We start from the raw sequence: 56,429 nt of genomic DNA on the forward strand, positions 1-56,429 counted from the left end.
CGGCGTGTTCGCGGCCCCCTGGTGTCTCGCGTCCGAGCCGTCGAGACTCGCGACTACGTCGCATGCGCTTCGACGACTCGGACGCGAGACGGGCCGCGAACCTCGCTCGTAAGACTCGCTCCGTTGTGGTTACGGAGGCGGGGAGCGATCGGCACCTGATGCGCGCGTGCTGGACGGTCGAGTCCTGCGACTGTGTCACACGCGTTTGAACGGCTCAGACGCGAGACGGGCCGCGAACTCCTCGCTCGTAAGACTCGCTCCCTGATGGTCGTTAGTGCCGGTTTGTCCCGTCAGACCGAAATGCGATCCTCGACCGCGGCGAGGCCGATGTCGGTGCGAAAGTGGCTGCCCGGCAACTTGATCGAGGCAATGCGGTCGTAGGCGTGCGCGCGAGCCTCGGCCAGATCCGCGCCGACGCCGACGACGCTCAGCACGCGACCGCCCGCGGAGACCAGTGCTCCGTCCTCGCGCGATGCGGTTCCCGCATGTAGCACGGCGGACGTGTCGTCGGTAGTGCCCTCGCCCGCTCCGGTGATCACATCACCGACGCGGGGATGACCCGGGTAGTTCTCGGCGGCGATCACGACTGTGACGGCCGAACCGACGCGCCAACGCGGTGCGGCAACCTCGGCGAGCGTGCCGGTCGCGGTGGCGTTCAGCAATTCGCCGAGCGGACTCTCCAGCAGCGCGAGCACGGCCTGGGTCTCCGGATCGCCGAAGCGACAATTGAATTCGACGACGGCGGGTCCGGCGGCACCGATCGCCAGCCCCGCGTACAGCAGACCGGAGAAGCCGCAGCCACGCCGCACCAACTCCGCCGCGACGGGCTTCACGACATCCTCGACGATCGCGGTGACAGTCTCCTCCGGCAACCACGGCAGCGGCGTGTACGCACCCATACCGCCGGTATTCGGCCCGGTATCACCGTCGCCGACGCGCTTGTGATCCTGCGCGGGCAGCAGCGGCACCACAGTTTCGCCGTCGACCAGGCAGAACAGCGAAACCTCGGGCCCGTCCAGGAAGGATTCCAACAGCACCGGATGGCCCTGCTCGAGCAGTTCGGCACCGTGGTCGCGGGCCGCAAGCCGGTCGGCGGTCACCACCACACCCTTGCCCGCGGCCAGGCCGTCGTCCTTGACCACCCAGGTGGGGCCGAACCGGTCCAGCGCGGCATCGAGTTCAGCAGGATTGTCCACAATCTCGCTGTGCGCGGTGCGAACCCCGGCGGCGGTCATGACATCCTTGGCGAACGCCTTCGAACCTTCGATGCGCGCGGCCGCGGCCGACGGACCGAAGCATGCGATACCCGCGGCCCGGACCGCATCGGCGACGCCCAGCACCAGCGGCACCTCGGGTCCGATCACCACCAGGTCCGCGTCCAGCTCGGTAGCCAGCGCGACAACCGCCTCTGCCGAGGACGGATCAACCGCTCTGACCTGCGCGTACTGGGCGATACCGGCATTGCCCGGCGCCGCGAACAACGCGGTCACCGCGGGGTCCCGGCGCAGGGCCAGGACGAGGGCATGTTCACGGGCTCCGGAACCGATGACGAGTACGCGCACGGGCAACAGCTTAGGGTGTGCCGAACTCGCCCCGACCAGTAGTCCGCGCACCCGATACTCGGGGTTCATCGGCCGTACACCCCGCACCCGCCGATCCTGGCAGGCGGTACCGATTTCTGCCGCCGCCCATCCCGATAACCACTGGTGGGCGAGCGAGCGATGACTGATTTCGTAGGCACATGGGTAACTCGTCGGGCACGCCCAAAAGCCGACCGCCCGGTTACCGCCGGCCCGTATTGTGGATATCGAGGCACCGGACGACCGGCAAAATACGCGGAGAGGCGGGGGAGTCTATGGGTCTGATCGACGGACTGATGGGCAATGCCGGACGGATCGATCCCGGTAAGGCGCAAGAGGAATACGCGAGACTAATGGGCGGCGGTGAGCAGGTTTACGCCGCGTATCTGCTTGTCCGCGATGCGATTCTGTTCACCAACAAGCGTCTCATCCTGGTCGACAAGCAGGGGGTCACCGGCCGCAAGGTGAGCTATCACAGCATCCCCTACCGCGCCATCACCCACTTCTCGGTGGAAACCGCGGGCACCTTCGACCTCGATGCCGAACTCTGCATCTGGATCTCCGGCACCCATGAACCCGTGCAGAAGCGATTCAACCGTCAGGTCGACATCTACGAAGTGCAGAGCATTCTGTCGCACTACATCGCCTGACCACTCAGCCCGCTGGTTATCACCGGACGGACCCGGGTCAGCAGCAGTTCGAGAAACTGTTCGGGCTGCCAGAATGCCGCGAAGTGGTTGGCGTCCGCGATCACCGCGAACTCCTTGTACGGCGCCTCGACATCGTCGAAGTAGCGGCGTGCCCTGGCCGCTGGCATCAAGCTGTCGTGTTCGCCCTGAAAGATGAAGAACGGCAACTCGAATCGCGTGCCGTCGCGCCAGGCATCGAAGTGCACGGATTCGACGCCGACCTGAGCGGAGAACTTCATACCGTCCGCACCCACCTTCAGATCACGCAGCCGATGCAGTGGCGAGAACCACATCGAGGGCATGATCAGCTTCTTCAGGACCTCGGTGAGCATGGGATCCGAGCTCGTCGCCAATTTCGCGTGCAGACCCCATTGCTCGGCGGTCCATCGCGTGGCATCCGGTCCCATTTCCTCCAATTTCGCTGCGGCGGCGCGCTTTCCGGATTCGCGCAGCCGTCGCACAACCGCGAAGAATGCGCTCTCGTCGGGCTCGCCGCCGGTGATGTTCTGGTCAGTGCCGACATAGGCCGAGTACAGCTCGGGATGGTTGCGGGCCAGGCGAAGTCCCAGGACCGAACCGAAGGAGGCGGCCAGCAACACCACCTTGTCGGCGTGCAGCCGGTCGCGCACGTAGTGGGTGACCTCGAGTGCGTCGGCGTAGAGCTGGCCGAAGGTCATCTCCCCTTGCGCGCCGCGACCGAAAGTCTTTCCCGCGCCACGCATATCCCACCGGACGATCGTGAAGTGCTTTTCCCAAGCCCGAGTTCGATGGGCGAAGTAGGTGTTCGAGGCGCCGGGGCCGCCGTGCAATTCCAGCAGCACCGGGTTGGACCGGTCCTCGCCGCGGATTTCGACCCACTGCTCGATGCCACCGATGGTGACGAAGCCCGCCTCCGAGATTCCGTTCGGGGTGTCGATCCGGAGCGCCCGAGCATTGCCGCGGCGCCGCATCTGACGGTGGGTGAGCAGACCTGCGGGGGCGGCGGCTGCTGCGGCGGCAAGGGCAATGGTGATCATGTCGTTCCTAAACTGTGTCCGTCGGAAACTGATATGTGTACGATAGACACAATTCCGGGGCGACGTCAACACCGGAACGGCCGCTCGGGACCGCTCGGCGTAGCCTGCGGTACATGGCTTCTGTTTTCAGCGCGATCATCGAAGGCCAGCTGCCGGGCCGTTTCGTCTGGGAGGACGACGAATTCGTCGCATTCCTCACCATCGCCCCGGTAACGCAAGGGCACACACTGGTTGTCCCCCGCAAGGAGATCGATCAGTGGCAGGACGTCGACGCCGACACCTTCGCGCGGCTCAACGGCGTCGCGCAGAAAATCGGCCGAGCGGTCCGCCACGCCTGGGACGCACCCCGCGCCGGCCTACTCATCGCCGGCCTGGAAGTCCCCCACCTGCACGTCCACGTTTTCCCAGCCTTCACCATGGGCAACTTCGACATCTCCGGCGCCAACCCCCACCCCACCCCCGAATCCCTCGACGAAGCCCAAACCAAAATCAAAACCGCCCTCCGCGACTTGGGCTACGGATCCAACGTTCCCGATTGATCAGGCGTCGCTTCGGTGTGCCGGATGGGTCGATCCAGGCCGTATGAGTGTCGCGGAACGCGGACGGTCGCCGCATCCGGCGCGTGTCGGCCTTCGATTCCGAAGACCACCTCGGCGACGCGCCAATAGTTGGACGGGACCAGTCGGCCAGAAGCCACGGCCGTGAGCGTGCCGTCTGCCGCCTCATCCAGCTCGTCGGCCGCTAAGCCCAGGTTCATATTCGCCGTAGCGATTCGGCGCGTCGGCGCGGTCACACCTAATCGCCCGCGCTCATGTCTGGATCGACGCGACGCAGCGCTGATGCCAACCATTCGGACCGGCGGTGTTCGGCTGGCATCACTGCCAGCCCGTTTGTCGCCTCGCCTATCGCTTCGGCCGTATGCCCCAGCAGCGCCAGCACACCGCCACGCTGCACAGCCCCGAATCCGGTGCTCCACCAATACATCGACGCGGGGGGCTCAGCACCCTCCGCCGCTTCCGCCGCCGCATCGGCCACGGCCAGCGCGCGTTGTGCTTCGACCTTCTCTCCGTGCGCGGCCAATAGCTCGGCTCGCCGCATTCGCCCATAGGCCGTAATGACAGGGTGCGCGTCCCGTACCGCCAGCGCGGCGTCCGACAGTGCGAGGACTTCGTCATATTTCCCCGCGCTCATGGTCACGTAGCCGAGGAAGCCCAGGCTGTGGGCAAGCCGGTCCGGGTCGCGAGACTCCTCCGCCAGGCTCACAGCGGTGCCGAGGCTACGCCGGGCAGCGGCATCAGCTCCGATCGCGTGCTCCAGCCACCCGCGATACTGCGTGATCTCCGACGCGAGGGACGCCGCATTACTCCGTCCCACACGCGCCTCACCGGCAAATGTCTCGGTCATCTCGGCCATGCCCCGGACGGCGGGCAGAACTGTCAAAGCCCCTGCCGCGTCCTCGAATCGGCGCGTAGCCGCCAACATCACCGCCACGTCGGACAAGGCGGTGATGTCCACGCTGGCTGGTGCTCGCGCCACCGCCGTCAGCCGCTCCAAGTCCGCGTCGAGCACCCTTTCGTAGGCAGCGACGACACCGGCAGGTACCGGGCGCTGGCCGGTCTCGATCAGCGACAGGTATGCCCTGCTGTAGTAGCTCTGCTCGGCCATCGCGCGCAGCGAGATACCCGCCGCCTCGCGAGCGGCGCGCATCAGCGCACCGGGTTCCATAAGACCAGCCTAACGCGCACAGTCCGCTGGTAGACGCTGTAGACGCGTGTGGACACCGAACTGGTCCGTTCCCGAAAGCCGCACGCCTAGCGTGTTTTTCAGCCCCACCGCCGGGGAGATGCCGTGGCCTCATCGATGAACTGACGACCCTTCGTCTACAAGGCAAGTGCTCACAACCGGACCCGGGTGCCCCACAGCAGTGCCGTCGCTCAGCGATTTTCGCGGGGGAGGCGGACGGTGAAGGTGGTGCCTTCATCCTCGGCACTTTCGACACTCACTGTGCCGTTGTGGGCGTCGACGAGGGCTTGCACGATGGACAGGCCCAGGCCGGTGCCGCCGCTGGCGCGCGTGCGGGAGGTGTCGGTGCGGTAGAAGCGTTCGAAGATGCGCTCGGCTTCCTCGGACGGTAGGCCCTGGCCGGTGTCGGCGACTTCGAGCAGGACCTCGTCGTCGGTGGGGGTCAGCCGGACCGTGACGTCGGCGTCCGGAGGTGTGTGCGTGAGTGCGTTGTTGAGCAGGTTGGCCAGTATCTGACGCAGCCGCGCTTCATCGCCGACTACTTCCAATGTTCCTGTGCCCGAACAGATTTCCAGTTCGACCGAGCGTTGCGAACCGTCGTCGTCATTGGCCGCGGCGACTGCGCGGGCATTGTGCACGGCATCGCTGGCGAGGGCGAGCAGGTCCACCGGACCCAGTTCCAGTGGACGCTGCGCGTCCAATCGGGCCAGCATCAACAGATCCTCGACCAACAGCCCCATGCGCTGGGCCTCGTGTTCGATGCGGTCCATGAACATGGCCGGATCCGCGGTCGCACCTTGCCGATACAGTTCAGCGAAGCCGCTGATGGTGGTGAGTGGGGTGCGCAGTTCATGACTCGCGTCGGCGACGAAGCGGCGCATCTTCGCCTCGGAGCGCCGGGCCGCCGCCTCGGACGCTTCCGTCGCGGCGAAGGCTCGCTGGATCTGGGCCAGCATGCCGTTAAGCGATTGGGACAACCGGTCGACCTCGGTGTTGGTGCCGCGCACCGGAACTCGGCGATGCAGATCACCGGCGGCAATGGCGGCGGCGGTCTTCTCGACCGCGCGCAGCGGCCGCAGACTGCGTCGGATCACGAAGTAGGCGAGCACCGCCAGCGCGGCGAGCACCGCGGCGCCGACCATGAGCTGCAACATGATCAGTCGATTGACGGTGTCGATGTTCTCGGTCAGCGGTATCGCGACCGTCGTCGTCGTATCGGGTGAAACCGCCGTCATGGTCCGCCATTTGACCGTCGAGCCGCTCTTGGAACCGACGGTCACCGGTTTAGTGAGTACCTTGCTACCCGGCGGATCCGTGTTCGGCCGCGCATCGGTCAACCGCGGCAGCTCGGGCTCGGCCTCCTCATTGAACGGCCTGGTCTCGAGATAAACGGTGCCGTTGCCGCCGGGGGTCGGCTCGATGTGCACATAGAAGGTGCTGGACGGATGCGGCGGATTCGACGGAGTCGGCGGCCGCGGCCGCGACCACGCCATCACCGCATCGCGAAGCTGCTGATCGGTGCGGTGCAGCAGCGAATTCTCCAGCGCCGAGGTGACGACCGTGCCGGAGGCGAACAGGCCGAGCGCGGAAAGCAGCACCAGCGCGAGCACGAGCGTCACCCGCAGCGGAATCGCCGAAGAGGCACGTGCCAGTCTGCGACGGGTCTGTTCGATTCGGGAAGTGATCATTTCTCGGACTGGCGCGTGCGATTCGGCGCGCGCATCACATAGCCCACACCACGCAGCGTATGAATCAAACGCTGATCACCCGTGTCGACCTTTTTGCGCAGATACGAGACATAGGTTTCGACCACGCCGACCTCACCCCCGAAGTCATAGCGCCACACATGGTCCAGGATGCGGGGCTTACTCAACACCGTCCCGGCATTGACCATGAAATACCGCAGCAGGGTGAATTCGGTGGGCGACAACGCGACCGGCACGCCCGCCTTCCACACCTCGTGCGTATCGTCGTCGAGTTCGATGTCCTCGAACCGAATTCGCGAACTCTCGCGCTGCGGGGCGGTATGACCGAAGCGGCGCAAGACAACTCGCAGCCGGGCAACCACTTCCTCGAGGCTGAACGGCTTGGTGATGTAGTCGTCGGCGCCGAGGGTGAGTCCGGCGACCTTGTCCTGCACATCGTCGCGCGCGGTCAGGAACAGCACCGGTGCGTCGATGCCATCGGCACGCAGTCGGCGCAGCAGCCCGAAGCCGTCCATGCCGGGCATCATCACATCGACGATCAGCGCCTGCGGTCGGAAGGTGCGCGCCTTGTCCAGGGCCTGCGCCCCGTCGATAGCAGTATCGACCGCGAACCCCTGATAGCGCAGGCTCACCGACAGGAGCTCCACGATCATGGGTTCGTCGTCCACCACCAGCACCCGGGCCTCGGGCGTGGACTCCGCAGGCGCACCACTCATTGCTTCATAGTCCGGCAATCGACTGGGAACTGTCTGGACCTTACCTGGGCGATTCCTGTGAATGGTGTGTTCAATTGCCGCTCGTATGACTCACTCCGTCGTGGGTGCGTCAGCGACGGGGAGCTCGCGACTCCGGGTACACATCGTCGTCGGTGAGTAGCGCGCTGCCCGCGACCTGATCCTGTGCCAGCGCCTCCAGGAACGCTCGCGCCCAGCGGTCCACATCATGCGCGAGCACCTGACGGCGCAAGGAGCGCATTCGGCGGCGACGCGTATCGCGGTCGTCCTCCAGCGCGGAGATGACGGCATCCTTCACGCTGTTCAGATCGTGCGGGTTGCACAAATACGCCTGACGCAATTCGGCTGCGGCGCCGGTGAATTCGCTCAACACCAACGCGCCGTTGAGACCACTGTGACAGGCGACGTACTCCTTGGCGACCAGGTTCATCCCGTCGCGCAGCGGCGTCACCAGCATGACATCGGCGGCCACGAAGAAGGCGACGAGTTCGTCGCGCGCAATCGGGCGGTGCAGATAGTGCACGACCGGATATCCGACCCTGGCGAATTCGCCGTTGATCCGGCCGACCTGGCGTTCGATATCGCCGCGCATCTGGATATAGCTCTCGACCCGCTCACGGCTCGGGGTGGCCAGCTGCACCATGACGGTATCGGCGGGATCCAGCCTGCCCTCCAGCAGCAACTCCTCGAGCGCGGCGAGACGGATATCGATGCCCTTGGTGTAGTCCAAGCGGTCGACGCCGAGCAGGATATTTTTCGGATTGCCGAGTTCGGCACGGATTTTCGCGGCGCGCTCCCGGACCGAACGGCGGCGCGAATGCTCGTCGAGTTCGGCCGAGGCGATCGAAATCGGGAACGCGCCGACTCGGACCGTGCGGAAGCCCACCTGCACCACGCCGAGCTTGGAGCGCACACCGACGGTGCCGCGCGAGGTGGGCTGTCCGGCCAGTCTGCGGGCCAGGTAGAGGAAGTTCTGCGCGCCGCCGGGCAGGTGGAAGCCGATCAGGTCGGCGCCGAGCAGACCCTCGATGATTTCGGTCCGCCACGGCATCTGCATGAACAACTCGACCGGCGGGAACGGAATGTGCAGGAAGAATCCGATGGTGAGATCGGGCCGCAGCATGCGCAGCATCTTCGGCACCAATTGCAGTTGGTAGTCCTGTACCCAGACGGTCGCGCCTTCGGCGGCGACCTTCGCGGTGGCCTCGGCGAAACGCCTGTTCACCGTGACATAGGCGGCCCACCAGGCCCGATCGTAGACCGGGCGCACGATCACGTCGTGGTACAGCGGCCATAGCGTGCCATTGGAGAAGCCCTCGTAATACTCGGAGACTTCCTCCGCGGACAGCGGCACCGGATGCAGTTCGAGGCCGTCTTCGATGATCGGATCGATATCCACATCCGGAACGCCGGCCCAGCCGACCCAGGACCCCTTGTTATTGCGGAGTACCGGCTCCAGCGCGGTCACCAGACCGCCCGGACTGCGCTTCCAGCGGGTGGAACCGTCGGGCAGCTTCTCCAGGTCGACCGGCAGCCGGTTGGCGACGACGACGAAGCCGGAACCGGCCCCGTTCACGTCGGCGAGGGCGGAGGGGACCACCGTGGTGTCGGGTTCGGATGGGGGCTCTAGAAAGGCGTGTTCGGAGTCCTCGGACGGCTGTTGGGTCATCTGGTCCACTCACGCATCCTTTGCGCGTCGCTGTTCCCGTTGAAGTTATGAGATAGTCGACGGCCCCGTTGACGTCGAGGTGGTTACTCGCCCCGAGAGTTAGGCCCGATGCCCAGCATCGACAGCAGCATCCGGCATTCGTCGGCATCCTCCGCGTAGGCCGCGACAACTCGCTGCGCCTGACGGGCGGTCTCGTCGGCGAGTGGTTCCAGATCGTCGTCCGCGATGTCGTTCGCGCTGCTCTTCGCGGCCATCTTGTTGTCCTCCCGGCTCAGTACGCTCGTACGTGCGAATATTCAATGGTATCTGGCCACCATCGAGGTGTGTCGCACCCGGATATGGGTGACCTCCGACACGTTCGGCGTCATACCCTTCGCTTGTTCGTCGAAAACCGGAGCCCGATACCGTTGGAACGCAGCACCAACTCCACGAAAGGGTCGATATGCCGCTGGCCACGGTGAACGGAATTTCACTCAACTACCAGGTCAAGGGCGACCGAGCCAAGGGCACGGAGGGGAAGGGCGCCGGTCCGCTGGTCGTCATGATCATGGGCACCGGCAGCCCAGGCCGGGTCTGGGAGTTGCATCAGGTCCCGGCGCTGGTCAAGGCGGGATATCGGGTCTGCACTTTCGACAATCGTGGCATCAAACCGTCCTATGAGGCGGCCGAAGGGATGACCATCGATCAGCTGGTCGGGGATACCGCCGGACTCATCGAACTGCTCGACGAGGGTCCGGCACTGGTGGTCGGCACTTCGATGGGCGCGCGGGTGGCCCAGGAACTCGCGCTGGCGCGTCCGGAATTGGTCCGCAAGGCCGTATTCATGGCCGGACACGGCCGCCTCGACCAGTTCCAGAAGACGCTCTCGCTCGGCGAACACGAACTCGACGCCAGCGGGGTCAGCCTGCCCGCGAAGTACGAGGCCGCCGTGACCGCGGTGATGAATATGTCGCCCGCGACCATGGCCGATCCGAACGCCGCCCGCGACTGGCTCGATCTGTTCGAATTCACCGGTGGTGCGGTGACGCCCGGGATCCGCGCCCAGCGCCGGATGGACCACGATTTCGACCGGGTGCAGGCCTACCGCGGCATCAAGGTGCCGTGCCTGGCCATCGGATTCGCCGACGATCGGATGATTCCGCCGTATCTGTCCAGGGAGGTTGCCGAGGTCATTCCTGGTGCGCGTTACCTGGAAGTTCCTGATGCGGGGCACTATGGCTATCTAGAGCGTCCAGAAGCGGTGAACAAGATCCTGCTCGATTTCTTCGCGGCCTGAGGTAACCGCCTACGCGTAACGTCTACCTTGCTAGGGTCGACACAACGCTCGGGGACCTTCCGGCGCTCGACAGCGTTGGACGAGCCAAGGGCGATCCCGTACATGCGCCAGTATCCAGTGAGGTGAAATTGAGCACCAACCCCTTCGATGACGAAGACGGCCGCTTCTTCGTTCTGGTCAACGATGAGGAACAGCATTCGCTGTGGCCGGCCTTTGCGGAGGTTCCGGCCGGATGGCGAGTCGTTTTCGGCGAGGACAGCCGCGCCGCGTGCGTGGAGTACGTCGAGAAGAACTGGACCGACATGCGTCCGAAGAGCCTGCGTGACGCCATGGCCGCCGATGACGCGGCCCGTCAGGGCGCCCAGTCCTGACGCGCGGTATCCGATACTGCGCCGGGCTCACAGCTGAACCGTCACTGCGTGACACCGCATAGCCGGTGTCACGCAGCTGGCGTGCCCGGTTATGATTGGCACCGTTTTGTAAGACACCGTCCGCCTCCTTAGCTCAGTGGTAGAGCACTCGCCTTGTAAGCGAAAGGTCGTCAGTTCAATCCTGACAGGGGGCTCCATTCCAGCCGCTACGCGGCTGAGCTCAGCGGCAGAGGCCCTGCCGTTCGTGTAAGCGAAAGGTCGTCAGTTCAATCCTGACAGGGGGCCCCAGCCGAGCGCGTCGGTCACGGCGCGCCCGTTCACGTGACAGAGGCTTGATCCGGTTGAGGTGCCCTACGACGGGGGCCGCTGTTCCAGGGCACCGCCAGGCCAGCGGTAATGCCGTCTTGATCACGGCGTAGCCCCCGGACGAACGAGTGCGGCCGCGCCGGACTCAGCGTCGCACCACGCGTCGGTGACGCACACACCTTCGAACTGCCCCCAGCGGACCTCCCAACCGCGGCCCAGCATCATAAACCTGCCCCTCCCCCGAAATACACTGCTGGACAAGCGATCACGGGGAACCGGTGGCGGGGTCTACTCGCCGCCGCCAGTTCCACCTGATCGGCCGACCAAGAGAAGTGGTGCGATGACCGCAGTGACCGTGGTAGGCGCGATTTGCAACCGTGGTAACTGTGGAGACGGTGGTGGCGGCGGAAGCTTCTCGGAGATTTCGGGACGTATGCTGCGTTGGATGAGGTTGGCTCGGAGGGATTGGGCCGTGGTCGCCGCGGTGTTTTGGAGCTGTGTGTTCGCGGCGGTGCACTTGTTCTGGGCCTTGGGTGGGTCTGTGGGGCTGGCGTCGTCAGCGGGCTCGGATTTGGCGGCTCGGCGTCCGCCGATGTTCGTTGCGGCCGGTCTGTGGGGCGTGGCTGTTGTGCTTCTGGCTGATGCTGCGTTCGTTGGTGTGGCAGCAGCTGTGAATATGCCGCGCCGGTGGCGCTGGGTTATGGCGTGGATGATCGGGCTTGCCGGGCTGGTGTTGCTGGCTCGCGGTGTCCTGGTCGAGGTCGCGTTAGCCGCGGATGCGGGCGGTGTCCGTTGCGAGGTGGGGCCGCATCGAACTTGGTGGAGTCTGGTGCTGTGGAATCCGTGGTTCATGCTCGGTGGTGTGTTGTTCATCGGGGCGGGTCTGGGTATTGGGAAGCGTTGTTCGCGGCCGACTGGTCGTGCCGAGGCTCAGGTTGCGGCTGGTCTCGGATCTCGATATAGCCGCTTGGCTTCGAGCATGGCATAGAGGACGTCGCAGCGGCGGCCTGATCGCCGGGCAGCTGCTCGACAACCGGCACGGTTCAGGCGTCCGGCCCCTCAGCACGCCGGGCCCTGGCCGACATGCCGCGCTGCCACCAATCGATCACCTCACCCGCGCGAGTCATGTCTTCGATCAGATGCGCGGCGGCTTCCACCTGCGCACCGGACTCGCCGCAAAACGTCCACAACCGCTGAGCCGCCCGATGGTACTGGTGGATCACCGCGTCGACCTCGAACGCATCCAACTGCCCGGCACCGAACCCGTCCAATGCCCGGCCGACGTGCTCGAGCAGCTCGCCGAGCCGCACTTCGTGATACGCCGCCACACGATCCCGAGCAGCCTGCCATTCAGCCTTTGACGCCACTCGAATCACGTTACCGACCGCGGACTCCGCCAAAGCCATCACCAGGCAGAACATCAACCCACGACTTGACAACGAACATAGGGACACCCCCGGCCGCGGTGACAGCGGGTGCAGCCAACTAAATCGGGTTTACTGCGGATACGAGCCAGTGGCCGTTGTCCTTTTCGAGGTTTACTCGGACTCGGCTGGTGCTGATGTTGGCTTGGGGGGAGTCCTTGCCGGTGGTTACCTGGTTCAGGTACAGCAGGACCACCGCGTGGGCGGGTTCGGCGGAGACTACGCCGGTGGCCTGGGTGGTGGCTTGGACGTTGAGTTCCTTTTCCTTGGCGCCGGGGGCGATAGCTTCCCTGATCAGTTTCAGGTAGTCGTCGCGGAAGCTGCCGCTGAGATTGTCCGCGACCTTGGGCAATTCGGCGTCCACCGTTTTGAAGTTGTAGGTGAACATCGCTTCGACAGTGCGTTGGGCGGCGGGGACGGCCTGGGTACGCGCCTGTTCGCTCTTGCGGTCGTTCCAGAATTTGTATCCGGTGACGCCGCAGATGGCCGCCAACGCGACGATGACGAGGGCGACCGCGGACGCCACCAGAATCAGCCGCCGACTCATGCCACGAACTCCACTTGTGAGGCGGTGATCCCGTTATCGCCGCGAGTGACGGTGACCCGGAACCGGTAGTACCGCGTCTGCGGATCCGCCATGCCCGCATTGGTCAGGGTCTGCTTGGCGGCGACCAGCACGCGTGCCGAATCCCCGTCCTCGCTCTCGATGGCGGATTCGATGATCTCACCGGTGGCCTTCACCTTGGCCTGTTCCACAACGCTCGCGTAGGCGTCCTTGCGCTGGGAGTATTCGGCCTTGAGTTCACCGGAGGCCACCGCGAGGACGCGGTCGATATCGGCCTTGGCGGTGTCGTCCTTGATGGTGGTGAGATTGAGAATCGCCTGCTTGGCGGTCTGCACGTAGTCCGCGCGCCGCGCATCGCGGTCGGATGCGGTGTGCAGGTTGAAGGCGAAGAATCCGGTGCCGACCACCAGCGCGATCGCCACGACCGCGGCCGCGACGGCACCGGCGATGAGAACCCAGCGCGGCGGGGCGGACTTCGCAGCGTCATCGACGACCTCATCGGCGACGTTGGGGATCTCCAGCGTCGTCACGGATTCGGCATCCTCGCTCGGACTGTCCGACTCCGTCTTCGTCACCTTGACGGTGACATCGACGGCCTTGGACAGCTCGACACCTTCGGTCTCGAGCGGGAGCGTGTCCTCCGGCGGCGGACCCGCCGAACGCACCGCCCGTCGCCTGGGCCGAGCCTTGACCACACTGGATTCACTCATGCCTGCACCTCGCTGACGCTCGGTTCCGGCATGCGCGAAGCACGCTGTGACATTGTTCGTTCGCTGCGCTCTCTCACTGCTGCTGCTCCTGAAGCATCGCCTGCCAACTCGACGGTATCGTGCCGGATCCGTCCTTTCCGATATCCCCCTGACGGTACGTGCGTCCGTCCGGTCCCATGAACGTCCCACTGCCGGGATCCAATGTCGTGCTGTGTGCGGCCGGGTGGGTCGAGCCCTGATCGCCGATCGGGTCGCCAGACGGCGTCACCGGCTGCGGCGCACCGAACGCCGGGTTATTGCCTTCGGGCACATAGCCGTTCGGATCGCGGCACAGCTCCGGCGATGGTGCCCGCTTACCCGGCACCTCCATACACGGCGTATTGCGGATACCGCGCACGGCTTCCCTGGCGTTCTGCGCCACCTTGCAGTACAGCCCGGGCGGTGTATCCGGCGTGTCGAGCTGGGCGGGCGAGCGGCGCTGTTCCGGCGTGAGGAAGCCGGTGGTGCAGCCGGGCGGATCGTTGAGTTCCAGGTGGAAGTCCACGACGGCACCGTATTCGACCGGGCCGCGGATAACCGTCAGGAACGCGGCGGTCAGCGGTGGATAAATCACCAGGATCTGTTCCAGACCCGAGTGATAGGTCACCGCGACCTGACCCACGCTGACCAGATTCGACAGCAGAATCGGCAAGGTCGGGCGCAGGTCCTGGAACAGCGAACTCACCTGTTGGGCGGCACCGGGCGTCTTCTCGATGACATTGCGCAATGCCGGATCATGGGCGCGCAGTTGATCGGTGACCGTTGCCAGGTCGTGGGTCCACGACCGGATCGCCGCATCGGACTGATTCTGCGTATCCAGCAGCGGTCCGATCTTTTCCAGCAGATCCTTGGTCGGCTCCGCATTCGCCTGAGCCTCCTGCACCAGCAGCGATGCGGAATCGATGAACTTCTGTAGATCCGGTCCGGCCCCGTTGAATGCCGTGAACGCATCGTCGATCACCTGCCGGAGCTTGGTGTCGGCAATGCTGGACAACAGACGATCGGAGCGATCGAGCACAGTACCGATATCCTCGGGCAGCTTGGTGCGTTCCACCGGAACCACCGAACCGTCGGAAAGGTTGCCGCCCTTGGCATCAGCGGCCGGTACCAGATCGACGTACTGCTCACCGATGGCCGAAACACTGCGCACCCACGCGTCGACATCGGACGGAATCTTGTAATCACTATCAATGGACAGCTTCGCGTCCACACCCGTCGGGGTGAGCCGAACCTCTTCCACCTTGCCGACATTCGTGCCGCGGTAGGCGACATTGGCCGTCGGATACAGCCCGCCGGTGGCCAACAGTTTTACCGTCACCTCATAGCGGCCGATGCCGAACATGGCGGGCAGTCCCACATAGGTGCCGCCCATCACCACCAACCCGATCACCGTCAGCACCGAGAAGATGGCCAACTGGATCCGGACGAAGCGCGTGAGTTTCATCGGCCCGCACCTTCCTGCCCGGCGGGCGGAACGGTGAGGCCGGGTATCGCGGGCAGACCCGGAATCGGCGGCAGCCCGGGGATACTCGGCGTCGGAGCCGGTGTCGCCGGTGGCTGTAGCGGTGCGGTCGCCGGATTGCTATTGCCCTCCGCCGAACCGGCCAGACCGCCGAGTGCGCCCTCGACCCCGCCGAACCGACCGCCGAGCGGGGTGCCGGTGAGGAAGTTCGAATCCAACCGCTTACCTGTGATATCGACGGTCATGAGCAGGTTCATGTAGTCGCCCTTGACCGCGTGATCGAGATTCTTCATCGGGAACGGGAAGGTGAAGATCAGCTTCAGCACCTCGACCAGGCTGTTCCCGGTGCTGGCCAGCGTCTCCAGCACGGGTGCCAGATTCGCCAGATTCGCCTTCAGATTGTCCCCACCCTGCGCGATGATCCGCTGCACCACATCGCTCAGATCACCAAGGGCGGTGAGGGTCTGGGTGATGTTCTCGCGCCGATCGGCGAGCACGGTGAGCGCCGGATGGATCTGTTCGATCGCCGCGGCCACCCGATCCTTCTGCTTGGCGAGCGTGCCGGTGAACCGGTCGAGTCCGCCCATCGCATCGATGATGTCTTTGGTCTGAGAATCCAGTGTGGTGGTCAGCTCGGTCAGCTGCGGCAGCAGATCCCGGATCGCATCCTCGCGGCCGTTGAATGCGGCATTGAGTTCGTGGGTAATGGTTTCGAGCTGACTGATGCCGCCGCCGTTGAGCACCACCGACAGCGATGACAGGGTCTGCTCGGTGGTGGGATAGACACCGGCCCGATCCAACGGGATCAGATCGCCGTTCTTCAGCTCACCCTGTGCTGGAACATCTTTCGGCGCGGCGAGTTCGAGGTGATTGCTGCCGAGCAGACTGGTCTGCCCGATTCGGGCGGTCGCATTGGCGGGCAGCTTCACATCGTGGTTCAACGAGACGGTGACCAGCGCGTGCCAGCCCTCCACCTCGAGCTTCGTCACGGTTCCGACCGTCACGTCGTTCACGCGGACCGGCGAATTACGGGTCAGCGTGGTGACATTGGGCATCTGGATCTCGACTTCATAGGCGTTCGGATCACTTCCGGCGGTACCGGGCATGGGCAGCGAATTGAGCCCATCCCACTCGCAGCCGCTGACTCCGAGCACGACAGCCAATCCGATTGCCGCACCGGCAATTCGCCTGTGCATCATCGCCCTCCTCCCGGAATGGCCAGCCCGGCAATACCGTTCGGCACGGTGACCGGATCCGATTGCGGCACCGAATCACTCGGTCCGCGCGCGGCCAGACTCGGCGGACTGTAGACGAGCTGATTCGGGAACGCGGTCTGATTGGATACCGGATTGGCAAGCAGCGGTGGGTAATTCATCATGAGCTGCTGGATCATGGGCGCCAGATACTGGCGGCACAGTGCGGCGCTCTGATCGGAACCGTTCGCGTCATTCGCCTCGACCGCGCCGCACAGGAAGGCGAACGGGTTGGCGAAGTTCGGCGCGACTACGGCACCGGTGAGACTGCCCTGCGCCGGATCATAGATCTGATAGAAGTTCGCCAGCGACGTCGGCCCGGAATGCAATACCTGCTCGAGCTGGGGCCGCTTATCCGCAAGGTTCTGGGTGACCTCGGCCAGCCGCTGCACCCCCTCGGTCAGCGCGCCGCCGCGCTCTTGGATGAACCGCTGCACATCACCGACGGCGATGTCGAGATTGTCCAGTCCGGCACCGAGATCACCGGAAACATTCGCGAGCACCGACGACACCGAGGCGAGCCGTCCGCCGAATTGCACGATCTGATCGTTGCTCTTGGACAGCACATCCACGAACTGTTGCAGATTGCGGATGGTGCCGAACAGATCGGTGCGGCCATCCGACAATGTGCTCAGCGTGTGCGACAACTCGCGCAAGGTATCGCGTAGCGCCTGCGCGTTGCCATTGCCGAGATTGTCGGCGGCGGTATTCACGAAGCGCCCGAACGAGCCCTGCTCATCGTCGCCGACCGGCCCCAAAGTCGTTGCCAGCTTGGACAATTCGGCCTTGATGTCATCCCATTCCACCGGAACCGCGGTGTGTTCGATCGGAATAACGCTGCCGTCGTGCATTTTCGGTCCACCGGTGTAGGCCGGAGCCAATTGGATGAATCGCGCCGACACCAGCGACGGTGAAATGATGACCGCCTTGGCATCCGCGGGGATCTCGATCCCGCGATCGAGTGTCATCGCGACCCGGACCCGGTCACGACCGGGATCGATGGAGTCGATTCGGCCGACCGCGACCCCGAGCACCCGCACCTCGTCACCGGCGTACAAGCCGGTCGTGGACGGGAAATACGCGGTGATCGAGGTCTTTCCGATCCGCGATATCAGTGACCAACCGCCGGCGATCACCAGTGCGGCGATGACGACCAGGGCGAGCACCCGCACCCACTGCGGTGCCGAACGAACAGTGCGCAATGCATTCATCGCGGCGGCTCCTGAATGGCGGGCTCGATCGATGGCAGCGCGGGATCGGTCAGATATGCGCGGAAGGAATCGGGCACATGCTGCGGCCAGACCAGCGCGTCGACGAGTATCTGTAGGCCGCGCGTAGTGGCGTTCGAGACATATGCCTGGAAGTACGGACCGCTGCCGACCTGTTCACCGAGCGCGGCCGAGAACGGACCGAGTCCATCGAGCGCTTTCGACAGGTTGTCTTTATTGGACTGCAGCAGTGCCAGCACCGAATTCAGCCGGTCCAGTGTGGGTTTCAGCTGTGCCTCGTTGTCGTTGACGAGGCCGGTCAGCTGTTGGGCCAGCCCGTTGATGTACACGATCAACTGACTGAGCGCGCCGCGCCGCCGATCCAATTCGCCGAGCAACTCGTTGCCGTCGACCAGCAGCGCATTGATCTGATTGCTGCGATCGGCGAGCACCTTCGTGACGTTCTGCGCCCGGCGGAGCAACTCGGTCAGCGCCTGATCTCTGGCATTCAGGCTGCGTGAGAGTTGAGTGACGCCGTCGAGTGCCGACCGCAGCGGAGCCGGAGTATCGGCGAAGGTCGTCGACAATGCGTCCAGTGTCTGGTTGACCTTGTCCATATCCAGGCCCTTGACGGTATTCGACAAATCGCCGAGCGCGTCGGTGAGCGAATACGGCGAGGTGGTGCGGTCCAGCGGAATGGTCTCGTTGGTCCGAGTCGAACCGCTGCCCGACGGAGTCACCTCGAGCGATTTGCGGCCGAGCACCGTATTGGTCTTGATGGCGGCACTCGTCTTATTGCCCAGCACGATTGCCTCGTCCAGCGTGAACCGGACGTAGACCTTCGCACCATCCAGCTTCACCTGCTCGACGCGTCCCGACTTCACACCCGCGACCTGCACATTGTCGCCGGGAACCAGTCCGCCCGCATCGGCGAAGTACGCGGTATAGGTCGCGCCGGAGCGAATGAACGGCAGCCGGTCGACCTGAAGTGCGGACAGCGAGACCGTGGTCGCGACGACAATGCCGATAATGCCGAGCGAGACTGCGCGTGATCGGGTTTCGTTCATTAGCTCTTTGCACACCTTCCCGTCGTCTGCAACCCGGGCAGGGTGATGTGCAACGGCTTGCCGTCCGGCCCGTCGACAATGAAGTTCGTGCCGCACACGTACATGTTCAGGAACGATCCGTAGGAACCGATCCGGACCAGCTTCTTATAGGTTTCGGGCAGCCGATCCAGCACCCACTGGATGGTGTCGGAACCGTCGTCGAGGGTGGCGGCGACGGTGCCGGTCTGCTCGATGGTGGTCTTCAGATCCGGCCGGGCCTGCTGTAGCAGCTCGGTCAGATCCCCGGTCGCACCGGCGATCCGCGGCAGGGCGGCGCCGATCGGATCCTTATCGGCAGCCAAACCGCTCACCAGCCGCTGCAATTCCTCGAGAGTGGTGGCGAACTGCTGATCGCGGTCATCGATCGTGGCGAGCACGGTCTTCAGATTCTCGATCACGCTGCCGATCAACGCATCTCGATCGGCGAGGGTTTTGGCGAACGATCCGGAACTGTTCAGCAGCGCGACGAGCGTGCCGCCCTGCCCCTGGAATACCTGGAGCAGCGCCTCGGTCAGATCATTGACCTGAGCCGGATCGAGGCCGCGCAGCAGCGGTTTGAAGCCACCGAGCAACATATCGAGATCGAGTGCGGGCGAGGTGCGGTCGAGGCCGATGGTGGCGCCCTTGGACATCACCTGCGCGGTGCCCGGCCCCTCCAGCAGTTCGAGATACCGATCCCCGACCAGGTTTTCGTAGCGGATGGTTGCCTTGGTGCTGGTGTAGAGCCGGTACTTGCTGTCCACATCGAAATCGACGTGCGCGAGCTTGTCCTTGCCGACATGCACCCCGGTCACCGAACCCACCGGCACACCGGCGATTCGAACCTTGGCGCCGTCCAGCATGCCGGAGGAGTTGGTGAAGACCGCGTGATAGCCGCTCTCCCTGGCAAAGCGCATCTGGCTGAACACCACTACCAGTCCCGCCAATACCAGGGCCATCACCAGCGTGAAGATGGTCAGCTTGACCGTTGTCGCGCGCGGTTTCACAGCTGCCCCACCCCCGGCAATCCGGCGAACAGCAACTGGAACACCTTGGGCCCGTTCAGATGTGTCGTCGTCGAGGGCGTCCACACGTGCCCCTCGGCGGTATCGGTGACCACGAAGTCCGCGTGGCTGTCCGGCACTCGATCCAGCACGCCCGCACAGTGCGGCCCGCCGGTGGCATTCACCTTCGGTAGATCCTGCGGGTACTGGTAGGCATCGGCACCGGGCATGAAACTCGCATTCAGCGGCACCGCGTCGTACCGTCCGCCGAAGATGTCCTCACCGATCGGGAGCACATTGGCCAGACCGACGACCAGGCAGTACAGCGCGGGCTTGTAGTCGTTGAGCAGCTGGGTGGTCGGGCGCAGCAGATCCAGCGCCGTCACCAGCGGCTGCTCGTTCTCGTGCAGCACCGAGCCGGTGGTATCGGCCAATCCGATGAGGTTGGCCAGCATCGCATCGACGTTCTCCTGCTCTTCGACGAGCGTTGCGGCCGTCACGGTCACGTTATCGGTGGTACGCAGCAGATCCGGCACGGTGTCGGCATACAGGTTGGTGACGCCGGTCGAGGAGACCAGATCGCGTTGCAGCGCGGGCAGACTCGGGTTGATATCGCGCAGGTAGGCATCGCTGCGGGCGAGCAGATCGCCGAGCTTGTCGCCACGCCCCTGCAGCGCGGTGCCCAGCGCCGACAGTGTGGCATTGAGTTTTTCCGGCTCGATCTTCTGCAGCACATCGGTCAGATGCTGGAACAGCGTATTGAATTCGACGGTCACCGCTTGGGCCGTCACGGTCGAACCCGGCTTCAGGGGGGTCGACGAAGGCTGGTCCGGCGCAGTGAAATTGATGTACTTGGCGCCGAATACGGTGGTGGACTTGATATCCACGGTCGCATTCGACGGAACCATTTTCAGCAGTTCGGGATCCATCGCCAGCGTCAGCTTCGCGCCGTCGGCGGTCTGCTTGATCTGCGAGACCCGCCCGATCTCCACACCGCGGATCTTCACCTTGGCGTCGGGATCGAGCACCAGGCCGCTGCGCGGTGCGTCCAGCGTGACGGTCACCGTGTTGGTGAATCCGCCGACGAACATGACCATCGCGACGGACACGATCGCGACCAGCGCGATCACCATGCCGAGCCCGGCGAGCTTGAGCCCGAGCCCGCCGCGCAGTGCCGCGGCCCATGCTGAGGTGTTTGGGCCGCTTCCCGATTGCTTCGTTGCCATACCGCTCTACCCGGAGAGATGGAAGTTGCCGGAGGTGCCGTAGATGGCCAGCGAGATCAGCAGTGTCACCGTGACCACCGCGACCAACGAGGCCCGCACCGCATTGCCGACCGCGATCCCCACGCCGACCGGTCCGCCCGCGGCGTTGTAGCCGTAGTAGGTGTGAATCATCATGACCGCCAAGGCCATGAAGATCGCCTGGGCGAAGGACCAGAGGATGTCGCTGGGGATCAGGAAGGTGGAGAAGTAGTGGTCGTAAACGCCCGCCGACTGCCCGTAGATGACCACGGTGGCGAATCGGCTGGCGATGAACGAACAGATCACCGCGAGCGCGTACAGCGGCACGATCGCGATCATGCCCGCGAGCACCCGGGTGCCGACCAGATACGGCACCGGCCGGATCGCCATGGACTCCAGTGCGTCGATCTCCTCGGCCACCCGCATGGCGCCCAGCTGCGCGGTCGAACCCGCGCCGATCGTTGCCGCCAAACCGATTCCGGAGATCACCGGCGCCGCGATGCGCACATTGATGAATGCCGCGAAGAAGCCTGTCAGCGCCTCGACACCGATATTTCCGAGCGAACTGTAACCCTGCACCGCGATGGTGCCGCCGGTGAACAGCGTGAGAAATCCGACAATGACAACCGTTCCGCCGATAACTGCCAAAGCGCCTGTGCCCATGCTGATTTCGGCGATCAAACGAATGGTCTCGGTGCGATAGTAGATCAGTGCGCGTGGGATGGAACCGATCGTCTGCGCATAGAACACCGCATGTTTACCCAGCGAATCGAGCGAGTTCGAAAAGCGACGCACTCGCCGAACGGTACGCGGGAAGCGGGATTGGATTACGAATGCCATCGCCTCACCGCGCCGCGAACTTGATACCGACGGCGGTGACCACGACGTTTACTACGAACAGGGCCATAAAGGCGAAGACAACGGTCTGATTCACCGCATCACCGACACTCTTGGGACCACCTTTGACATTCAGGCCGAGATAACAGGCCACCAGTCCGGCGATCAGCCCGAATAAACCGGCCTTCACTTCGGAGATGACCAGCTCGGGCAGATGGGTGAGCAGCGTGATGCCATTGACGAAAGCACCCGGATTAACGTCCTGCAGCAGCACCGAGAACAGGAAGCCGCCGACGATGCCGATGGTGCAGACCAGGCCGTTCAACATCAATGCCACGAACATCGAGGCCAGCACCCGCGGCACCACCAGGCGGTGCACCGGGTCGATACCGAGTACGCGCATCGCATCGATCTCTTCGCGAATGGTTCGCGCACCGAGATCCGCGCAGATCGCAGTGGCGCCAGCGCCCGCCACGATCAATACGGTGACAATCGGCCCGACCTGGGTGACCGCACCGAATGCCGCACCGGCGCCGCTGAGATCGGCGGCGCCGATTTCGCGCAACAGGATGTTGAGCGTGAAGCTCACCAGCACGGTGAACGGAATCGCCACCAGCAGCGTCGGAATGATCGAAACGCGTGCGATGAACCAGGCCTGATCAATGAACTCGCGCCCTTGGAACGGACGTCGAATGCTGGCCCGCGCAACGTCGGCGACGAGTTCGAAGAATCCGCCGACTGCCCGCAATGGCACAGCAAGGACCTCGTTCATGCACGATCCTCCTTGCTCATCCTGCTGATTCTGCTCATCGCACGATGCCCCCGCCCTGGCCACATCGCCGCAACGATTAGAACATGTTCACATTGCTGTAGGAAGCTTTTTGGCACATTTGAACTGCCATTTTTCTCAAATTCGGCCCATGAATTTGTAACAGGTGTCATTTGAGGGTGGCCTAACCCTTGTGAGGCGTCACGCACCATTGACTCCCATGTCTACCAAGCGCCGCATCGGTGATCAACAACTGGTCGAGTGATCAGCTTGTGTCCGATGGCGCCTGCCATCACAGTGTCAGTTGTCTAGATCGATCAATGAAGACGCAGAAAACGTACGCCCCGCGGGCCGCTGCGCGAAGTAACCGCCGAGCGTGGCGGCGAGATCATTTACCGACCAGTGATCATCGGCGGCATCGAAGCGCTGTTCGACGACCGGCGCGGCCATCAAGGCGACCATCGGTCCGTAGACCACGAACAGCTGACCGTTGACCACATCGGCGGCGGGCGAAGCGAGATACGCGACCAAGCGGGCCACATGATCGGGCGAGAGCGGATCGATGCCGTCCTCCGGCGCCGCACTGAAGACCGCCTCGGTCATCGCGGTGCGCGCACGCGGCGCAATGGCATTAGCGCGCACACCGAATCGGGACAGCCCCCGCGCGGCGGACAGCGTCAGCGCGGTGATACCGGCCTTGGCCGCACCGTAGTTGGCCTGCCCCTCCGGACCGAGCAGGCCCGCTTCGGAAGAGGTGTTGACGAGCCTGCCATAGATCGGCGCGCCCGCCGCCTTGGACTTTGCCCGCCAGTAGGCACCCGCGTTGCGGGTCAATAGGAAATGGCCGCGCAGATGGACTGCGACCACCGCGTCGAAGTCCTCGTCGGACATGTTGAACAGCATGCGATCGCGGGTGATGCCCGCGTTGTTCACCACGATGTCGACGCTGCCGAACGCTTCCTCGGCGGTGCTGATGAGCGCGTCGGCGGTGGCGCGCTCGGCAATGCTGCCCGCCACGAACTCGGCCTTGGCGCCGAGCGCACGGATATCGGCGAGCGTTTCGGCCACCGCATCCGACTCCGTCAGGTCGTTGACCACCACCGACGCGCCTGCCCGCGCCAAGGCCAGCGCCTCGGCGCGCCCCAGTCCGGCGCCGCCACCGGTAACGATGGCCACCCGCCCCGCAAGGCCAACATCCGTGTTGTCTACATCACTCACGGCTGCACCTCGCTGCGCTCGGTTCCGCCGTGTGTGATACACGCTGTGTTTTCGGTTCGTTCGCTGCGCTCACTCACGGGCCGACTCTAGAACGTGTTCCTATCTGACGGCAAGCACCGGCTACTGCAACTTCAGCGCCGCCTTCGGACACTGGGCCACCGCGTCCTCGACATCGGCGAGCCGATCCGCAGGTACGTCGGCTTCCACGATGTGCAACACGTCCTCGTCATCGAGTTCGAAGACGTCGGGGGCGATTCCGACACAGATTCCGTTGGCTTCACACTGATCCGGATCGACCGTGACCTTCATAGAAACTCCTTAAACGCGACTCTGGTCGAAGCCTAACAACACCAGGTCATATCGGGTACCGCCATTGTGCGGATTCGGTAGCAATACTGGAACATGTTTCAGTCCGTATGCAATGATCGGTTGACCGACACCGAACGAGGGCATGAGGTATCGCCATGCGCATTGCGTACACGCCGCAGCAGGAAGAGCTCCGCGCGGAGCTGCGCGACTACTTCGCGCGGCTGATCACCCCGGAGCGCCGAGCCGCGCTGAGCGCGACCACCGGCGAGTACGGCCACGGCAACGTCTACCGCGAGGTGGTCCAGGAAATGGGCCGCGACGGCTGGCTCACCCTGGCCTGGCCCAAGGAGTTCGGCGGCCAGGACCGCCCGACCATGGACCAGCTGATCTTCACCGATGAGGCGGCCATCGCGGGCGCGCCGGTGCCCTTCCTCACCATCAACTCGGTGGCGCCGACGATCATGCACTACGGCAGCGAGGAGCAGAAGAAGTTCTTCCTGCCCAAGATCGCCGCGGGCGAACTGCACTTCTCCATCGGCTATTCGGAACCGGGCGCCGGCACCGACCTGGCCAGCCTGCGCACCACCGCCGTGCGCGACGGCGACGACTATGTGATCAACGGGCAGAAGATGTGGACCAGTCTGATCGCGTACGCCGACTATGTCTGGCTCGCGGTTCGCACCGACCCGACCGCCAAGAAGCACAAGGGCATCAGCATGCTCATCGTGCCGACCACCGCCGAGGGCTTCTCCTGGACCCCGGTGCACACCATGGCCGGACCGGATACCAGCGCCACCTACTACCAGGACGTCCGAGTACCGACGAGTTCACTGGTCGGGCAGGAGAACGGCGGCTGGGCGCTGATCACCAACCAGCTCAACCACGAACGCGTCGCGCTGACCTCGGCCGGACCGCTCATGGTGGCGCTGAACCAGACCACCGAATGGGCGCGCAACACCAAGGCGGGCGACGGTTCCCGGGTCATCGATCAGGAATGGGTGCGGCTCAATCTGGCCAGGGTGCAGGCCAAGGTCGAATACCTGAAGCTGCTGAACTGGGAGATCGCCAGTCGCGCCGATGCGGGCGGGGATGCCGCACCGCGGCCGTGGGATGCCTCGACCTGCAAGGTCTACGGCACCGAACTGTCCACCGAGGCCTACCGACTGCTGATGGAAATCCTCGGCCCGCAGGCCTATCTGCGTCAGGATTCGCCCGGTGCCGAGCTGCGCGGACGGTTGGAGCGGTTCCACCGCGCCGCGCTGATCCTCACCTTCGGTGGCGGCACCAACGAGGTCCAGCGCGACATCATCGCTATGACCGCACTCAAGCAACCCGCCGCAGCGCGCTGAGCTGTTCAATCGCGGTGCTCCCGGGGCCCGACATGGTCACGCAAGCTACCGCCTCCGGGCCCGTCGCTCGCACCGCAGAAAGCAGGTAGACACCATGGATTTCACACCCACCGAAGCTCAGCTCGATCTGACCCGCCTGACCGCCGAGGTCTGCGCCAAGTTGGTCACCGCGGACCGGATCCGCGAACTCGATGCCGAGGGCCGCTTCGACGAGCCGCTGTGGCAGTCGCTCGCCGAGACCGGCATATTGGCCGCCGCACTGCCGGAAGCGGTGGGCGGCGGCGATTTCGGCGCGCTCGAGCAGAGCGCCGTGCTGCGTGAACTGGGCAAGCATGTCGCCGCAGTGCCGTATCTGTGGTCGATCGTGGTGGGTGCGGGTGCACTCGCACGTTTCGGCTCGGTCGCCCAACAGGATTGGGCGCGTCAGGCTGGTGCCGGCAGCATTATCCTGACCGTCGGGCTCGCCGAGGAGCACAACTGGGAGCCCACCAAACCGACCACCGTGGCCCATGAGGTCGATGGCGGCTGGCGACTGACCGGCGCGAAGACCACGGTGCCCTATGCCGATCGTGCGGCCCGAATCCTGGTCCCCGCCACAGTTTCCGGTACACCCGCGCTGTTCCTGGTGGATCCCGCCGATACGACGGTGAATGTGACCGCCCAGCGTGTGGTCGACTTCAGCGCCGAGTTCGGCGTCGAATTCCATGACACCCCAGCCGAATTGGTTGCGACGGCGGACTCCGGCGCGGAAATCCTGGACTGGATCCTGACCCGCGCCTGGCTCGGTCTGAGCGCGCAGCAATTGGGCACCCTGGAACGCGCGCTCGAACTGGTCGCCGAATATGCCCGCGAGCGTGAACAATTCGGTAAGGCGATCGGCAGCTTCCAGGCCGTCGCGCAGCGTCTCGCCGACGCCTACATCGACGTCCAAGGCCTGCGGCTGGCGGTCACCCAAGCGGCTTGGCGAGTTTCCGAGGATCTGGCCAGCGCGGAAGCCGTACACACCGCCAAGTTCTGGGCCGCCGATGCCGGACATCGCGTGGCGCACACCGTGGTTCACGTGCACGGCGGCGTCGGCATCGACCGCGACCACATCGCGCACAACTACTTCACCGCGGCCAAGCACAATGAATTCGCACTGGGTGGGGCGAGCGACCACCTGCGCGCCATCGGCTCTCTGCTCGCGGAAACTCCTGCCTGACCGAGCGCCGGCGACAGCTTGCTGGTCGCTCGAAAGGGCCGGTATCCGCACCCCCGAATCGGCCCGCCGGCCCTGCCACCGGCGGGCCGATTGCTGAGCGACGCAGCCCCCTTCGGATCGTGCGCACCCAAGGCGCCCCGACTCGTGGGCAACGCCTCGCCCGGCGCCTGCGCGGAACCGCGGACAGCCCGCGAGCTGTGGTCGACTGCGTCGGCGGGCCGTTGCGGAGGTGATGCTTTGCGGCTATCCGACCTCATTGCCCTCGAGCAACCCGACGAAAAGTTGTCGGGTCGGCTCGGGCAGCGTACTGCGGAATCGCTGGACGTGGATTTCGAACGGCTTGCCCGTCTTGCGATTTCGGAGCCGAATGGTCGGGTCGCGGCGGCCGATGTATACCCGGCCGGTATTCCACAGGCGGTGAAAATCGGACTGTGCGGCCAGCTCGCGTAGTAGCAGCTGGACATCGGCCCGCGCACCGGCACGTCCCGCGTAGGCGCGCAGGCGCCCGACCATCAGATCTGCCTCCCGCTCCCATTCCTCGATCACCAGACGTGCACGCGGGTCGGTGAACATCCAGCGCAGCGCGTGTCCGTTCGGGCGCAGACCGGGGAAGGCCTCGTCGAAGGCATCGTTGCAGTCGATGACGCGCCAGCCGTCGTCCAGCGCCGCTGCGAGATGCGGGGTCAATGCGTCGAGTGTCTTGCGCACGGGCGGGCGCACCGGACCCGGCTGCGGCGCAGCGCCGCTGAATCGCTGTTGCGCAAGGTGATACAGATGGATGCGCTCGTCCGGCTCCAGTGCGAAGGCATCGGCGAGCGTATCGAGAATCGATGGGCTCGGATTGAACGCACCGCCCTGTTCGATCTTGGCGAGATAGCCGACGCTGGAGTGGATCGCTTCGGCGAGCTGTTGTCGGCTCAGACCGCCCGGATGCGCCGCGGTCGGTCGCTGCCGCCGCATCCGCACGAATTCGGCGAGCGTCGGCACCTGTAGTTCATCCATGTTCCTCCTTCGGGTCGCCGCCCATGGATGACGTTATGCCTTGCCGCTCAATCCTTCTGGATCAATTCGCCGCCGGCTACCTCGATCAGCGCACGAGCGGCGCGATTGATCCGTTCGGCGGCATCGTCGAGATCCGGCTGTCCGGCATCGAGCCAGGCGATCACCGCATCCAGAATGAAGGTGGGGATAACCTGCGCGGCCCAGTCCTGCCACGGCCCCGACGGCACGGCATCGGTGAGATACCGCTGCGCGATCATTGTCGAATAGCTGCGGACCATATCGATGACGTCGCGGAATTCGGGTTCGCGGACCGCGTGGCGGAACAGCAGCCGGAAGGCGTCCGGATCCGCGGCGGCCGCCCGCAGCAACGTGGAAATGCTGGTGCCGTCCAGTTTTTCGGTGCCGACGGCGGCACCGAGCCTGGTGTAGGCCCGTTCCAGCACGGCCCGGTACAGATCGGCCTTCGAGGCGAAGTGCCGGTAGAGGATCACGTGTGTAATGCCCGCCTCGGCGGCGATATCGGGCAGGCCCGTGCCGCTGAATCCGTTGCGGGCCACCGCGCGGGTGGCGGCGGCGAGGATCTGCTCGCGCCGCTGGGCACGCGGCATGCGCCGGACGGGTTGCGCCGAAGTCTCGGCGGGCGTTGGGCTTTCGGGCACGACATCACCTCCTTGTTCAAGTGGAATAGTACAAGCAATTATGTTTAAGCTTGCTTGTACAAGAGATTGTTAGCAAGGAGTGAGCCATGACCACCGACTCATCGGAACTCGCATGCCCCTTCACCGGAACCGGCGCCACACCCAGCTCGATCAGCCGCGTCCGCACCGCGACGGGCGACGAAGCCTGGAAGGTCAGCGGCTATCACAGGGTGAAGGAGCTATTCACCGATGTGCGTCTCGGCCGCTCCCATCCCACACCGGAGACCGCGGCACGCTCGTCGGAGTCGGTGTTCTTCGGCCGCCCGTTCGGGAACTTCGAAACCGAACCCGCCGATAACGCGCGCATGCGCGGGCTGCTCAATCCGCTGTTCTCGGCCAAGAGAATGCGCGAACTCACGCCGCGGGTGGCCGCGTTCACCACCCAACTGCTCGACGACATGGCCGAAAAGGGCTCCCCCGCCGACCTGCATCGGGACTTCGCGGAACCGCTGCCACTGCTGGTCATCAGCGAACTGCTCGGCGTCCCCTACGAGGATCGCGCGCAGTTCAGGATCTGGAGCGAGGCGCTGTTCGACACCAGCGATGGCGCGAAGTCGGGGCAGGCCGGGGCCGAATGGTTCCTGTACTGCAAGTCGCTGGTCGAACGGCTGCGCCGGGAACCGGGCGAGGGCGTGATCGCCAAGCTGTGCGAGGTGCCGGACCTGGCCGACGATGCCATCGCGACGCTGGCCATGGGGTTGCTGTTGGCCGGGCACGAAACAACGGTCGTCGAGATCGGCCTGTGCACTGTGCAATTGCTGCGGAATCCGGCGCAGTGGCAGAAGCTGGTCGACCAGCCGGAGCTGGTCCCGGCCGCGATCGAGGAGCTGCTGCGCGTACACGATTCCACCGCCTTCGCCCGGTATGCGCGCACCGATATGCAGATCGACGGCGTCACCGTTCGGACGGGTGATCTGGTGCTGCTGGACGTGGATTCGGCCAACCACGATCCGGAGATCTTCACCAACGCGCGCCAACTCGACGTGACCCGCGCAGAAGGGCAGCATCTGGCGTTCGGCTATGGCCTGCACTACTGCACCGGTGCGCCGCTGGCTCGCATCGAACTGCAGGTCGCTTTCGGTCAGCTGATATCCCGCTTCCCGACACTGCATCTGACGGTCGATCCCGACACCCTGCCGGTGCGCGAGAATGTGGTCACCAAGGGCCTGACTGCATTGCCTGTCGCATGGTGACCGCAGCCCGGATCTGCATCGCGATCACCAGCGTCTTCTTCGGCGTGTCGGCACCGACTTCTGCTGTGGCCGAACCGATTTCGTGCGAAACAGCCACCGCGACGATTGCGGCGGCCGCCGTTGTTCGGGATGAGGACTGGGCCGAAGGTTTGGCCTATGACGCGCACGGTGACCTGTGGGTCTCGCGGGTGCGACGCAACGAAGTGGTTCGCTACGACCCGTCCGGCCGCGTTACCGCCAGGGTCGCGGTCGCGTATCCCGGTGCGGTGAAACTCGGCCCGGACCAACTGATCTACGTGACGTACGGGAACTTCCCGACCAATCTGGTGCCCGGCTCAATCGGTGGCGGCGTTGTCCGCATTGATCCCACAGCCGAGACGCCGCAGGCCGAGATTTTCGCCTCCGGTCTGGGTATGGCCAATGGCGCCGCATTCGATACCGCGGGAAACCTTTTCGTCGCCGACACCTCGACCGGCGTTGTCCGGATCCGACCCGACGGCCGCGTCGACGCCGAATGGTCCAATCAAGCAAGGCATTTCGGAGCCGACGGTATCGTTGTCCACGGCGAAGCGCTCTACGTCACGCTGTACCTCAGCCCGACCGGCCGCATCCTGCGCATCCCACTCGACGATCCATCGAGCGTCACCGCAATCGCGGATCTAGCCGCTGGCCCCGGCGCACCACCGCTACCCGACGATCTCGCCGTCGGCCCGGACGGCCTGCTCTACGACGCCACCACCTCGGGCCGACTCGTGCGCATCGACCCGGCGGATCACTCGACGTGCACCGTGCTGACGGGTGAGCCGATGACCTCGATCGTCATATCGCATGGCGGCGAAAGGGAATTCCTGGTCGGCACCGCGAGCGGCAATCTGCTGCGGGTGCGCCTGCCCGAATGACTCTGGTTCGAGAAATACGTAAGGAGTGACCGTGGACATAGGCTGCCCCGTCACGGGCGACACCATCCGGCGGACGCGAACCGCACTAGGCCATGAAGGCTGGTTGGCCACCAGCTACGCGCAGGTTCGGACATTATTCGCCGATCCGCGCCTCGGTCGTGCCCATCCCACACCGGAAACCGCTGCGCGCGCCTCGGATTCGATGTTCTTCGGCGGACCCCTGGGCAACTTCGAGACCGAACCCGCCGATCAGGCGCGACTGCGCGAGTTGGTAGTGCCGTTCTTCTCGCCGCGACGGATGCGCGAATTGCGGCCCAGGGTGGAAGAACTCACCACGCGGTTGCTCGACGAGATGGCCGCGCAGGGCTCCCCCGCCGACCTGCACACAGCCGTGGCGCTGCCGCTGCCGCTCTTGGTCATCTGTGAACTGCTCGGTGTGCCCTACGCCGATCGCGATCAGTTCCGCGCCTGGACCGAGGCGCTCGGCGAACAGCACGACGCCGCCAAGGTGCAGCAGGGTGTCGCCGGACTGTTCGAGTACTTCATGGCATTGGTCCAACGCAAACGGCGCGACCGAGCCGATGACGTGCTGTCGCATCTATGCGCCCGCGACGATCTGTCCGATCAGGGCATCGCGACGCTCGGGCTCGGCTTGTTGTTCGGCGGCCATGAGACCACGGTTGTCCAGATCGGGGTCGGCGCCAAACGGCTCCTAGAACACCTCGATCAATGGCGGGCCCTGGTCGACGATCCCGAACTGGTGCCTACCGCGATCGAAGAACTCCTTCGGACGGCAGATGCCACCCAGATGCCCCGCTACGCGCGCACCGATATGGAGATCGACGGCAACGAGGTCCGCGCGGGCGATCTCGTGCTGCTGGATCTGACCGCGGCCAACCATGATCCGACTGTCTTCACCGATCCCGACCGCGTCGACGTGACCCGAAAGGACGGCTCCCATGTGACCTTCGGCTACGGGGCCCGGCATTGCATCGGCGCACCGCTGGCCCGCATCGAATTGCACACCGTCTTCACCCAATTGGTGACGCGCTTCCCGACCATGCGGCTGGCCGTGGACCCGGCCGAGGTGCCGATGCGCACCAGCAGCTTCACCGGCGGTGTCGAGGAGTTGCCCGTGATGTGGTGAAACCCGTTGGTATAACCGGTTCTTGTTAGGCTGCTCCATTCGGGGGACGCAGTCTGACAGGAGCACGGTTATGCCCTTCGTAACCTCCGCTGGCGCGAAAGTGCACTTCGTCGACAGCGGAGGATCCGGGCCCGCGGTGGTGCTCGGGCACGCCTTCTTCATGGATCACGAAATGTTCGCGAACCAGGTTGCCGCGCTCGCACCGCAATACCGGGTGATTGCGATCGATGCGCGCGGACACGGACTGACCGAACACGACGACGGCGCATACAGTTTCTGGGATCTGGCCCGCGATGCCTGGTCGGTAGTCGACCACCTCGGCATCGACCGGGTGGTCGTCGGCGGTGTCGGGCAGGGTGGGTTCACTGCGCTGCGCATGGCCTTGCTGTGCCCGCCGCGCGTGGATGGACTGATCCTGGTCGGCTGTTCGGCGCAGGCCTACAGCGACGTGCAGCGGATCGGCTATCGCCAGGTCACCGATGCCTGGATCGGGACCGGGCCGTTGACGGTGATCGCGAAGATGGTGGCCGGCTTGATCATCGGCGGTGATCGGACCGATCATCAACCGTGGCTGGCCAAATGGTTGAGCGGTGATCGGGAACGTGTCGCCGCGGCGGCCGACTGTCTGATCAATGCGGACGACATCTCGGATCTCATCGGCGATATCACCTGTCCCGCATTATTGGTCCGCGGCGCCTTCGATCCGGCCTTCGACCACGACGCCGTGGATTTACTGACAAAGGGACTCGGTGGTCCCGCGGAATTTCACACCATCGAGGGCGCCGCGCACACACCGAATCTCACGCATGGATGTGAAATCGACCAGCTGATGTTGCGATTCCTCGGGCGACTCGGCCAGTAGTACTACTGCCCCGGGGTACTACTGGCCAGGGGGTGGCCAGCGCCTGGTCCGGCGAAACTCTTGCCCACAGGGCGGTCGGCTTGGTGTATTCGATACGGCGGCGCCGCCAATTCCGTTCCGGTCGAACGTGTTTCACAGATACGCAATGGGGTGTCGCCTTGCTGCGGCCCCGGCGTGGGTAGGACATGCAATGAGGGTTTCTTTTCTATTCGGTGGACAGGTCAGTCTGACCGCCGAGGTCATCGATGAGTTCTGCGAGCGGTGTCCGTCCATCGCACTCGCCTACGAAGAAGCCGCCGCGGTGACCGGATTGTCGGTGGACCGCCTGCGCGCCAGAGAAGTGGCCGCGGAAATGGCGAGCGAACCGGAGGATCGGCACAGTCTCGGCGCATTGCGTCAGGCCGCCTTCGCACTCGGTCTCGCCGAGGATCTGGCCACACGCGGTTTCGAACCGGAGGCCGCCGGTGGACTGAGCCTGGGTGCGCTGATCAGCACCTGTGTGGCCGCAGCGGTGGAGCGGCACGAATTGTTCGGCATGCTCCATCACCGCCGACTCGTACCGAAACTACCGGAAGGTGTTGCCGCACAGGGGATGGGGCTGATGTACACGCCGATCGAGGACGATCCGGCGAACTATTACGGTGGGCGCCGCCCCGGCGTGCACCTCGCCGTGGATACCGGCCCGATCGATGACGTCCATCGCTCCTTCGTGATCTCGGGATATCTCACTGCACTGCAAGAGATCCTGGCCGAAATCGAGGCGTCCTCGGATACCCGCCAAATGTTTGTATTGGACGCGTACAAGGGCGCGTTCCATTCACCATTGCAGCAGCATGCCGCGGATTTCATGCGCGGCTTCGTCGACGATATGACCTTCCGCGACCCGAAATTCCCGGTCTGCTCCCCGGTGCGCCAGTGCAGTCTGACCACCGCCGACGATATCCGGGATTTCGTGCTGCACAACAACTTATTGCCCGCCCGCTACGAACCGCTGATCCAGGAAATGGATCGCATCGGCGTCCGCGGTGGCCTGATCCTCGGCCCCGGCCTGCCGCAGCCCGCGGATCGGCCCTTCCCCATCGAGTTGGTCGCGGAGCCGATCGATCTCGACCGACTGCCCCAGATTGCGCAGTTGGCCGAGCGGGATGTACAGAGCGTATGAAACGTTTCGCGCAACGCCGAGTGCTCGTGACGGGCGCGGGTTCGGGCATCGGCCGGGCCATCGTCTTGCGGCTGCTCGAGGAGGGAGCGGAGGTGGTCGGCGTGAGCAGAACCGGCGATGGGCTCGCCAAGACCGCCCAGCTCGCAATGGATCAGGACTTGGGCGACCGGTTCACCGTCGCGACACTCGATATCGCGGACGAGGCTGCCGTCGAGCAGACGGTACCCGACCTGATAGACGCGATCGGCGGCCTCGATGTGCTGGTGAATGCCGCTGGGATCGTGCGCATGTCGCATACCCACGAAACCACTACCGAGCTGTGGAATACCGTCCTCGGCACCAATCTGACCGGGTCGTTCCTGGTGACCCGGACCGCCCTGCCTGCACTGCTGGAGTCCGGGCGCGGGGTTGTGGTCAATATCAGCTCGAATGCCGCGTCCTATGCCGCGCCGTATCGCGCGGCGTACGCGGCGAGCAAGGGCGGACTGGAGGCCTTCACGCGGGTGCTGGCGCTGGAGTACAGCAAGCGGAATCTGCGCGCGGTCTGCGTCTCACCCGGCGGCATCGAGACGGCCATGACCTACAGCCTGCTGGATGTGCCATCGGATATCGATCCGACCCTCATGAGCAAGATGGCTCCGGCCATCGGGCCACTGCTCGGCTCACCCGAGATGGTCGCGGCTGTGGTCGCGATGGCCGCCTCCGATGACGGCGAATTCATCACCGGCACAACGATTCACGTCGACGGTGGCGCGCACATCTAAGCACTGATCGGCGTCGATATCAGATAGCGCTGCAGAGTCGGAGCGATATCGGCGATGATCTGCTCGCGCGTCAGGCCGACCACCGGCGGCAGCTCGAGCACATAGCGGCACAGCGCCAGCCCGAGCAACTGGGTGACGATCAAACCCCCGCGGCGCTGCGCATCGGCCGCAGCGCCGAAGCGCAGCACCGCGGGCAGCACCTGTTCGGCGAAGATCTGTCGAAAGCGTTCGCTGACCGCCTCATCGGTAATCGATGAGCGCAGCAGAATCACCAGCACCTTGTTATCGGCCTGGTCCTCCCAGATCGCCAGGAATCGGCGAATCAGCAACTCGCCGAGGGTATCCGGATCGGCCGCGGCGAGATCCGGCAGGTCCAGGCGCACATCGACGGCCGCTGCGAAGAGTCCGTCCTTACTGCCGAAGTAGCGCATCACCATCGACGGATCGATCGCGGCATCGGCGGCGATGGCGCGGATGGTCGCCTTGCGAAAACCCTCGGCGGCGAAGCGGGCGCGCGCGGCCGCCAGGATGGCCGCGCGGGTGGCATCGGAGCGACGTGCAGGGGGTTGATCTGGCTCGATGTTCATGCCAACAAGTGTAGGCCAACAACTGTTGACTTATGTAATCGATGCGCGCTACGGTTATGCCAACAAGCGTTGGCCTACAGATGTTGACCTAGGAGTTCCGATGAACACCACCCCGCTGCCGGAGACCACTTCCGTCGTCATCGTCGGGGCCGGTCCGGCCGGACTGACCACCGCGATCACGCTGGCCGACGCCGGTATCGACTTCGTACTGTTGGACCGGCTCACCGAGGGCGCGAACACCTCACGCGCCGCGGTCGTACACGCCAGGACCCTGGAGGTACTGCAGGAACTGGGCATTGCCGACGAACTCGTCGACCGCGGCATCGTGGTGCCGACCTTCCGGGTGCTGGACGGCAACCGCACCCTGGCCACAGTGCCGTTCGGCGGACTGCCCACCGAGTACCCGTACACGCTGATGGTTCCGCAGGACACCACCGAGGCCGTGCTGCTCGCACGGTTGCGCAAGGCGGGCGGCGATGTGCACCGCCCCTACCGGATCACCAAGATTATCGCTGAAAATGACGGCGTCACAGTCGAATACGTCGACGGCGCCGGCGCGACCGACACGATCCGCGCGGACTACGTGGTCGGCGCGGACGGTATGCACAGCGTCGTTCGGGAACAGGCGGGCATCGGCTTCACCGGCGACACCTACCCGGAATCCTTCGTACTCGCCGATGTCCGCATGGACTGGCCGATCGCGCGTGACGAAGTGGCACTGCATCTTTCACCGGAGGGCGTGACGGTGGTCGCGCCGCTGCCCGACGACACCGATCCGAATCGGTACCGGGTCGTGGCGACCGTCGCCGAGGCCCCCGAACACCCGACCATCGAGGATGTTCAGACCATCCTGGCCACCCGTGGCCCCGGCGGCAGCGTGAAAGTCAGTGAAGTGCTGTGGAGCTCACGTTTCCGGGTGCACCACCGCGTCGCGGACCACTACCGCGCGGGGCGTCTGCTGCTGGCCGGTGATGCGGCACATGTGCACAGCCCCGCGGGCGGACAGGGTATGAACACCGGCATCCAAGACGCGGCCTTCCTCGGTCCGCTGCTGGCCCGGGTGATCAACGGCGAGACCGACACCCTGCTCGACACCTACGAGACCACCCGCCGCCCAGTCGCTCTCGGTGTCGTCGCCTTCACCGACCGGATGACCAAGATGGCGACCCTGCGACCACGCCCCGCCCGACTCCTGCGCAACGCCCTGATGACGGCGGCAACCCGCATCCCCGCCGTCCGCACCAAGCTGGCCTTCCGCCTGGCCGAGCTCGCCAACCGCTGACCCGCCGCTGTCGCGCACGGATGCGCCGTTACTCACGCTCGCCGCCACGCACGGATTTGTCTGACACGCATCGGTTGCCCAGCCAATCGGTGCGCGGCGAACCAATCCGTGCGCGGCGGCGGAGATCCGGGCTACTGAATGTAGACCCTTTGGCGCGGATCGCCGTTGGCGAAGTCGACTTGACGGTCGGCGTTGGCCAATGCCGTAACCACACATGTGCCGAAGGATCCGGTTCGATCGAACAATGTCGCACTGCCGACGGCTATTCCGTCCGCGCTGATATGGCTGTCGGCCTGCACGCCGATCTCCAAGCCGATGACGGGCCGGGACAGCGCAAGCGTCAGATCGGCATTGATGAAACCGATGCCGGCGGTCCCCCAGTTGGTCATGAGGCTCGTCGACTCACCGATCATCGCGGCGGCGGCGAAGGCCGACGGCGGCTCCCCCTCGACCACCGAAAGCGGCGCCTGCCACATGCGTTTGCGCCCGTTGTTCTGATGCTCACCGATCCGCGACGACCAGCCATCGGCCGTACCGTCGCTGTTCCACATCGGCGCGGTCGGCCCGTCCGCGATCGGAACCGGCGGCGGCTGCGGGGATTCCGTACGCGTCCATAGTTCGCCCGGCGGCTGCTGCGACCGCTTCAGGAAGACCGCGCTGGCGCGGGCCACATCCACGCCGTCCTGTATCAGTGCGGCATCGGCGACCCGGATGCGGCGACCGTCCCGTACCAGCTCGGTCACCACGGTCACCGGCTTGGTCAAGGTAGGGCGGAACAGGTCGACGGTCAGCCGGGCCGGTGTGAATCCCGCAGCACAGTGCTGCCTTTCCAACGCCCTGGCCAGCAGGCCGCAGATCGCTGGCCCGTTGACCATATTCGGGGACCAACTGCTGGCCGCGAACGGCAATGGCTCGAAGCCGCCTTCCGATGCCGCGAAAAACGCATAGGGCGTTGTCAATTCGATCTCCTATCGCGGACGTTCCCACGCGCCGAAGCCGCAAAAGGCAAGGGTTGCCGCAATATCGCGGCAGCCCTTTGCCGTTATCGGTCGTACTACCGTTTTACTTGCTGCTCGCCTCGATGTGCTCGTCGGCCGGGCGCTCTTCGGTTTGCGACTTGGCCCAACGGTAATCGGGCTTGCCCGCCGGATTGCGCTTGATCTGATCGACGAACCACACGCTGCGCGGCAGCTTGTAGGGCGCGATCTCCTGGGTGAGCACCGGACGCAGTTCGTCGAGGGTGGGACGCTTGTCACCACGACACTGCACGACCGCCGCCACGCGCTGCCCCCACCGCTCGTCCGGAACGCCGACCACCAGCGCGTCGAAGATCTCCGGGTGGATCTTGAGCGCGCCCTCGACCTCCTCGGGGTAGATCTTCTCGCCGCCGCTATTGATGCTCACCGAACCGCGGCCGAGCATGGTGACAGTGCCGTCCTCCTCGACCCGGGCGTAGTCGCCGGGGATGGAGTAGCGAATTCCGTTGAACTCCTTGAACGTTGCCTTGGTCTTGGCCTCGTCCTTGTAGTAGCCGACCGGAATGTGGCCGCTGCGCGCGAGGAATCCGACCTGCCCGGAGCCCGGTTCCACCGGATTGCCCTGCTCGTCGAGCACCTGGGTGGCGGCATCGATCTTCACCCGCGGACCACCGGTGTGGTTGGCACCCTTGGCGACAACGGCGAGACCGCCGAAGCCGGTCTCGGATGAACCGATGGAATCGGTGATCATCCGGTTCGGCAGCCGTTCCAGGAACTGGTCTTTGAGCGTCGGCGAGAACAGCGCCGCACTGCTGGCGATCAGGTACAGGCTCGAAAGGTCGTACGGCTCACCGGTTTCCGGATTGCCCTCGGCCAGCGCATCCATCATCGGCCGGGCCATGGCGTCGCCGGTGATGAAGATGAGGTTGATCTTGTGCCGGTCGATGTGCTGCCACACGCCGTGCCCGGTGAACTCCGGAATCATCACGGCCTTACCGCCGTCGAACAGGCTGTGGAAGGTCGCGGTCTGTGAGCCGCCGTGGATCATCGGCGGAATCGGGAACCTGACCATCTGCGGATTGCCCGCACCGGTTTTGGCCTGATGCCATTCGTCCTCGACGTATTCGCCGGTGAGGAAGTTGATGCCGCCGCCGAGTACGCGCCACCAGTCCTCGTGCCGCCACATCACGCCCTTGGGCAGGCCGGTGGTACCGCCGGTGTAGAGCATGAAAATGTCATCGGCCGAGCGCTCACCGAAGTCGCGCTCACCGGAGGACTCGGTCAGCACCGCCTCGTATTCCACCGAATCGGCTGCGGTCGCAATGGTGCCGGTCGTATCGTCGTCCACGACGATGACCGTCTTCAGCAGCGGCGTATTCGGGCGAACCCCGGCCACCCGGTCGCTGTAGCGGCGCTCGTGGATCAGCGCGACCATATCCGAATTGTCGAAAATGTACTGCAACTCGTTCTCGACGTATCGGAAGTTCACGTTGATCATCACGGCGCGGGCCTTGAAGACCGCGACCATGGCCTCGACGGCCTCGATCGTATTACGCGAATAGATGCCCACCTTGTCGCCCGGTTGGACACCCTGTTGCAGCAGGTAGTTCGCGAGTTTGTTGGCCCGCTCCTCCAGCTGCGCGTAAGTCACCTCGCGGCCGTCGTCGGCCAGCGCTACGCGGTCGGGCATCAGATCGATGGCGTGTTCGACTAGGTCCGCTATGTTGTAGCTCACAGAGCTAAAAATAGAACGTGTTACTGTTTCTGACAAGGCCGAATTTACTTACCCCGGTCGGCTCCGCCGACCCGCCGTCCCCTGGAAAGTCAGGAGAATCAGCAATGCCGGATTGCCTCGTCGAGAAGCGCGATCACGTCCTCATCGTCACCATGAATCGGCCCGAGGCGCGCAATGCCCTTTCAGCCGAAATGATGGCGATCATGCGCGACGCCTGGGACCAGGTGGACACCGATCCCGATATCCGCGTCGCGATCCTGACCGGTGCGGGTGGTGCGTTCTGTGCGGGCATGGACCTCAAGGCGATGACCGCACAGCACCCCGGCGATAACGCGGGCAGCTTCGATCCGACCAAATTGGAGGCGCTGCTCAAGGGCCGCCGGCTCACCAAACCGCTGATCGCGGCGGTGGAAGGCCCGGCCATCGCCGGTGGCACCGAAATCCTGCAGGGCACCGATATCCGAGTGGCCGCCGAAGGCGCGAAATTCGGTGTATCCGAAGCGCGTTGGGGTCTGTTCCCACTCGGCGGCTCGGCCGTTCGGCTGGTCCGTCAGATTCCCTACACCGTCGCCGCCGACATTCTGCTGACCGGCAGGCACATCACCGCCGCCGAGGCCAAGGAGATCGGGCTGATCGGGCATGTGGTCCCGGACGGCACCGCATTGGACAAGGCACTGGAACTCGCCGCACAGATCGCAGCGAACGGCCCCCTCGCGGTGCAGGCGATTCTGCGCACCATTCGGGAGACCGAGGCCATGCCGGAAGAGGACGCCTTCCAGATCGAGGCCGAACTCGGCATGTCGGTCTTCCGCTCAGCCGATGCCAAAGAGGGCCCCAAGGCCTTCGCCGAAAAGCGCAAGCCCACCTTCACCGGCAGCTGAACTACTTTCGCGCGGAGACGAGTCGACTGGTGGTACCCGCGGGCGGCGCCCGATTCAATGACGAGGGTCGCTGGGGCCACCATTCGACCGGCGCCGGCAGGGATCAGTTGCCGGAGTAGTCCATCCAGAAGGGCTCCCACTGGTGGCCATCCGGATCGATAAAAGTGCGGCCGAACATGCCGACCTGGGCCTCCTGGGCGCGGCGGTCCTCGTGGATTTCCTCGGTGGCACCTGCGGCCAGGGCGGCATTGGTGAGTGCGTCGACCTCTTGTGCGCTGGCCAGGGATAGCGCGTATGCGCCGCCGCTGGTCGCGATCGTGTCGGCGATCGGGCGCTTGCTGAAGTTCGAATAGAACTCCTTGGTCAGCAGCATGGCGCAGATGTTGTCGTCGATGACGATGCACGCGGCATTCTCATCGGTGAAGTCCTGATTCACCTTCCAGCCGATGGCCTCGTAGAAGTTTCTGGACCGGCCCAGGTCCGCGACGGGAAGGTTGATGAAGATCATCTTGCTGGGCATGCGGGATCCCTTACGTCGGCGTCGGCGGTCTCTAAGTAGAGACGGATCGAACGCACGAAACTCATCGGTTCCGGGCGCTGTGTGGCCGAACACATCTGTCGATGATCTTGAAGCCGCAGGTAGGCGGTAGTCTCGCCTTCGCACGCCGACGCGTACGGGACTAATGACGGACCGCGTCCGGCAGCGCTCGATCGAGCGAATTCGGGTCTCGAATGTGTCGGTGGGCTGTGGCAGGGTGACACCCATGAACGACTTCGTCGGCCTCACCCCGGACGTCCTCGAATCCTTCGAAGGACACCGGCGGGAACTGTGCGCCTACGCCTATCGCATGCTCGGCTCCTCCTTCGAAGCCGAGGACGCGGTGCAGGAGACCTTCACCCGCGCGTGGAAGTCCTATGGCTCGTTCGAGGGTCGCGCCAGCCTACGGTCCTGGCTGTACAAGATCACCACCAATGTCTGCCTCGATATGCTCGACGGCCCGCAGCGCCGGGCCCGGCCGATGGATCTGTCCGGTCCGTCGCGGCCGGATTCGCCGCTGCCCATGCCGCAGCCGGATTACGTCTGGATCGAACCGATCCCCAACGCACTGGCTTTCGGATCGGATCCGGCCGAGCACGCCTCGGCCAAGGACACACTGCGGCTGGCATTCGTCGCGGCCTGTCAGCATCTGCCCGCCACCCAGCGCGCCATCCTGATCATGCGCGAAGTGCTGCGGTTCTCGGCCAGCGAGACGGCCGAGGCGCTCACCATGTCCCCCGCCTCGGTGAACAGCGCACTGCAGCGTGCCAGGGCAACCATGTCGAAGGTGCAGCCCACCGCCACCGACACCTATGACGAAACCGATGACGATCAGCGCAAACTCGTCGACAATTTCGTCAAGGCCTTCGAAGCCTACGATATGGACACCCTGACCACCCTGCTGAAAACCGATGTGGCACTGTCCATGCCGCCGATCGAACTGTGGGTCTCGGGCCCGGAGAATGTGGCCGCATTCATGCTCGGCCACGGCAAGGCGTGCCGCGATTCCCGCATGATCCGCCTGGAAGGCGCCAACGGCCTGCCCGCCTTCGGCCACTACAAGCCGAGCGAAACCGAACCGGGCGTCTGGGTCCCCTGGTCCATCACGGTGCTGGAACTCGACGGCGACTCGATCGCCGGACTCAACTTCTTCCTCGATACCGAAAAACTGTTCCCGCTCTTCGGTTTGGCGCCGGAGTTGCGCGAACCGGCTGGGTGAGGTGGGCCGCCGGGGTACGGGAGGGCCGGACAGGTCGGTTGAGCAGGCCGAGCAGACGGCAGGCCGCGCAAGGCAAGTGGCGGCCCCTGACGCTATCGCGCAGAAAGTGAAAGTCGCGCAGAGGCAATGACTATCGCGCAGAGGGTATCCCCTCTGCGCGACGGTCACTCGGTGTGCGACAGCAATCCGCTGCGTCCGATGGTGCTACGACGCCGGGATGTAGCGGTCGCGGAGTTTGCGCTTGTAGAGCTTGCCGTTGGGGTCGCGGGGCAATTCATCGAGGTAGTCGATGGAGCGGGGCATTTTGTATTTCGCCAATTGGGTTGCGGCGTAGGCCAATAGCTCGGCGGTCAGTTCGTCGTTGCCCTCGACACCGGCGACCGGCTGGACGACGGCCTTGACCTCCTGGCCCCAATCCGGATGGGGCAGACCGAAGACCGCGACATCCTCGACCTTCGGGTGGGTTGTCAGCACATTCTCGATCTCGGCCGGGTAGATGTTCACACCGCCGGACAGGATCAGATCGGAGCGGCGGTCGTGCAGGTAGAGGTAGCCGTCCTCGTCGAGGTGGCCGATATCGCCGACCGTGAAAAGGTCACCGACCCTTGCCTCTTCGGTCTTCTCCTTGGCGTGGTGGTATTCGAAGCTGGACGTGCCCATTCGCATATAGACCAGACCGGTCTCGCCGGTGGGGACTTCGGAGCCGTCTTCCTCGCTCAACACCTTGATCACCGACCAGGGCCAAGCCTTGCCGACCGAGCCGGGCTTCGTCAGCCATTCGGTCCCGTTGATCACCGTGCCGCCGCCCTCGGTGGCCGCGTAGTACTCGGTGACCGTCGGACCCCACCATTCCAGCATCCGCCGCTTGGTCTCGGCCGGGCACGGCGCCGCACCGTGCACCATGCTGCGCAATGAAGAAACGTCGTACTTGGCGCGCACGTCGGCGGGCAGCGCGAGCAGGCGGTGGAACTGGGTCGGAACCATATGGCTGTGGGTCACCCGATGCTTGTCGATGAGCCGCAGCATCTCCTCGGCATCCCAGCGGTCCATCAGAACGAGCTTGTGCCCCAACTGGATCGAGATGGTGGCGAAGTTCAGCACGGCCGTGTGGTACAGCGGCGAACCACAGATGTGCACGTGCTCGTCGTAGGGCTTCAGCCCGAACAGCCCGAAGAACGCGGACGAATACACCGGAACGACATCCGGGTCGGTGCCGGTGAGCGGGCGCCGAACACCTTTGGGCCGTCCCGTGGTTCCCGAGGTGTAGAGCATCGGCGCACCGGTGGTCCGGTTATCGGGCCGACCGGTATCGGCCGCACCCAGCCACGACACCGACTTGAAGCCCGCTATCTCGCCGACCGCGAAACGCGCGGTGGCGGGCAACCCTGCCTCATCGGCGGCGGCGATCGCCGCGGCGGCGAACCGGTCACTGGCGATGAAGGCCTTGGCCTCGCTGTCGGCGAGGATATAGGCGACCTCCGGACCGGTCAGATGCCAGTTCACCGCGACGATGTACAACCCGGCCTGGTAGGCCGCGAAGTACGCGGCGACCGCCTCGACGCAGTTGTGCACCATGGTGACCAGCACGTCGCCGGGCTGCAAGCCGAGTGCCCGTAGGCCGGTGCCGTAGCGGTTCGCGAGCGTGGCCAATTCGCGATAGCTCACCTCGCGGCCGGATGGATCCACCAGTGCGATCCGATCGGGTTCCGCGTTCGCGATGTTCCAGAGACCGAGAATTTCTACTGACTCCATCGGGGGATGGTGAGGAGCCGACGGGGTGGGTGAATCAGTCACCCCTACGAATCTAGAACGTGTTCTACATCTGTACAAGGGGTGCGAGCCGATGCAATTGCTCGATATCTGGAACCGACACCAGCATCTCGGTGACGCCCGCGGCTTCCCAGACCCCGAGTTGTTTACGTACATGCTCCTCGTCGCCGATGATCGATGTATCCAAAATCAGCTCATCCGGCACCATTGCGGCGGCCTCGGCCTTCTTCCCTGATTGGAACAGCCTGCCGATCTCGTCGACCTCACGCTCATAGCCCATGCGCCGGTAGACCTGGGCGTGGAAATTCAGTTCCGGTGCACCCATGCCACCGATGTAGAGCGCCATGATCCAGCGCATCCGTTCCAGCTCGCTCTTGGGATCGTCGGTGATCACCACCTGACAACTCGCCGCGATTTCGAAATCCGCCCGCGAACGCCGCGCCCCGGCCCTGGCGAAGCCCTCATCGAGCCAGTCGTTGTACATCCCGGCCAGCCGCGGCGCGTAGTAGATCGCCAACCAGCCGTCGGCGATCTCGGCGGTCAGCGCCACATTTTTCGGACCCTCCGCACCCAGCCAGATCGGCAAATCCGCTCGTAGCGGATGCACAATCGGCTTGAGCGGCTTACCGAGTCCGGTGGAGCCCGGGCCGGTGTAGGGCAGTGGATACCGCGGCCCGTCATTGGTGACCGGCGCCTGCCGCTCGAGGATGCGGCGAATGATGCCGACGTACTCCCTGGTGCGCTGCAACGGCTTGGCGAACGGCTGCCCGTACCAGCCCTCCACCACCTGCGGCCCCGAAACGCCGAGCCCGAGGATTGCCCGGCCACCGCTGAGATGGTCCAACGTCAGTGCGTGCATGGCCGTCGCGGCGGGCGTGCGCGCCGACAGCTGTACGACCGAGGTGCCGAGTCGCACCCGATTTGTCGACGAGCCCCACCACATCAGTGGCCCGAAGGCATCCGATCCCCAAGATTCGGCCGCGAAGACCGCATCGAAACCGGCCGCCTCGGCGGCGACCACCAACTCACCGGCATTCTGCGGCGGCTGCGCCATCCAGTACCCGAGTTGCAATCCGAACTTCATGGGAGACCTCTTTCCAGCCAACTTCTTGCCACCAGAATAAGAACCTGTTCTACTCGATTTCGTGGCTGATGAAAATACTGCGTCGCGGAGCGACTCCATGAGGGGTGGTGGTCAGGCGACGGGTGGGCATACCGCCTCCGGGACAATCACGGATGAGAGAGGGTCGGAATTGAACACTGCCGCGCCCGACGTACTCAGTGCACCCCTTCGGGTGCAATTCGACTACACGCGATCGGTCGGACCGACCATCGGCACCTTCCTGGCCAAACTGCGCGCCCGCCGGATCGTCGGTGTGCGCGGCTCGGATGGGCGGGTATTGGTGCCACCGCCGGAATACGATCCGGTCACCTCCGCGCCGCTGACCGAATTCGTCGATGTGGCCGATACCGGCACCGTCCAGTCCTGGACCTTCGTGCGCGATCCGCTGCCCGGTCAGCCATTCGACCGCCCGTTCGCGTGGGCGCTGATCAAGCTCGACGGCGCGGACACAACGCTGCTGCACGCCGTCGATGTTTCCACACCCGAGGACATCCACACCGGACTGCGCGTGGTCGCGCGCTGGGCCGGGGAGACCATCGGCAGCATCAAGGACATCGCCTGCTTCGAACCGGGCGAGACTTCCACCGCGCCGACGGAATCCAGCGCGGACGACGAGCCGGTCGAGGTGCTGATCACACCGGTCGACCTGCACTACATGCACAGCGCGTCACCGCAGGAGACCATCTACCTGCGCGGTTTGGCCGAGGGCAAGCTGCTCGGCGGGCGCACGGATGCCGCGGGCAAGGTGTACTTCCCGCCGCGCGGCGCCAATCCGACCGACGGCCGACCGACCGACGAAATCGTCGAACTGCCCGATCGCGGCATCGTCACCACCTTCTGCATCGTGAATGTGCCGTTCATGGGCCAGCGGATCAAGCCGCCGTACGTGGCGGCATATGTGCTGCTCGACGGCGCGGACATCCCGGTGCTGCACCTCGTGCTCGGATGTGAGGCGAGCGAGGTGCGGATGGGCATGCGGGTGGAGGCGGTGTGGAAACCGCGCGAGGAGTGGGGCTTCGGGCTCAGCAATGTGGACCACTTCCGACCCACCGGCGAGCCGGATGCCGACTACGAGACCTATAAGCACCACCTCTGAGAGGCCACGTTGACGAACAACGCTCTGCCTACCCACCCCGCCGCCTCTAGCGACATCGCGGTTGTGGGCTTCGCCCACGCACCGCATGTGCCGGAGACCTTCGGCACCACCAATGGTGTCGAGATGCTGGTGCCCATTTTCCAGCAGCTCTACGCCCGACTCGGCATTACCAAGTCCGATATCGACTTCTGGTGCTCCGGTTCCTCGGATTACCTTGCGGGCCGTGCCTTCTCGTTCATCTCGGCGGTCGACGCCATCGGCGCGGTGCCGCCGATCAACGAATCGCATGTCGAAATGGACGCCGCGTGGGCGCTCTACGAGGCCTTCGTGAAACTCCGTTCCGGCCAGGCGCAGACGGCACTGGTGTACGGCTTCGGCAAGTCGTCGGCGGGTACGCTGCGCCAGGTTCTGACCATGCAGCTCGATCCGTATCTGGTCACTCCGCTGTGGCCGGACGCACTTTCGATCGCGGGCCTGCAGGCGCAGGCCGGACTGGATGCGGGACGCTGGACCGAGCGCGATATGGCGGCGGTGGCCGCGGGTGATTCCGGCGATATCGAAACTCTGCTCGCCACACCGTATGTCGCCGATCCGCTGCGCGCGCACGATGTCGCACCGGTCACCGACGGCGCGGCCGCCATTGTGCTCGCGGTCGGCGATCGGGCGCGCGAACTGTGCGAGCGCCCGGCCTGGATCACCGGCATGGCGCATCGGGTGGACACCCCCAATCTCGGCGCCCGCGATCTGACCGTATCCCCGTCGACTTCCGCTGCGGCACAGTCGGTTACCGGCGGCGATACCAGTGGCTTCGATATCGCCGAACTGCATGCGCAGTTCAGTCATCAGCAGTTGATTCTCGCCGAGGCCATCGGCCTGCGGCCCGAGACCAAGGTGAATCCGTCGGGCGGCGCACTCGCGGCCAATCCGATGTTCGCGGCAGGTCTGGAGCGCATCGGCTTCGCGGCCGAGGCGATTATCGCGGGCACGGCGAATCGGGCGCTCGCCCACGCCAGCAGCGGTCCGGCGCTGCAACAGAACTTGGTAGCCGTTTTGGATTCGGAGGCGAGCCGATGAGTTTCCCTGCTGCGGTGCTCGGCACCGGACAAACACATCACGTGACGAAACGAACCGATGTGTCCATGGCGGGCATGTGCCGCGAGGCCATCGATCGCGCATTGGTCGATGCCGGACTCACCATCGCCGATATCGATGCGGTGGTGGTCGGTAAGGCGCCGGACTTCTTCGAGGGTGTCATGATGCCCGAGCTGTATCTGGCGGATGCGTTGGGCGCCACCGGAAAGCCGTTGTTGCGCGTACACACCGCCGGATCCGTCGGCGGCTCCACCGGTATCGTCGCCGCCAATCTGGTACAGGCCGGAGTACACAAGCGCGTACTCGCCATTGCCTGGGAGAAGCAGTCGGAATCGAATGCCATGTGGGCATTGTCGGTTCCGGTGCCCTTCACCATGCCGGTCGGCGCGGGCGCGGGCGGATACTTCGCGCCGCACGTGCGTTCCTACATCCGCCGATCGAACGCGCCGGGCCATATCGGCGCGATGGTGGCGGTAAAAGATCGCCGCAACGGAGCGAAGAACCCGCTGGCACATCTGCACCAGCCCGATATCACGCTGGAGAAGGTGCTCTCCTCCCAAATGCTGTGGGATCCCATCCGATTCGACGAGACCTGCCCGTCCTCGGACGGTGCGTGCGCCCTGGTGATCGGTGACGAGGATGCCGCGAAGGCCGTGGAGGCCACCGGCAAGAAGGTCGCGTGGGTGCACGGCACCGCCATGCGCACCGAACCGACCACCTTCGCCGGCCGCGACCAGGTCAATCCACAGGCCGGACAGGATGCCGCGGCCGCACTGTGGCAGGCCGCCGGAATCACCGACCCGCTCAACGAAATCGACGTCGCCGAGATCTACGTGCCGTTTTCCTGGTTCGAGCCGATGTGGCTGGAGAACCTGGGCTTCGTCCCGCAGGGGGATGGTTGGAAGCTCACCGATAAGGGCGAGACCGAGATCGGCGGAACCCTGCCGGTCAATCCGTCCGGTGGCGTACTTTCCTCGAACCCGATCGGTGCCTCCGGTCTCATCCGATTCGCCGAGGCCGCCAAGCAGGTGATGGGCCGGGCCGGGGACTACCAGGTCGCGAACGCCAAGAAGGCGCTCGGACATGCGTACGGCGGTGGGTCGCAGTACTTCTCGATGTGGGTGGTCGGCTCGGAGCAGCCCAGCTGATGACCCCGCTGAAGTTCACCGTCGGTATCGCGCTGAGTCCGCTGGAGCAGCTGCCGGAATTGGCGAAAACCGCTGAGGAGTGCGGATTTTCGTCGATCGCGCTACCGGACTCGCTGTTCTATATGCAGTCGGCGTCGGCGAAGTATCCGTACACCGCCGACGGCGGCCGCTTCTGGGGCCCGGAGACGCCATGGGTCGACCCACTCATCGGTGCTACCGCCATGGCGGTGGTGACCAGCCGAATTCGCTTCTACACGAACGTGCTCAAACTCGGTTCGCGCAATCCCCTACTGCTTGCGCGGCAGGTGGGCTCGGTCGCCAACCTGTCCGGTAACCGGTTCGGGTTCGGCGTCGGAATCGGCTGGGCGCCCGAGGAATTCGAATGGTGCGGCGTGCCCTATGCCAATCGTGGGGCACGGGTCGACGAGATGATCGAGGTCATCAAGCTGGCACTCGGCGGCGGCATGGTCGAGTACCACGGAAAGTTCTTCGATTTCGAGCTGCTGCAGATCAGCCCGGCGCCGAGCGAACCGGTGCCGTTCTACATCGGCGGCCACACCGCGCCCGCACTGCGCCGGGCGGCCAAGGTCGGTGACGGCTGGACCTCAGCGATGATGACCTACGACGAACTGTGCGCCACAATCGGCAAGCTCGATACGCTACGCGCCGAATTCGGTCGGGAGAGTGCGCCTTTCGAGATCCAGGCGGTGTGCATCGACAAGTTCGGGCGCTCTGGATACCAGGATCTGGCCGATGCCGGGGTGACCGATGCGATCGTTGTTCCGTGGCTGGCCGATGGCATCGGCTTCGACGGTGAGTTGGCGGCCAAACAGGAGTCACTGCGTCGCTTCGCCGCGGCGAATATCGAGGAACCCATCGTCGCGAAGGCACGCGTATGAGTAATTCCGAACATCCAGCAAGGACCGCCGGGCTTGCCTCGCAGGCGGCGGTGCGGGCCAGGGACAAGCAGGCCTGGGTCGAGCTGTTCGCAACCGACGGCATCGTCGAAGATCCCATCGGCCCTTCGGGTTTCGATCCGGAGGGCAAGGGCCATCGCGGTAAGGAGGCCATCGCGGCCTTCTGGGATATGGCGATCGCGAAGACCGATTCGATCGAGTTCCTGTTCGAGGACTCCTTCGCCTGCGGTAACGAAATCGCCTTTACCGGTTTGATCCGCACCAAGATGGGCGGACACCAGATCGATGCCGAAGGTGTGTTCACCTACAAGGTCGACGAATCGGGCAAAATCGCCGCGCTGCGGGCCTTCTGGGAGGTCGACCGAGCCATGGCGACGGCCAAACCGATTACCTGAGCACGCTGCCTCTCCCCTCGGGGGCAGCACAACAAGGGCCCTCGCACCGGCATTGGGCAAACCGGTGCGGGGGCCCTTGTCTGTCACCGAAAGCCGGGGATCCAGGCTGCCGACACAAGCCTGGATCCCGGCGATTCAGTGCGCGATCGGGCAGCCCGAGGCCTTGTAGTCGACCTGGAATTCCTTGACGCCGTTGAGCCAGCCGGAACGCAGCCGCTTGGGGTCACCGAGCTTGGTGATATCGGGAATGGCGTCGGCAATGGCATTGAAGATCAGATCGACCTCCATGCGCGCCAGATTCGCGCCGATGCAGAAGTGCGCGCCGGTGCCGCCGAAGGACAAGTGCTGGTTGTCCTTTCGCGTGATATCGAACTTCTCCGCGTTCTCGAAGACGTCCTCGTCGAAGTTGGCCGAGCGGTACAGCATGACCACCCGCTGCCCCTTCTTGATCTGCACGCCACCGAGTTCGGTGTCCTCCAGCGCGGTCCGCTGGAACGAGGTGACCGGGGTGGCCCAGCGAATGATCTCGTCGGCAGCGGTGGCCGGACGCTCCTTCTTGAACAGCTCCCACTGGTCCGGATGCTCCAGGAAGGCCACCATGCCGTGGGTGATCGCATTGCGGGTCGTCTCATTGCCCGCGACGGCAAGCATGATCACGAAGAAGCCGAACTCCTCCGGAGTCAGCTCATCGCCGTCGACATCCGCCTCGATCAGCTTGGTCACGATATCGTCGGCCGGGCATTCCTTACGCGCCGCGGCCATCTGGTAGGCGTAGCCGAGCACCTCGGCGGAGGCGGCGACCGGATCGGCCGTGCTCTCCGGATCGTCGTAGCCGGTCATATCGTTGGACCAGGTGAAGACCTTCCTGCGGTCCTCCTGCGGGATACCGATCAGCTCGGCGATCGCTTGCAGCGGCAGTTCGGAGGCGACCTGGGTGACGAAGTCGCCGGCGCCGTTGTCCACCGCCTCCTTCACGATGGCCTCGGCCCTGGTCTTCAATTCGGCACGCAGGCCGTTGATCACGCGCGGGGTGAAGCCGCGGGAGATGATCTTGCGCAGTTTGGTGTGCTGGGGCGCGTCCATGTTCAACAGGACGAAGCGCTGCAGTTCGATCTGCTCGCGGGTGATGTCGTCGTTGAAGCGCGGGATCGCGGTGTTCTCGAAGGTGGAGAACACATCGCTGCGGCGCGAGACCTCCTTGACGTCGGCATGCTTGCTCACCACCCAGAAGCCTTCGTCGTGGAAGCCGCCGATCTCGGGCGGCTGCGGATTCCACCAAATCGGTGCGGTACGGCGCAGTTCGGCGTACTCCTCGACCGGAACACGCTCGGCATAAATGTCCGGGTCCGTGACATCGAACCCATCCGGCAGATTCGGCCGGGCATTCCGCTGGTCTACCACCAGATGTCTCCTTCGACAAACTGAAACACGTTCTACAATCATTCAAGCATAAGCTGCATAATGAGGGAAGAACAGGACAGACTCCGCCGTATCGCGCGTGAACACACGTTTCAGTTTCTATCCCAAAAGAAAGGTTGGACATGGGCATACCCGTCATCGTCGAGGCCGCTCGCACCCCCATCGGCAAGCGTGGCGGCTGGCTCGCCGGTCTGCACGCCGCCGAACTGCTCGGCCTCGCTCAACGCGGACTGCTCGAGAAGGCACATCTGGACCCCGCGTCGGTCGAGCAGGTTATCGGCGGCTGCGTCACCCAGGCCGGTGAACAGTCCAATAACGTCACCCGCGTCGCCTGGCTGCATGCCGGACTGCCGTGGCAGGTAGGCGCCACCACCATCGACGCCCAATGCGGATCGGCACAGCAGGCCAACCATCTGATCGCCGGACTGATCGCGACCGGCGCCATCGATATCGGTATGGCCTGCGGCGTGGAAGCGATGAGCCGAGTTCCGTTGGGCGCCAATGTCGGCGAGAACGCGGGACCGCGCCGCCCGGCCACCTGGAATATCGATCTACCGAATCAATTCGAGGCGGCCGAGCGTATTGCCAAGCGGCGCGGCCTTACTCGCGACGATCTCGATGAGCTCGGCGTCCGCTCGCAGCGGCGGGCCGCACAGGCCTGGACGGAGGGGCGCTTCGACCGCGAGGTGCTCACCGTGACCGCGCCCGCCGTCGACAAGGAAGGCAAGCTCACCGGTGAAAAGCTGGACGTGACAAGGGATCAGGGCCTGCGCGATACCTCACTCGAAGGTCTGGCCAAGTTGAAGCCGGTACTGGAGGGCGGAGTCCACACGGCGGGTACCTCCTCGCAGATCTCCGACGGCGCCGCCGCCGTACTGCTGATGGACGAAAAGGCCGCGCAGCGAGCGGGTTTGCGCCCGCGCGCACGGATCGTCACCCAGGTACTGGTCGGCGCGGAACCGGAATTCCATCTCGACGGTCCGGTACAGGCGTGCACCCGACTGCTCGAACGATCCGGAATGAATATCGGCGACATCGATCTTTTCGAGATCAATGAAGCCTTTGCGGCAGTTGCACTTTCATGGGCCTCTGTACACAAACCAGACATGGACCGGGTAAATGTAAACGGCGGTGCGATTGCACTCGGACATCCGGTCGGTTCAACCGGATCTCGGCTCATCACAACGGCTTTGCACGAACTGGAGCGGTCCGGCGGCAGTACCGCGATGGTGCTGATGTGCGCGGGCGGCGCATTGGCGACAGGCACCATCATCGAGCGCTTGTAGCAGTTTCAACCAATTCTGCTCAAAGGTTGAACGTTCATCCCCATGAGCCCAAAACGTGTCGTACGCCACACAAAGACCAGCACAGACGTGTAGATGACCCATCAGCTATCTTTTCGCTATCATGGATGCGGCGGGGAAGACCCTCGCGACGGGCCAGAACCTGATCACACCACGTTTTCTCAAGAGCCGTTGGCGTGACCCGCAAACGCAACCGTCGCAGTGTCTTCCCCGGAGCGGCACCTAGAAGCTTCAAGGAAATCCTGAATCAGGCGTAGGTTTTCAGTTACTGAGCCGCTAATATCAATGATACGTATCCGAGATAACGACTGTTAGTACAGCGAAGGGAATTGGGCGGCTCACAATGGCTGATTTCGCGGCGCGGCTGAACAAGCTGTTCGAAACCGTGCATCCCCCGGGGCGCAAGCCGCACACCAACGCGGAGGTTGCGGCTGCGCTGACCGCCTCCGGGCATCCGATCTCGAAACCGTACCTCTCGCAGTTGCGGTCGGGACAGCGGACCAACCCGTCGGACGAAACGGTGGCTGCACTGGCCAAGTTCTTCAAGGTCAAGCCGGACTACTTCTTCAACGACATCTATGCCGCCAAGATCGATCACGATCTGGAGTTGCTGTCCCAGCTGCAGGGCTATGGGCTGCGACGGTTGTCGAGTAGGGCGTTCGATCTGTCCGAAGAATCACAGAACCTCCTCACCTCTATGGCGGAGAAGTTGCGGGCAAGTGAAGGTCTGCCCGAAATTCCTCCGGACGGTACCGAATAGGTTCTCCCACAGTGCAGTACGGTGCGGCCCGCAGGGTCGCACCGTACTGCGTCATGGGGCTTGCCGCTTCTCGACTTCGTCGCATCCGCGTCCGCCCATAAAATTGTGGGCTTGGCGACGAGTGCAGGGATGCGATAAAAGCGCGCCCGGAGTCACCGGTTTGCGACGAAATCAGTTGTGCGGATACGTCGGTAGACACATGGAATCCGGCATGGCCATCCACCCGGCCGGATTCCTTGCTATGTCAACCATATTGAATACCCGGAGCGAGTCCTTCGGAATGCTCCGGAACTGATCGTTTTGATTGCACACGATCAATTTCGGGCAGCGGCTTCGGCACTCGCTTCGTAGGCACGCGCGATTGCCTGGACCCAACCGCGGGGACTAATCCCCTCGGGTGGAGCAATCCATCGCGCGTCGACTACTACATCGCCCAAAGGGTTTCGCGCCCACTGCGCAACACGGTCCGCACGCAGCGAGACCAGTGGCGGTGGCGGACCCGCGGCGGCCAATTCGACGCCGCCGCCGGATTGCAGATACAGGGCGTCCATGATCTGCGCGACCTGATCGGATGCCTCGAGCTGCGTCGAGGTGCCGGTCTGTTCGTGGGCGACCACCTCGGGAAACCGGCCGACCATGATGCGGTGCAGAACCTTGGTCTGCCGCAACAGGATTCGCGCGCGCACCCACAATTCCACCACGATCCAGACCGCGCCGAAGGCGATGAGCAGCGCGGCCACCTCCCAGATCGGCCAGCCCCAGTCCGGTTCACCGGCCTTCGTGGGCGGCGCGCCGATGCAGGCCCGGCGGACCTGCAGCACGGCCAGCACCGCGACGACCGCGGTTGCGGCGGTATAGATCGCGATACCGCGACCAAGGGTGGTCCAGTCCAGGTTGCGCACACCGGTGATGACGATGAATACACAGCCGAGCGCGACGGTTAACCAGCCGAAGGTGGTGGACCAGAACAGATTCACCGCCACCGCGAGCACAGCGAGGCCATAGATGACGAAGGCGATCCGGCGCAGGTTGGTACGGGAGACCACCGGCCACGCCGCCGAGGCGACCACCGAGGTCGCGGTCGCGAAGAGAATCCAGGCCGAGGCGACGACTCCGTCGGAGAGCAGGCCCGAGTGCAGACCGCGCGGAAGCAGGTTGTCCAGCGCCAGGGCGATCTCGGGCACCGCGACGGTCGCCGCGAGTGCGACCGCCGCGACTGCCACGACGATCGCCACCCGGGCGGTCGTCGCGGGCTTCACCAGCACGCGCCCCACACGCGCGCCAGCGGCAACCCAGACCAGCATGGCCGTCAACCAGAGGGTCATCCCAGCGCCTCATCGAATCGAAGGACCGAGACGCCCGCGCCCCGGCTGTTGAATACGCGCAGTCGTGTCATCAACATGGCGGCGAAGGTCTCGGCCTCCCATTCGGCGAGTTCGTCCGCACCGTCGTCGACGATCTGCTGATGCGCCCGTTGACTGAGCATGTAGGCGATGAGATCGTCACTGGCCTCCAGCATCACCTCCGGCGCGGGCGCACCCTCATGATCGAAGACGATATGGCCCAATTCGTGTGCGAGCGTGTGGTCGCGGCTCGGCAGTGCGGCGGCGAGCACGATGACATCGCGATCCGGATAGAACCGGCGCTGACCGCAGACACCGGGACCCAGTTCGGCACTGGCGATTTCGATCTCGCGGCGCCGCTCGCTGGCAATGGAGGCGACGACCTCCTCCAGGGTGGTCGCATCGGAATCCGCGGCGACAGCGCATACCGCGTCGACCGCGGCCGCGACCCGGCGATAGGCCCAGAGCCCGGTTTGCGTCCTGCTCTCACTCATCGAACGCACCCTTACGTCCTCGGTCCGAAGAATTCGGCACGAGCGGCGTCGATGCGGGCCTGCGCGGCCGACGCGGTCTGGAAACTCACTGCGCCGGAACCGGTTCCGGCCAGCGCGAGCGCGATCAGGCCGCCAACGACACCCAGTATGTTGGGCTTCGGCAGGCCGTCGTCGGCGCTGGTCGACCGGACGTCCGGATTCGGCTTGGCCGATGCCGCGGGCGGCGCCGGAGGCGGTGGTGGCGGAGGTGTCTGCTCGAGCGCGGGGGCGGGTGGCGCGGCCACCGGTACCGGCGCGAGCTGTGGCGCGGCCGGTGCCGGCGCAACGATGATCGGAGCGGGCGGCACCGCGGGCGCGGCCGGTGTCGGCAGCGGGATCAAGAGCAGCAGTAGCGGCGAGGCCGAACCGACGGCAGCGGAACCGACCGCCGCCGAACCCACAGCGGCAGAACCGGTTCCGGCCGAACCGACGCCCGCGGAACCGACCGCCGCCGAACCGGTACCCGCCAGTGCCGAACCGGTGCCGACACCCGCCGAACCAACTGCGGCAGAACCGGTGCCGAGCGCAGCCGAACCCGTACCCGCCAGTGCCGAACCGGTGCCAATACCCGCCGAACCAACTGCGGCAGAACCGGTGCCGAGCACAGCCGACCCGGTGCCGAGCGCGGCCGAACCCGTACCCGCGGCCGCTGAGCCGACGGCGGCGGAACCGGTACCGAGGATGGTGGCGACACCGGCCGAGCCGGTGCCGAGGAGTGCGCTGAGCAGACCGGTGACACCGACCGCGGCGGAACCGGCCGCTGCCGAACCCGCGGCCGAGCCGGGACCGGCGGCCGGATTCGCACCGGCTGCGGCGTCGGTCGGATCCACCGGCGAACTGACGCTCGACTGGCCCGGAATCGCCAGCGGCATCCAGAACTCGCCGTTCGAATCCGGCCTCGGACTATTCGGGTCCGTGCACTGCGGACAGGTACCCGCGGGCTGCGCCTCGGCTGAAACCCCGCCGAGTAGCACAAAGCCGGCGACAGTCGCAAGTACTGCAACCACGCGCGACGTGCGACCAACGGCCATGCGCCAGCCTTCCCTCATCGAAATAGCGCAGATCTCTTGCCCGGTCGCAACACTCCAGTTCCGGGACTTCAACGGATGGGAGCCCATAGTAAACCTCAGCCCAAATCAGCGCAGTGGCTCGGGCCACGCCGGGTATTCGACACGCCCGACAGGCCTTACGCCCGTTCTCGGTCGACCGGCCCAATCATATGTTCGGAGGTCCGGCTGCAATCCCGAACATATTTTCGCGTTGATCCCCTACCTCCGCCTGCACTAAACGGGCAGACCAGTACGTATGTCGATGCCGAGAAGACGTGAAAAAGACGTGCCCGCAGTGGAACCCGCGTCGGTCCGGCCGCCCGTGACGTCGCCACAGACCGCAGCTGGGCACCCCGCGACCAGAACACGAATCGAGGGACACGCCGACGTGCCCTAGCCGGAGAGCAGACTAGTACGGCAGTACCGTTCTGTGTGAGGTGAAGCAACCGCCGAGCGGCCTTTACAACAGCCGCCCAGCGGTGTCGGAACTATTCAGCGCTCAGGCGCCGTACACCGCCTCCGGCGGAACGGACTTCGCGATCAGATCGGCGACCACCGGGCCGAGTTCGGCGGGATTCCAGCGGGCGCCGCGGTCCACGGCGGTGCCGTGGCGCCAGCCGTCGGCCAGCGCGACCTTGCCACCCTCGACCTCGAACATCCGGCCGGTGACGGCCGCGGATTGTGAACTGCCGAGCCAGACCACGATCGGCGAGACATTCTCGGGAGCCATCGCGTCGAAGCCGTCCTCGGGGGCGGCCATGGTCTCG

At 64.8% G+C, this 56,429-nt stretch carries 56 protein-coding genes and 1 tRNA gene (1 of these 57 running past the window's edge); 24 read left to right on the top strand and 33 right to left on the bottom strand.

All coding sequences use genetic code 11. The annotated features are described in order from the left end of the window. Positions 1 to 290: 290 nt before the first annotated feature. Positions 291 to 1,562 carry a phosphoribosylamine--glycine ligase gene (gene purD / locus AB0J47_RS36630; RefSeq protein ID WP_364357415.1) on the bottom strand — a complete coding sequence of 424 codons (1,272 nt, stop codon included), beginning with the start codon at positions 1,560 to 1,562 and terminating at the stop codon, positions 291 to 293. Between the two features lie 293 nt (positions 1,563 to 1,855). On the opposite strand from purD, the gene AB0J47_RS36635 reads away from it, so the two are divergent. After that, positions 1,856 to 2,230: a PH domain-containing protein gene (locus tag AB0J47_RS36635; protein ID WP_364357248.1), complete on the top strand. Its 375-nt coding sequence runs from the start codon at positions 1,856 to 1,858 to the stop codon at positions 2,228 to 2,230. Here AB0J47_RS36635 and AB0J47_RS36640 read toward each other — a convergent pair. Further along, positions 2,218 to 3,285, bottom strand: a complete 1,068-nt coding sequence (locus AB0J47_RS36640) for an alpha/beta hydrolase (RefSeq protein ID WP_364357251.1) — start codon at positions 3,283 to 3,285, stop codon at positions 2,218 to 2,220. The two genes, AB0J47_RS36635 and AB0J47_RS36640, sit on opposite strands and share 13 nt — an antisense overlap. 113 nt (positions 3,286 to 3,398) lie before the next feature. On the opposite strand from AB0J47_RS36640, the gene AB0J47_RS36645 reads away from it, so the two are divergent. Beyond that, on the top strand, positions 3,399 to 3,824 hold the full coding sequence (locus AB0J47_RS36645) for an HIT family protein (protein ID WP_364357254.1): 426 nt from the start codon (positions 3,399 to 3,401) through the stop codon (positions 3,822 to 3,824). 256 nt (positions 3,825 to 4,080) lie between these two features. Here AB0J47_RS36645 and AB0J47_RS36650 read toward each other — a convergent pair whose 3' ends face one another. From AB0J47_RS36650 to AB0J47_RS36670, 5 genes are all read right to left on the bottom strand, one after another. Beyond that, positions 4,081 to 5,010, bottom strand: coding sequence for a helix-turn-helix transcriptional regulator (locus AB0J47_RS36650; protein ID WP_364357257.1), 930 nt, complete (start codon positions 5,008 to 5,010; stop codon positions 4,081 to 4,083). Between the two features lie 209 nt (positions 5,011 to 5,219). Then, positions 5,220 to 6,716 (bottom strand): HAMP domain-containing sensor histidine kinase, encoded by a 1,497-nt coding sequence (locus tag AB0J47_RS36655; protein ID WP_364357260.1) that lies wholly within the window; start codon positions 6,714 to 6,716, stop codon positions 5,220 to 5,222. Next, complete coding sequence (locus AB0J47_RS36660; RefSeq protein ID WP_364357263.1) at positions 6,713 to 7,450, bottom strand: response regulator transcription factor; 738 nt, start codon at positions 7,448 to 7,450, stop codon at positions 6,713 to 6,715. The genes AB0J47_RS36655 and AB0J47_RS36660 overlap by 4 nt, the downstream gene beginning before the upstream one ends. A gap of 109 nt (positions 7,451 to 7,559) precedes the next feature. Next, the gene (locus AB0J47_RS36665) at positions 7,560 to 9,146 is read right to left on the bottom strand and encodes a trehalose-6-phosphate synthase (RefSeq protein ID WP_364357266.1); all 1,587 of its coding nucleotides are present in this window, start codon (positions 9,144 to 9,146) and stop codon (positions 7,560 to 7,562) included. 74 nt (positions 9,147 to 9,220) lie between these two features. Continuing rightward, entirely contained in the window at positions 9,221 to 9,391 is a 171-nt protein-coding gene (locus tag AB0J47_RS36670) for a hypothetical protein (protein WP_169338030.1), read from the bottom strand. A gap of 188 nt (positions 9,392 to 9,579) precedes the next feature. Between AB0J47_RS36670 and AB0J47_RS36675 the strand changes: the two genes are divergently transcribed. The 4 genes from AB0J47_RS36675 to AB0J47_RS36690 all read left to right on the top strand — a co-directional run bounded on the left by AB0J47_RS36675 (position 9,580) and on the right by AB0J47_RS36690 (position 12,078). Next, complete coding sequence (locus tag AB0J47_RS36675) at positions 9,580 to 10,413, top strand: alpha/beta hydrolase (RefSeq protein WP_364357270.1); 834 nt, start codon at positions 9,580 to 9,582, stop codon at positions 10,411 to 10,413. Between the two features lie 128 nt (positions 10,414 to 10,541). Next, positions 10,542 to 10,784 (top strand): MbtH family protein, encoded by a 243-nt coding sequence (locus AB0J47_RS36680; protein ID WP_011207082.1) that lies wholly within the window; start codon positions 10,542 to 10,544, stop codon positions 10,782 to 10,784. Between the two features lie 122 nt (positions 10,785 to 10,906). Continuing rightward, positions 10,907 to 10,981, top strand: a tRNA-Thr gene (locus tag AB0J47_RS36685). 554 nt (positions 10,982 to 11,535) lie between these two features. Further along, complete coding sequence (locus AB0J47_RS36690) at positions 11,536 to 12,078, top strand: DUF3995 domain-containing protein (protein ID WP_364357273.1); 543 nt, start codon at positions 11,536 to 11,538, stop codon at positions 12,076 to 12,078. Between the two features lie 55 nt (positions 12,079 to 12,133). On the opposite strand, the gene AB0J47_RS36695 is transcribed toward AB0J47_RS36690, so the two are convergent. The 13 genes from AB0J47_RS36695 to AB0J47_RS36755 all read right to left on the bottom strand — a co-directional run bounded on the left by AB0J47_RS36695 (position 12,134) and on the right by AB0J47_RS36755 (position 24,217). Continuing rightward, a complete protein-coding gene (locus AB0J47_RS36695) occupies positions 12,134 to 12,457 on the bottom strand; it encodes a hypothetical protein (RefSeq protein ID WP_364357276.1) in 324 nt (107 codons plus the stop codon). A 118-nt stretch (positions 12,458 to 12,575) separates the two neighbouring features. Then, the gene (locus AB0J47_RS36700; protein WP_364357279.1) at positions 12,576 to 13,061 is read right to left on the bottom strand and encodes a h domain protein; all 486 of its coding nucleotides are present in this window, start codon (positions 13,059 to 13,061) and stop codon (positions 12,576 to 12,578) included. Then, positions 13,058 to 13,789 (bottom strand): hypothetical protein, encoded by a 732-nt coding sequence (locus AB0J47_RS36705; RefSeq protein WP_364357282.1) that lies wholly within the window; start codon positions 13,787 to 13,789, stop codon positions 13,058 to 13,060. The genes AB0J47_RS36700 and AB0J47_RS36705 overlap by 4 nt, the downstream gene beginning before the upstream one ends. A 73-nt stretch (positions 13,790 to 13,862) precedes the next feature. After that, the gene (locus tag AB0J47_RS36710) at positions 13,863 to 15,272 is read right to left on the bottom strand and encodes an MlaD family protein (protein ID WP_364357285.1); all 1,410 of its coding nucleotides are present in this window, start codon (positions 15,270 to 15,272) and stop codon (positions 13,863 to 13,865) included. Then, positions 15,269 to 16,489 (bottom strand): MCE family protein, encoded by a 1,221-nt coding sequence (locus AB0J47_RS36715; RefSeq protein WP_364357288.1) that lies wholly within the window; start codon positions 16,487 to 16,489, stop codon positions 15,269 to 15,271. The genes AB0J47_RS36710 and AB0J47_RS36715 overlap by 4 nt, the downstream gene beginning before the upstream one ends. Next, positions 16,486 to 17,754: an MCE family protein gene (locus AB0J47_RS36720; RefSeq protein WP_364357291.1), complete on the bottom strand. Its 1,269-nt coding sequence runs from the start codon at positions 17,752 to 17,754 to the stop codon at positions 16,486 to 16,488. The genes AB0J47_RS36715 and AB0J47_RS36720 overlap by 4 nt, the downstream gene beginning before the upstream one ends. Further along, positions 17,751 to 18,818, bottom strand: a complete 1,068-nt coding sequence (locus AB0J47_RS36725) for an MCE family protein (RefSeq protein ID WP_364357294.1) — start codon at positions 18,816 to 18,818, stop codon at positions 17,751 to 17,753. The genes AB0J47_RS36720 and AB0J47_RS36725 overlap by 4 nt, the downstream gene beginning before the upstream one ends. Beyond that, complete coding sequence (locus AB0J47_RS36730) at positions 18,818 to 19,843, bottom strand: MCE family protein (protein ID WP_364357297.1); 1,026 nt, start codon at positions 19,841 to 19,843, stop codon at positions 18,818 to 18,820. Before AB0J47_RS36730 ends, AB0J47_RS36725 begins: the two co-directional genes overlap by 1 nt. Further along, complete coding sequence (locus AB0J47_RS36735) at positions 19,840 to 20,973, bottom strand: MCE family protein (RefSeq protein WP_364357419.1); 1,134 nt, start codon at positions 20,971 to 20,973, stop codon at positions 19,840 to 19,842. The genes AB0J47_RS36730 and AB0J47_RS36735 overlap by 4 nt, the downstream gene beginning before the upstream one ends. A gap of 99 nt (positions 20,974 to 21,072) precedes the next feature. Next, entirely contained in the window at positions 21,073 to 21,924 is an 852-nt protein-coding gene (locus tag AB0J47_RS36740) for an ABC transporter permease (RefSeq protein ID WP_040686323.1), read from the bottom strand. A gap of 4 nt (positions 21,925 to 21,928) precedes the next feature. Next, positions 21,929 to 22,693, bottom strand: coding sequence for an ABC transporter permease (locus AB0J47_RS36745; protein WP_062988486.1), 765 nt, complete (start codon positions 22,691 to 22,693; stop codon positions 21,929 to 21,931). Positions 22,694 to 22,990: 297 nt separating this feature from the next. Next, positions 22,991 to 23,908 carry a 3-oxoacyl-ACP reductase gene (locus tag AB0J47_RS36750; protein WP_364357302.1) on the bottom strand — a complete coding sequence of 306 codons (918 nt, stop codon included), beginning with the start codon at positions 23,906 to 23,908 and terminating at the stop codon, positions 22,991 to 22,993. A gap of 120 nt (positions 23,909 to 24,028) precedes the next feature. Beyond that, complete coding sequence (locus AB0J47_RS36755; protein ID WP_364357305.1) at positions 24,029 to 24,217, bottom strand: ferredoxin; 189 nt, start codon at positions 24,215 to 24,217, stop codon at positions 24,029 to 24,031. A gap of 155 nt (positions 24,218 to 24,372) precedes the next feature. Here AB0J47_RS36755 and AB0J47_RS36760 point away from each other — a divergent pair, with 155 nt between their 5' ends. Both AB0J47_RS36760 and AB0J47_RS36765 read left to right on the top strand, forming a co-directional pair. Beyond that, on the top strand, positions 24,373 to 25,566 hold the full coding sequence (locus AB0J47_RS36760; protein ID WP_364357308.1) for an acyl-CoA dehydrogenase family protein: 1,194 nt from the start codon (positions 24,373 to 24,375) through the stop codon (positions 25,564 to 25,566). Positions 25,567 to 25,660: 94 nt separating this feature from the next. Beyond that, complete coding sequence (locus AB0J47_RS36765) at positions 25,661 to 26,767, top strand: acyl-CoA dehydrogenase family protein (protein WP_364357311.1); 1,107 nt, start codon at positions 25,661 to 25,663, stop codon at positions 26,765 to 26,767. 243 nt (positions 26,768 to 27,010) lie between these two features. Here the strand turns inward: AB0J47_RS36765 and AB0J47_RS36770 are convergent, their stop codons facing one another. Further along, entirely contained in the window at positions 27,011 to 27,769 is a 759-nt protein-coding gene (locus AB0J47_RS36770) for a helix-turn-helix transcriptional regulator (protein ID WP_364357314.1), read from the bottom strand. A 47-nt stretch (positions 27,770 to 27,816) separates the two neighbouring features. Continuing rightward, positions 27,817 to 28,428 carry a TetR/AcrR family transcriptional regulator gene (locus tag AB0J47_RS36775; RefSeq protein WP_364357317.1) on the bottom strand — a complete coding sequence of 204 codons (612 nt, stop codon included), beginning with the start codon at positions 28,426 to 28,428 and terminating at the stop codon, positions 27,817 to 27,819. Positions 28,429 to 28,514: 86 nt separating this feature from the next. Between AB0J47_RS36775 and AB0J47_RS36780 the strand changes: the two genes are divergently transcribed. The 6 genes from AB0J47_RS36780 to AB0J47_RS36805 all read left to right on the top strand — a co-directional run bounded on the left by AB0J47_RS36780 (position 28,515) and on the right by AB0J47_RS36805 (position 34,494). Then, positions 28,515 to 29,660: a cytochrome P450 gene (locus AB0J47_RS36780; protein WP_364357320.1), complete on the top strand. Its 1,146-nt coding sequence runs from the start codon at positions 28,515 to 28,517 to the stop codon at positions 29,658 to 29,660. Next, positions 29,654 to 30,559, top strand: a complete 906-nt coding sequence (locus AB0J47_RS36785) for a hypothetical protein (protein ID WP_364357323.1) — start codon at positions 29,654 to 29,656, stop codon at positions 30,557 to 30,559. Before AB0J47_RS36780 ends, AB0J47_RS36785 begins: the two co-directional genes overlap by 7 nt. A 31-nt stretch (positions 30,560 to 30,590) precedes the next feature. Next, on the top strand, positions 30,591 to 31,706 hold the full coding sequence (locus AB0J47_RS36790; protein ID WP_364357326.1) for a cytochrome P450: 1,116 nt from the start codon (positions 30,591 to 30,593) through the stop codon (positions 31,704 to 31,706). A gap of 70 nt (positions 31,707 to 31,776) precedes the next feature. Further along, entirely contained in the window at positions 31,777 to 32,568 is a 792-nt protein-coding gene (locus AB0J47_RS36795; protein ID WP_364357329.1) for an alpha/beta hydrolase, read from the top strand. A gap of 190 nt (positions 32,569 to 32,758) precedes the next feature. Further along, positions 32,759 to 33,730 (top strand): hypothetical protein, encoded by a 972-nt coding sequence (locus AB0J47_RS36800; RefSeq protein WP_364357332.1) that lies wholly within the window; start codon positions 32,759 to 32,761, stop codon positions 33,728 to 33,730. Further along, positions 33,727 to 34,494 carry an SDR family oxidoreductase gene (locus AB0J47_RS36805; protein WP_364357335.1) on the top strand — a complete coding sequence of 256 codons (768 nt, stop codon included), beginning with the start codon at positions 33,727 to 33,729 and terminating at the stop codon, positions 34,492 to 34,494. Before AB0J47_RS36800 ends, AB0J47_RS36805 begins: the two co-directional genes overlap by 4 nt. Here AB0J47_RS36805 and AB0J47_RS36810 read toward each other — a convergent pair. Continuing rightward, positions 34,491 to 35,081, bottom strand: a complete 591-nt coding sequence (locus tag AB0J47_RS36810; protein WP_364357338.1) for a TetR family transcriptional regulator — start codon at positions 35,079 to 35,081, stop codon at positions 34,491 to 34,493. The two genes, AB0J47_RS36805 and AB0J47_RS36810, sit on opposite strands and share 4 nt — an antisense overlap. Before the next feature lie 100 nt (positions 35,082 to 35,181). Here AB0J47_RS36810 and AB0J47_RS36815 point away from each other — a divergent pair, with 100 nt between their 5' ends. Further along, a complete protein-coding gene (locus AB0J47_RS36815; protein WP_364357341.1) occupies positions 35,182 to 36,363 on the top strand; it encodes an FAD-dependent monooxygenase in 1,182 nt (393 codons plus the stop codon). 131 nt (positions 36,364 to 36,494) lie between these two features. Here the strand turns inward: AB0J47_RS36815 and AB0J47_RS36820 are convergent, their stop codons facing one another. Then, positions 36,495 to 37,322: a thioesterase family protein gene (locus AB0J47_RS36820; protein ID WP_364357344.1), complete on the bottom strand. Its 828-nt coding sequence runs from the start codon at positions 37,320 to 37,322 to the stop codon at positions 36,495 to 36,497. 103 nt (positions 37,323 to 37,425) lie between these two features. Further along, positions 37,426 to 39,075 (bottom strand): acyl-CoA synthetase, encoded by a 1,650-nt coding sequence (locus AB0J47_RS36825; RefSeq protein ID WP_364357347.1) that lies wholly within the window; start codon positions 39,073 to 39,075, stop codon positions 37,426 to 37,428. Between the two features lie 104 nt (positions 39,076 to 39,179). On the opposite strand from AB0J47_RS36825, the gene AB0J47_RS36830 reads away from it, so the two are divergent. Beyond that, positions 39,180 to 39,956 (top strand): crotonase/enoyl-CoA hydratase family protein, encoded by a 777-nt coding sequence (locus AB0J47_RS36830; protein WP_364357350.1) that lies wholly within the window; start codon positions 39,180 to 39,182, stop codon positions 39,954 to 39,956. Positions 39,957 to 40,059: 103 nt separating this feature from the next. On the opposite strand, the gene AB0J47_RS36835 is transcribed toward AB0J47_RS36830, so the two are convergent. After that, on the bottom strand, positions 40,060 to 40,476 hold the full coding sequence (locus tag AB0J47_RS36835; protein WP_364357353.1) for a VOC family protein: 417 nt from the start codon (positions 40,474 to 40,476) through the stop codon (positions 40,060 to 40,062). A 244-nt stretch (positions 40,477 to 40,720) separates the two neighbouring features. On the opposite strand from AB0J47_RS36835, the gene AB0J47_RS36840 reads away from it, so the two are divergent. After that, positions 40,721 to 41,713 (top strand): sigma-70 family RNA polymerase sigma factor, encoded by a 993-nt coding sequence (locus AB0J47_RS36840; RefSeq protein WP_364357356.1) that lies wholly within the window; start codon positions 40,721 to 40,723, stop codon positions 41,711 to 41,713. 204 nt (positions 41,714 to 41,917) lie between these two features. Here AB0J47_RS36840 and AB0J47_RS36845 read toward each other — a convergent pair whose 3' ends face one another. Together AB0J47_RS36845 and AB0J47_RS36850 are read right to left on the bottom strand one after the other, a co-directional pair. After that, on the bottom strand, positions 41,918 to 43,465 hold the full coding sequence (locus tag AB0J47_RS36845; RefSeq protein ID WP_364357359.1) for an acyl-CoA synthetase: 1,548 nt from the start codon (positions 43,463 to 43,465) through the stop codon (positions 41,918 to 41,920). A 64-nt stretch (positions 43,466 to 43,529) separates the two neighbouring features. After that, positions 43,530 to 44,567: an LLM class F420-dependent oxidoreductase gene (locus AB0J47_RS36850; protein WP_364357362.1), complete on the bottom strand. Its 1,038-nt coding sequence runs from the start codon at positions 44,565 to 44,567 to the stop codon at positions 43,530 to 43,532. A 169-nt stretch (positions 44,568 to 44,736) separates the two neighbouring features. Here AB0J47_RS36850 and AB0J47_RS36855 point away from each other — a divergent pair, with 169 nt between their 5' ends. Genes AB0J47_RS36855 through AB0J47_RS36875 form a run of 5 tightly spaced genes read left to right on the top strand, consistent with a single transcriptional unit; the run spans position 44,737 to position 49,254 of the window. Continuing rightward, entirely contained in the window at positions 44,737 to 45,702 is a 966-nt protein-coding gene (locus AB0J47_RS36855) for an OB-fold domain-containing protein (protein WP_364357365.1), read from the top strand. A 9-nt stretch (positions 45,703 to 45,711) separates the two neighbouring features. Continuing rightward, positions 45,712 to 46,776 (top strand): thiolase domain-containing protein, encoded by a 1,065-nt coding sequence (locus tag AB0J47_RS36860; protein WP_364357368.1) that lies wholly within the window; start codon positions 45,712 to 45,714, stop codon positions 46,774 to 46,776. Next, positions 46,773 to 47,942, top strand: a complete 1,170-nt coding sequence (locus AB0J47_RS36865; protein ID WP_364357371.1) for a thiolase domain-containing protein — start codon at positions 46,773 to 46,775, stop codon at positions 47,940 to 47,942. Before AB0J47_RS36860 ends, AB0J47_RS36865 begins: the two co-directional genes overlap by 4 nt. An 8-nt stretch (positions 47,943 to 47,950) precedes the next feature. Next, positions 47,951 to 48,841: a TIGR03619 family F420-dependent LLM class oxidoreductase gene (locus AB0J47_RS36870; protein WP_364357422.1), complete on the top strand. Its 891-nt coding sequence runs from the start codon at positions 47,951 to 47,953 to the stop codon at positions 48,839 to 48,841. After that, complete coding sequence (locus tag AB0J47_RS36875) at positions 48,838 to 49,254, top strand: nuclear transport factor 2 family protein (protein WP_364357374.1); 417 nt, start codon at positions 48,838 to 48,840, stop codon at positions 49,252 to 49,254. Before AB0J47_RS36870 ends, AB0J47_RS36875 begins: the two co-directional genes overlap by 4 nt. A gap of 135 nt (positions 49,255 to 49,389) precedes the next feature. On the opposite strand, the gene AB0J47_RS36880 is transcribed toward AB0J47_RS36875, so the two are convergent. Beyond that, positions 49,390 to 50,655: a cytochrome P450 gene (locus AB0J47_RS36880; RefSeq protein WP_364357377.1), complete on the bottom strand. Its 1,266-nt coding sequence runs from the start codon at positions 50,653 to 50,655 to the stop codon at positions 49,390 to 49,392. Between the two features lie 140 nt (positions 50,656 to 50,795). Here AB0J47_RS36880 and AB0J47_RS36885 point away from each other — a divergent pair, with 140 nt between their 5' ends. Continuing rightward, positions 50,796 to 51,959, top strand: coding sequence for a steroid 3-ketoacyl-CoA thiolase (locus tag AB0J47_RS36885; protein ID WP_364357380.1), 1,164 nt, complete (start codon positions 50,796 to 50,798; stop codon positions 51,957 to 51,959). Positions 51,960 to 52,320: 361 nt separating this feature from the next. Continuing rightward, a complete protein-coding gene (locus AB0J47_RS36890) occupies positions 52,321 to 52,737 on the top strand; it encodes a helix-turn-helix domain-containing protein (RefSeq protein ID WP_011207048.1) in 417 nt (138 codons plus the stop codon). A gap of 314 nt (positions 52,738 to 53,051) precedes the next feature. Here AB0J47_RS36890 and AB0J47_RS36895 read toward each other — a convergent pair whose 3' ends face one another. The 4 genes from AB0J47_RS36895 to AB0J47_RS36910 all read right to left on the bottom strand — a co-directional run. Beyond that, positions 53,052 to 54,062: a hypothetical protein gene (locus AB0J47_RS36895; RefSeq protein WP_364357383.1), complete on the bottom strand. Its 1,011-nt coding sequence runs from the start codon at positions 54,060 to 54,062 to the stop codon at positions 53,052 to 53,054. Next, entirely contained in the window at positions 54,059 to 54,574 is a 516-nt protein-coding gene (locus AB0J47_RS36900) for an ImmA/IrrE family metallo-endopeptidase (protein ID WP_364357386.1), read from the bottom strand. Before AB0J47_RS36900 ends, AB0J47_RS36895 begins: the two co-directional genes overlap by 4 nt. An 11-nt stretch (positions 54,575 to 54,585) precedes the next feature. Then, positions 54,586 to 55,485, bottom strand: coding sequence for a hypothetical protein (locus AB0J47_RS36905; RefSeq protein WP_364357389.1), 900 nt, complete (start codon positions 55,483 to 55,485; stop codon positions 54,586 to 54,588). A 676-nt stretch (positions 55,486 to 56,161) separates the two neighbouring features. Next, positions 56,162 to 56,429, bottom strand: partial view of an SDR family oxidoreductase gene (locus AB0J47_RS36910; RefSeq protein ID WP_364357392.1) — the end only. 644 nt of this gene lie beyond the right edge of the window; the window shows 268 of its 912 coding nt (coding positions 645–912); its start codon lies beyond the right edge, outside the window; the stop codon is at positions 56,162 to 56,164.

The organism is Nocardia sp. NPDC049737 (assembly GCF_040674755.1).
Taxonomy (GTDB): Bacteria; Actinomycetota; Actinomycetes; order Mycobacteriales; family Mycobacteriaceae; genus Nocardia.

What these genes read in the sequence shown, in the direction of transcription:
- AB0J47_RS36745 (WP_062988486.1), bottom strand. Translation starts at nt 22,693, where the DNA reads ATGAACGAGGTCCTTGCTGTGCCATTGCGGGCAGTCGGCGGATTCTTC.
- AB0J47_RS36785 (WP_364357323.1), top strand. Translation starts at nt 29,654, where the DNA reads ATGGTGACCGCAGCCCGGATCTGCATCGCGATCACCAGCGTCTTCTTC.
- AB0J47_RS36755 (WP_364357305.1), bottom strand. Translation starts at nt 24,217, where the DNA reads ATGAAGGTCACGGTCGATCCGGATCAGTGTGAAGCCAACGGAATCTGT.
- AB0J47_RS36905 (WP_364357389.1), bottom strand. Translation starts at nt 55,485, where the DNA reads ATGCCGCTGGCGATTCCGGGCCAGTCGAGCGTCAGTTCGCCGGTGGAT.
- AB0J47_RS36725 (WP_364357294.1), bottom strand. Translation starts at nt 18,818, where the DNA reads ATGAACGAAACCCGATCACGCGCAGTCTCGCTCGGCATTATCGGCATT.
- AB0J47_RS36765 (WP_364357311.1), top strand. Translation starts at nt 25,661, where the DNA reads ATGGATTTCACACCCACCGAAGCTCAGCTCGATCTGACCCGCCTGACC.
- AB0J47_RS36800 (WP_364357332.1), top strand. Translation starts at nt 32,759, where the DNA reads ATGAGGGTTTCTTTTCTATTCGGTGGACAGGTCAGTCTGACCGCCGAG.
- AB0J47_RS36635 (WP_364357248.1), top strand. Translation starts at nt 1,856, where the DNA reads ATGGGTCTGATCGACGGACTGATGGGCAATGCCGGACGGATCGATCCC.
- AB0J47_RS36655 (WP_364357260.1), bottom strand. Translation starts at nt 6,716, where the DNA reads ATGATCACTTCCCGAATCGAACAGACCCGTCGCAGACTGGCACGTGCC.
- AB0J47_RS36865 (WP_364357371.1), top strand. Translation starts at nt 46,773, where the DNA reads ATGAGTTTCCCTGCTGCGGTGCTCGGCACCGGACAAACACATCACGTG.
- AB0J47_RS36805 (WP_364357335.1), top strand. Translation starts at nt 33,727, where the DNA reads ATGAAACGTTTCGCGCAACGCCGAGTGCTCGTGACGGGCGCGGGTTCG.
- AB0J47_RS36875 (WP_364357374.1), top strand. Translation starts at nt 48,838, where the DNA reads ATGAGTAATTCCGAACATCCAGCAAGGACCGCCGGGCTTGCCTCGCAG.
- AB0J47_RS36700 (WP_364357279.1), bottom strand. Translation starts at nt 13,061, where the DNA reads ATGAGTCGGCGGCTGATTCTGGTGGCGTCCGCGGTCGCCCTCGTCATC.
- AB0J47_RS36760 (WP_364357308.1), top strand. Translation starts at nt 24,373, where the DNA reads ATGCGCATTGCGTACACGCCGCAGCAGGAAGAGCTCCGCGCGGAGCTG.
- AB0J47_RS36645 (WP_364357254.1), top strand. Translation starts at nt 3,399, where the DNA reads ATGGCTTCTGTTTTCAGCGCGATCATCGAAGGCCAGCTGCCGGGCCGT.
- AB0J47_RS36895 (WP_364357383.1), bottom strand. Translation starts at nt 54,062, where the DNA reads ATGACCCTCTGGTTGACGGCCATGCTGGTCTGGGTTGCCGCTGGCGCG.
- AB0J47_RS36850 (WP_364357362.1), bottom strand. Translation starts at nt 44,567, where the DNA reads ATGAAGTTCGGATTGCAACTCGGGTACTGGATGGCGCAGCCGCCGCAG.
- AB0J47_RS36715 (WP_364357288.1), bottom strand. Translation starts at nt 16,489, where the DNA reads ATGATGCACAGGCGAATTGCCGGTGCGGCAATCGGATTGGCTGTCGTG.
- AB0J47_RS36885 (WP_364357380.1), top strand. Translation starts at nt 50,796, where the DNA reads ATGGGCATACCCGTCATCGTCGAGGCCGCTCGCACCCCCATCGGCAAG.
- AB0J47_RS36835 (WP_364357353.1), bottom strand. Translation starts at nt 40,476, where the DNA reads ATGCCCAGCAAGATGATCTTCATCAACCTTCCCGTCGCGGACCTGGGC.
- AB0J47_RS36770 (WP_364357314.1), bottom strand. Translation starts at nt 27,769, where the DNA reads ATGGATGAACTACAGGTGCCGACGCTCGCCGAATTCGTGCGGATGCGG.
- AB0J47_RS36660 (WP_364357263.1), bottom strand. Translation starts at nt 7,450, where the DNA reads ATGAGTGGTGCGCCTGCGGAGTCCACGCCCGAGGCCCGGGTGCTGGTG.
- AB0J47_RS36705 (WP_364357282.1), bottom strand. Translation starts at nt 13,789, where the DNA reads ATGAGTGAATCCAGTGTGGTCAAGGCTCGGCCCAGGCGACGGGCGGTG.
- AB0J47_RS36890 (WP_011207048.1), top strand. Translation starts at nt 52,321, where the DNA reads ATGGCTGATTTCGCGGCGCGGCTGAACAAGCTGTTCGAAACCGTGCAT.
- AB0J47_RS36710 (WP_364357285.1), bottom strand. Translation starts at nt 15,272, where the DNA reads ATGAAACTCACGCGCTTCGTCCGGATCCAGTTGGCCATCTTCTCGGTG.
- AB0J47_RS36720 (WP_364357291.1), bottom strand. Translation starts at nt 17,754, where the DNA reads ATGAATGCATTGCGCACTGTTCGTTCGGCACCGCAGTGGGTGCGGGTG.
- AB0J47_RS36675 (WP_364357270.1), top strand. Translation starts at nt 9,580, where the DNA reads ATGCCGCTGGCCACGGTGAACGGAATTTCACTCAACTACCAGGTCAAG.
- AB0J47_RS36640 (WP_364357251.1), bottom strand. Translation starts at nt 3,285, where the DNA reads ATGATCACCATTGCCCTTGCCGCCGCAGCAGCCGCCGCCCCCGCAGGT.
- AB0J47_RS36780 (WP_364357320.1), top strand. Translation starts at nt 28,515, where the DNA reads ATGACCACCGACTCATCGGAACTCGCATGCCCCTTCACCGGAACCGGC.
- AB0J47_RS36840 (WP_364357356.1), top strand. Translation starts at nt 40,721, where the DNA reads ATGAACGACTTCGTCGGCCTCACCCCGGACGTCCTCGAATCCTTCGAA.
- AB0J47_RS36900 (WP_364357386.1), bottom strand. Translation starts at nt 54,574, where the DNA reads ATGAGTGAGAGCAGGACGCAAACCGGGCTCTGGGCCTATCGCCGGGTC.
- AB0J47_RS36830 (WP_364357350.1), top strand. Translation starts at nt 39,180, where the DNA reads ATGCCGGATTGCCTCGTCGAGAAGCGCGATCACGTCCTCATCGTCACC.
- AB0J47_RS36845 (WP_364357359.1), bottom strand. Translation starts at nt 43,465, where the DNA reads ATGGAGTCAGTAGAAATTCTCGGTCTCTGGAACATCGCGAACGCGGAA.
- AB0J47_RS36810 (WP_364357338.1), bottom strand. Translation starts at nt 35,081, where the DNA reads ATGAACATCGAGCCAGATCAACCCCCTGCACGTCGCTCCGATGCCACC.
- AB0J47_RS36795 (WP_364357329.1), top strand. Translation starts at nt 31,777, where the DNA reads ATGCCCTTCGTAACCTCCGCTGGCGCGAAAGTGCACTTCGTCGACAGC.
- AB0J47_RS36670 (WP_169338030.1), bottom strand. Translation starts at nt 9,391, where the DNA reads ATGGCCGCGAAGAGCAGCGCGAACGACATCGCGGACGACGATCTGGAA.
- AB0J47_RS36740 (WP_040686323.1), bottom strand. Translation starts at nt 21,924, where the DNA reads ATGGCATTCGTAATCCAATCCCGCTTCCCGCGTACCGTTCGGCGAGTG.
- AB0J47_RS36690 (WP_364357273.1), top strand. Translation starts at nt 11,536, where the DNA reads ATGAGGTTGGCTCGGAGGGATTGGGCCGTGGTCGCCGCGGTGTTTTGG.
- AB0J47_RS36815 (WP_364357341.1), top strand. Translation starts at nt 35,182, where the DNA reads ATGAACACCACCCCGCTGCCGGAGACCACTTCCGTCGTCATCGTCGGG.
- AB0J47_RS36650 (WP_364357257.1), bottom strand. Translation starts at nt 5,010, where the DNA reads ATGGAACCCGGTGCGCTGATGCGCGCCGCTCGCGAGGCGGCGGGTATC.
- AB0J47_RS36735 (WP_364357419.1), bottom strand. Translation starts at nt 20,973, where the DNA reads ATGGTGATCGCGCTGGTCGCGATCGTGTCCGTCGCGATGGTCATGTTC.